At 69.7% G+C, this 55093-nt stretch carries 55 protein-coding genes (2 of these 55 cut by a window edge); 29 read left to right on the top strand and 26 right to left on the bottom strand.

Annotation, left to right across the window (positions count from 1 at the left end; translation table 11 throughout):
* The 4 genes from LDL49_RS40700 to LDL49_RS40685 all read right to left on the bottom strand — a co-directional run.
* Positions 1–957, bottom strand: the start of a protein-coding gene (locus tag LDL49_RS40700) for a right-handed parallel beta-helix repeat-containing protein (RefSeq protein WP_225299812.1). Its footprint begins 1152 nt before the window's first position; only the first 957 of its 2109 coding nucleotides appear in the window; the start codon lies at positions 955–957; the stop codon falls past the left edge of the window.
* 82 nt (positions 958–1039) lie between these two features.
* Positions 1040–1666 (bottom strand): TetR/AcrR family transcriptional regulator, encoded by a 627-nt coding sequence (locus LDL49_RS40695; RefSeq protein ID WP_225299810.1) that lies wholly within the window; start codon positions 1664–1666, stop codon positions 1040–1042.
* Between the two features lie 7 nt (positions 1667–1673).
* Complete coding sequence (locus LDL49_RS40690; RefSeq protein WP_225299808.1) at positions 1674–3230, bottom strand: MFS transporter; 1557 nt, start codon at positions 3228–3230, stop codon at positions 1674–1676.
* Between the two features lie 39 nt (positions 3231–3269).
* Positions 3270–4535, bottom strand: a complete 1266-nt coding sequence (locus LDL49_RS40685) for an MFS transporter (RefSeq protein ID WP_225299806.1) — start codon at positions 4533–4535, stop codon at positions 3270–3272.
* Positions 4536–4682: 147 nt separating this feature from the next.
* On the opposite strand from LDL49_RS40685, the gene panB reads away from it, so the two are divergent.
* From panB to LDL49_RS40665, 3 genes are all read left to right on the top strand, one after another.
* Positions 4683–5531: a 3-methyl-2-oxobutanoate hydroxymethyltransferase gene (panB, locus tag LDL49_RS40680; RefSeq protein ID WP_225299804.1), complete on the top strand. Its 849-nt coding sequence runs from the start codon at positions 4683–4685 to the stop codon at positions 5529–5531.
* A gap of 108 nt (positions 5532–5639) precedes the next feature.
* Positions 5640–6827 carry a helix-turn-helix transcriptional regulator gene (locus LDL49_RS40675; RefSeq protein WP_225299803.1) on the top strand — a complete coding sequence of 396 codons (1188 nt, stop codon included), beginning with the start codon at positions 5640–5642 and terminating at the stop codon, positions 6825–6827.
* A gap of 110 nt (positions 6828–6937) precedes the next feature.
* Positions 6938–8179, top strand: a complete 1242-nt coding sequence (locus LDL49_RS40665; RefSeq protein ID WP_308016256.1) for a S8 family serine peptidase — start codon at positions 6938–6940, stop codon at positions 8177–8179.
* A 151-nt stretch (positions 8180–8330) separates the two neighbouring features.
* Here the strand turns inward: LDL49_RS40665 and LDL49_RS40660 are convergent, their stop codons facing one another.
* Positions 8331–9254, bottom strand: a complete 924-nt coding sequence (locus LDL49_RS40660) for a serine/threonine dehydratase (protein ID WP_225299801.1) — start codon at positions 9252–9254, stop codon at positions 8331–8333.
* A 48-nt stretch (positions 9255–9302) separates the two neighbouring features.
* A complete protein-coding gene (locus LDL49_RS40655) occupies positions 9303–10475 on the bottom strand; it encodes a trans-sulfuration enzyme family protein (RefSeq protein ID WP_225299799.1) in 1173 nt (390 codons plus the stop codon).
* Between the two features lie 60 nt (positions 10476–10535).
* Here LDL49_RS40655 and LDL49_RS40650 point away from each other — a divergent pair, with 60 nt between their 5' ends.
* The 6 genes from LDL49_RS40650 to LDL49_RS40625 are packed head-to-tail and all read left to right on the top strand — an operon-like array spanning position 10536 to position 16070.
* The gene (locus LDL49_RS40650; protein ID WP_225299797.1) at positions 10536–11969 is read left to right on the top strand and encodes an aminotransferase-like domain-containing protein; all 1434 of its coding nucleotides are present in this window, start codon (positions 10536–10538) and stop codon (positions 11967–11969) included.
* A 57-nt stretch (positions 11970–12026) separates the two neighbouring features.
* A complete protein-coding gene (locus tag LDL49_RS40645; RefSeq protein WP_225299795.1) occupies positions 12027–12713 on the top strand; it encodes a lipase family protein in 687 nt (228 codons plus the stop codon).
* A gap of 45 nt (positions 12714–12758) precedes the next feature.
* Entirely contained in the window at positions 12759–13646 is an 888-nt protein-coding gene (locus LDL49_RS40640) for an ABC transporter ATP-binding protein (protein ID WP_225299793.1), read from the top strand.
* Entirely contained in the window at positions 13643–14368 is a 726-nt protein-coding gene (locus tag LDL49_RS40635) for an ABC transporter permease (protein ID WP_225299791.1), read from the top strand. The genes LDL49_RS40640 and LDL49_RS40635 overlap by 4 nt, the downstream gene beginning before the upstream one ends.
* Before the next feature lie 11 nt (positions 14369–14379).
* Positions 14380–15465, top strand: coding sequence for a sensor histidine kinase (locus LDL49_RS57520; RefSeq protein ID WP_263656126.1), 1086 nt, complete (start codon positions 14380–14382; stop codon positions 15463–15465).
* Complete coding sequence (locus tag LDL49_RS40625) at positions 15462–16070, top strand: response regulator transcription factor (RefSeq protein ID WP_225299789.1); 609 nt, start codon at positions 15462–15464, stop codon at positions 16068–16070. Before LDL49_RS57520 ends, LDL49_RS40625 begins: the two co-directional genes overlap by 4 nt.
* 7 nt (positions 16071–16077) lie before the next feature.
* Here the strand turns inward: LDL49_RS40625 and npdG are convergent, their stop codons facing one another.
* Complete coding sequence (npdG, locus tag LDL49_RS40620; RefSeq protein ID WP_225299787.1) at positions 16078–16740, bottom strand: NADPH-dependent F420 reductase; 663 nt, start codon at positions 16738–16740, stop codon at positions 16078–16080.
* 95 nt (positions 16741–16835) lie between these two features.
* Positions 16836–17552: a DUF4386 domain-containing protein gene (locus LDL49_RS40615; RefSeq protein WP_225299785.1), complete on the bottom strand. Its 717-nt coding sequence runs from the start codon at positions 17550–17552 to the stop codon at positions 16836–16838.
* Between the two features lie 324 nt (positions 17553–17876).
* Here LDL49_RS40615 and LDL49_RS40610 point away from each other — a divergent pair, with 324 nt between their 5' ends.
* Together LDL49_RS40610 and LDL49_RS40605 are read left to right on the top strand one after the other, a co-directional pair.
* A complete protein-coding gene (locus tag LDL49_RS40610) occupies positions 17877–18242 on the top strand; it encodes a hypothetical protein (RefSeq protein WP_225299783.1) in 366 nt (121 codons plus the stop codon).
* Positions 18243–18695: 453 nt separating this feature from the next.
* Complete coding sequence (locus tag LDL49_RS40605; RefSeq protein WP_225299781.1) at positions 18696–19487, top strand: class I SAM-dependent methyltransferase; 792 nt, start codon at positions 18696–18698, stop codon at positions 19485–19487.
* 358 nt (positions 19488–19845) lie between these two features.
* Here LDL49_RS40605 and LDL49_RS40600 read toward each other — a convergent pair whose 3' ends face one another.
* On the bottom strand, positions 19846–20508 hold the full coding sequence (locus LDL49_RS40600) for an NADPH-dependent F420 reductase (RefSeq protein ID WP_225299779.1): 663 nt from the start codon (positions 20506–20508) through the stop codon (positions 19846–19848).
* 101 nt (positions 20509–20609) lie between these two features.
* Here LDL49_RS40600 and LDL49_RS40595 point away from each other — a divergent pair, with 101 nt between their 5' ends.
* Together LDL49_RS40595 and LDL49_RS40590 are read left to right on the top strand one after the other, a co-directional pair.
* A complete protein-coding gene (locus LDL49_RS40595; RefSeq protein WP_225299777.1) occupies positions 20610–20996 on the top strand; it encodes a winged helix-turn-helix transcriptional regulator in 387 nt (128 codons plus the stop codon).
* A 119-nt stretch (positions 20997–21115) separates the two neighbouring features.
* Positions 21116–22348: a WD40 repeat domain-containing protein gene (locus tag LDL49_RS40590; protein WP_225299775.1), complete on the top strand. Its 1233-nt coding sequence runs from the start codon at positions 21116–21118 to the stop codon at positions 22346–22348.
* Here the strand turns inward: LDL49_RS40590 and LDL49_RS40585 are convergent.
* Positions 22329–22595 (bottom strand): P-loop NTPase family protein, encoded by a 267-nt coding sequence (locus tag LDL49_RS40585; RefSeq protein WP_225299774.1) that lies wholly within the window; start codon positions 22593–22595, stop codon positions 22329–22331. The genes LDL49_RS40590 and LDL49_RS40585 overlap by 20 nt on opposite strands.
* A 114-nt stretch (positions 22596–22709) precedes the next feature.
* Here LDL49_RS40585 and LDL49_RS40580 point away from each other — a divergent pair, with 114 nt between their 5' ends.
* A complete protein-coding gene (locus LDL49_RS40580; protein WP_225299772.1) occupies positions 22710–23195 on the top strand; it encodes a C1 domain-containing protein in 486 nt (161 codons plus the stop codon).
* Between the two features lie 984 nt (positions 23196–24179).
* On the opposite strand, the gene LDL49_RS40575 is transcribed toward LDL49_RS40580, so the two are convergent.
* Positions 24180–25310 carry an MFS transporter gene (locus LDL49_RS40575; RefSeq protein WP_225299770.1) on the bottom strand — a complete coding sequence of 377 codons (1131 nt, stop codon included), beginning with the start codon at positions 25308–25310 and terminating at the stop codon, positions 24180–24182.
* A gap of 160 nt (positions 25311–25470) precedes the next feature.
* On the opposite strand from LDL49_RS40575, the gene LDL49_RS40570 reads away from it, so the two are divergent.
* Positions 25471–26052 carry a TetR/AcrR family transcriptional regulator gene (locus tag LDL49_RS40570; protein ID WP_225299768.1) on the top strand — a complete coding sequence of 194 codons (582 nt, stop codon included), beginning with the start codon at positions 25471–25473 and terminating at the stop codon, positions 26050–26052.
* A gap of 157 nt (positions 26053–26209) precedes the next feature.
* Here the strand turns inward: LDL49_RS40570 and LDL49_RS40565 are convergent, their stop codons facing one another.
* A complete protein-coding gene (locus tag LDL49_RS40565; RefSeq protein WP_225299766.1) occupies positions 26210–26641 on the bottom strand; it encodes a hypothetical protein in 432 nt (143 codons plus the stop codon).
* Positions 26642–27055: 414 nt separating this feature from the next.
* Between LDL49_RS40565 and LDL49_RS40560 the strand changes: the two genes are divergently transcribed.
* Positions 27056–28027: an MBL fold metallo-hydrolase gene (locus LDL49_RS40560; RefSeq protein ID WP_225299764.1), complete on the top strand. Its 972-nt coding sequence runs from the start codon at positions 27056–27058 to the stop codon at positions 28025–28027.
* Positions 28028–28182: 155 nt separating this feature from the next.
* Here LDL49_RS40560 and LDL49_RS40555 read toward each other — a convergent pair whose 3' ends face one another.
* A complete protein-coding gene (locus LDL49_RS40555) occupies positions 28183–29328 on the bottom strand; it encodes a lipase family protein (RefSeq protein WP_225299762.1) in 1146 nt (381 codons plus the stop codon).
* A 212-nt stretch (positions 29329–29540) separates the two neighbouring features.
* Here LDL49_RS40555 and LDL49_RS40550 point away from each other — a divergent pair, with 212 nt between their 5' ends.
* On the top strand, positions 29541–30119 hold the full coding sequence (locus tag LDL49_RS40550) for a hypothetical protein (protein WP_225299760.1): 579 nt from the start codon (positions 29541–29543) through the stop codon (positions 30117–30119).
* Between the two features lie 3 nt (positions 30120–30122).
* On the opposite strand, the gene LDL49_RS40545 is transcribed toward LDL49_RS40550, so the two are convergent.
* A complete protein-coding gene (locus LDL49_RS40545; RefSeq protein ID WP_225299759.1) occupies positions 30123–31061 on the bottom strand; it encodes a helix-turn-helix transcriptional regulator in 939 nt (312 codons plus the stop codon).
* A gap of 112 nt (positions 31062–31173) precedes the next feature.
* On the opposite strand from LDL49_RS40545, the gene LDL49_RS40540 reads away from it, so the two are divergent.
* Genes LDL49_RS40540 through LDL49_RS40530 form a run of 3 tightly spaced genes read left to right on the top strand, consistent with a single transcriptional unit; the run spans position 31174 to position 34357 of the window.
* The gene (locus LDL49_RS40540) at positions 31174–32007 is read left to right on the top strand and encodes an NAD(P)H-binding protein (RefSeq protein ID WP_225299757.1); all 834 of its coding nucleotides are present in this window, start codon (positions 31174–31176) and stop codon (positions 32005–32007) included.
* A gap of 38 nt (positions 32008–32045) precedes the next feature.
* Positions 32046–33203 carry an epoxide hydrolase family protein gene (locus LDL49_RS40535; protein WP_225299755.1) on the top strand — a complete coding sequence of 386 codons (1158 nt, stop codon included), beginning with the start codon at positions 32046–32048 and terminating at the stop codon, positions 33201–33203.
* Between the two features lie 53 nt (positions 33204–33256).
* Entirely contained in the window at positions 33257–34357 is a 1101-nt protein-coding gene (locus tag LDL49_RS40530; protein WP_225299752.1) for a winged helix DNA-binding domain-containing protein, read from the top strand.
* A 1-nt stretch (position 34358) separates the two neighbouring features.
* Here LDL49_RS40530 and LDL49_RS40525 read toward each other — a convergent pair whose 3' ends face one another.
* A complete protein-coding gene (locus tag LDL49_RS40525; protein ID WP_225299750.1) occupies positions 34359–35312 on the bottom strand; it encodes a LysR family transcriptional regulator in 954 nt (317 codons plus the stop codon).
* Positions 35313–35385: 73 nt separating this feature from the next.
* On the opposite strand from LDL49_RS40525, the gene LDL49_RS40520 reads away from it, so the two are divergent.
* Complete coding sequence (locus LDL49_RS40520) at positions 35386–35637, top strand: CBU_0592 family membrane protein (RefSeq protein WP_225299747.1); 252 nt, start codon at positions 35386–35388, stop codon at positions 35635–35637.
* Positions 35634–36281: a cyclase family protein gene (locus tag LDL49_RS40515; RefSeq protein WP_225299745.1), complete on the top strand. Its 648-nt coding sequence runs from the start codon at positions 35634–35636 to the stop codon at positions 36279–36281. The genes LDL49_RS40520 and LDL49_RS40515 overlap by 4 nt, the downstream gene beginning before the upstream one ends.
* Before the next feature lie 134 nt (positions 36282–36415).
* Here LDL49_RS40515 and LDL49_RS40510 read toward each other — a convergent pair whose 3' ends face one another.
* The 3 genes from LDL49_RS40510 to LDL49_RS40500 form a co-directional block, all read right to left on the bottom strand.
* Entirely contained in the window at positions 36416–36766 is a 351-nt protein-coding gene (locus LDL49_RS40510; protein WP_225299744.1) for a hypothetical protein, read from the bottom strand.
* A 357-nt stretch (positions 36767–37123) separates the two neighbouring features.
* On the bottom strand, positions 37124–38185 hold the full coding sequence (locus LDL49_RS40505; RefSeq protein ID WP_225299742.1) for a sensor histidine kinase: 1062 nt from the start codon (positions 38183–38185) through the stop codon (positions 37124–37126).
* Positions 38182–38835, bottom strand: a complete 654-nt coding sequence (locus LDL49_RS40500; protein WP_225299740.1) for a response regulator transcription factor — start codon at positions 38833–38835, stop codon at positions 38182–38184. Before LDL49_RS40500 ends, LDL49_RS40505 begins: the two co-directional genes overlap by 4 nt.
* A gap of 88 nt (positions 38836–38923) precedes the next feature.
* On the opposite strand from LDL49_RS40500, the gene LDL49_RS40495 reads away from it, so the two are divergent.
* Positions 38924–40255, top strand: coding sequence for a S41 family peptidase (locus tag LDL49_RS40495; protein ID WP_225299738.1), 1332 nt, complete (start codon positions 38924–38926; stop codon positions 40253–40255).
* A gap of 30 nt (positions 40256–40285) precedes the next feature.
* Here the strand turns inward: LDL49_RS40495 and LDL49_RS40490 are convergent, their stop codons facing one another.
* Entirely contained in the window at positions 40286–40462 is a 177-nt protein-coding gene (locus LDL49_RS40490; RefSeq protein WP_225299736.1) for a hypothetical protein, read from the bottom strand.
* Positions 40463–40494: 32 nt separating this feature from the next.
* Here LDL49_RS40490 and map point away from each other — a divergent pair, with 32 nt between their 5' ends.
* Positions 40495–41343, top strand: a complete 849-nt coding sequence (map, locus tag LDL49_RS40485) for a type I methionyl aminopeptidase (protein ID WP_225299733.1) — start codon at positions 40495–40497, stop codon at positions 41341–41343.
* Here the strand turns inward: map and LDL49_RS40480 are convergent.
* The 5 genes from LDL49_RS40480 to LDL49_RS40460 form a co-directional block, all read right to left on the bottom strand.
* A complete protein-coding gene (locus LDL49_RS40480) occupies positions 41330–41719 on the bottom strand; it encodes a sensor histidine kinase (RefSeq protein ID WP_225299730.1) in 390 nt (129 codons plus the stop codon). The genes map and LDL49_RS40480 overlap by 14 nt on opposite strands.
* A 208-nt stretch (positions 41720–41927) precedes the next feature.
* A complete protein-coding gene (locus tag LDL49_RS40475) occupies positions 41928–43904 on the bottom strand; it encodes a bifunctional copper resistance protein CopD/cytochrome c oxidase assembly protein (protein ID WP_225299728.1) in 1977 nt (658 codons plus the stop codon).
* Entirely contained in the window at positions 43901–44530 is a 630-nt protein-coding gene (locus LDL49_RS40470; RefSeq protein ID WP_225299726.1) for a copper resistance CopC family protein, read from the bottom strand. Before LDL49_RS40470 ends, LDL49_RS40475 begins: the two co-directional genes overlap by 4 nt.
* Before the next feature lie 44 nt (positions 44531–44574).
* Positions 44575–45858 (bottom strand): helix-turn-helix domain-containing protein, encoded by a 1284-nt coding sequence (locus tag LDL49_RS40465; protein ID WP_225299724.1) that lies wholly within the window; start codon positions 45856–45858, stop codon positions 44575–44577.
* 222 nt (positions 45859–46080) lie between these two features.
* Positions 46081–47565: a PucR family transcriptional regulator gene (locus LDL49_RS40460; protein ID WP_225299722.1), complete on the bottom strand. Its 1485-nt coding sequence runs from the start codon at positions 47563–47565 to the stop codon at positions 46081–46083.
* 93 nt (positions 47566–47658) lie between these two features.
* Here LDL49_RS40460 and LDL49_RS40455 point away from each other — a divergent pair, with 93 nt between their 5' ends.
* From LDL49_RS40455 to LDL49_RS40445, 3 genes are all read left to right on the top strand, one after another.
* Positions 47659–49875, top strand: a complete 2217-nt coding sequence (locus LDL49_RS40455; protein ID WP_225299721.1) for a xanthine dehydrogenase family protein molybdopterin-binding subunit — start codon at positions 47659–47661, stop codon at positions 49873–49875.
* Positions 49859–50089: an EF-hand domain-containing protein gene (locus LDL49_RS40450; protein WP_225299719.1), complete on the top strand. Its 231-nt coding sequence runs from the start codon at positions 49859–49861 to the stop codon at positions 50087–50089. The genes LDL49_RS40455 and LDL49_RS40450 overlap by 17 nt, the downstream gene beginning before the upstream one ends.
* Positions 50090–50175: 86 nt before the next feature.
* Positions 50176–51561, top strand: a complete 1386-nt coding sequence (locus LDL49_RS40445; RefSeq protein WP_225299717.1) for an NCS2 family permease — start codon at positions 50176–50178, stop codon at positions 51559–51561.
* 44 nt (positions 51562–51605) lie between these two features.
* Here the strand turns inward: LDL49_RS40445 and LDL49_RS40440 are convergent, their stop codons facing one another.
* Complete coding sequence (locus LDL49_RS40440) at positions 51606–52586, bottom strand: excalibur calcium-binding domain-containing protein (RefSeq protein WP_225299716.1); 981 nt, start codon at positions 52584–52586, stop codon at positions 51606–51608.
* A gap of 198 nt (positions 52587–52784) precedes the next feature.
* On the opposite strand from LDL49_RS40440, the gene ald reads away from it, so the two are divergent.
* Complete coding sequence (ald, locus tag LDL49_RS40435; RefSeq protein WP_225299715.1) at positions 52785–53906, top strand: alanine dehydrogenase; 1122 nt, start codon at positions 52785–52787, stop codon at positions 53904–53906.
* A 32-nt stretch (positions 53907–53938) separates the two neighbouring features.
* On the opposite strand, the gene LDL49_RS40430 is transcribed toward ald, so the two are convergent.
* A complete protein-coding gene (locus LDL49_RS40430) occupies positions 53939–54520 on the bottom strand; it encodes a DinB family protein (protein WP_225299713.1) in 582 nt (193 codons plus the stop codon).
* A 106-nt stretch (positions 54521–54626) separates the two neighbouring features.
* Between LDL49_RS40430 and LDL49_RS40425 the strand changes: the two genes are divergently transcribed.
* Positions 54627–55093, top strand: partial view of a cysteine hydrolase family protein gene (locus tag LDL49_RS40425; RefSeq protein WP_225299711.1) — the 5' portion only. It continues 88 nt past the right edge of the window; the window shows 467 of its 555 coding nt (coding positions 1–467); its start codon is at positions 54627–54629; the stop codon falls past the right edge of the window.

The following is a 55093-nucleotide window of genomic DNA, read 5'->3' as shown; positions in this document are numbered from 1 at the left end:
GAGGCTGTCCATCGTGGCGCCGACCATGTTGTCGTAGAACTCGTTGTCGTGGACCCACATCGAGTCGCCCGCGGTGCCCGAGTAGCCGAGCGCGTTGTCGTGGCTCTTGCAGCGGCGGATCTCGATGGCGTAGCGCGTGACCTCGTGGCCGCGGCCGTTGTTGAGGTTGGAGGCGCTGCCGGGATAGAGGCCGCCGTCGCCGTTGCCGTACGCCTCGCAGTCGGTGTAGAGGCCGTGGTCGCTGGCGAAGGTCAGGAAGCCGTACTCGTCGTTCCAGCGGGTGAGCACCTGGTCGATGACGAAGCCGTCGGTCTCCAGGATGTACAGGGAGTTGAAGGTGGTGCGCTGGGCGGTGAGGTTCCTGAAGTAGACGCCGTCGGTGCGGTCGGCGCGGATGGCGTTCAGCTTGCGGTACTGGGCATCGACGATCACGTCGAGGGGGGACGCGCCGGTGCCCTCGATCTGGAGGTCCTTCTTGCCGAGGATGGCGACGAGGTTCTGGTTGTGCGGGCAGCGCTGCTGCTGTTCGAAGGAGAGGATCTGGTAGCCCCAGGTGGACCAGCGGGCCGGGAGGTGGGCGCAGTCGCCGGTCGGGGCGGCCTGGCTGGGCTCTTCCTGGTAGAGACCGGGGAGTACAGCGATGGTCATGCCCGGCCGGTCGACCTTGTCGACGGCCTCCTGCAGATCCCTCACCCCCTTGTCCCGACATTTCGCGAAAAGGTGGAGGTTGCGTTGTTTGATGGGTTCCGGGAACGTCGCAATTCTTCGGGCGAAGTCGTCCGCGTCTGTTTTGCAGACCAGCAGATCAGGCTCCGCCCTGCGTAAGACGGGTAAGGTGCCCGAACCGTCGGGCAGCGTGACCGGGCGCTCCTCGTGGGCCAGCGCTGGGGCGGCGAGCAGGAGCAGCAGGGACGAGCTCAAAGCGACGACGGTGGCGAACCTGCGCATGGGGGGCATGGCCGCGACGCTAGAACAGGACTCATGTTCTGCCTAGAGCCAAGATCAAAACAGCCGGGAGAATCTCCCGGCCGTCCGAATCTCAACCCTGAGGCCTGATCTCAGCCCTGGGCCCGATCCCCGCTATGACCGCGTCGACGATCCGCGCGGGCAGGTCGGCGGGCAGGTCGCCGGCCGGCGCCCACTTGGTGTGGTGCATCATGGTCCCGGACAGCATGGCCATGGCGAGATCGATGTCGAGGTCCGGCCTCAGCTCGCCCGAGGCGACGCCACGCTCCAGCGTGCCGCGCATGGCCAGCTTGCGCGGCTCGACGGCGCGCTTCATGAAGCGCTCCATCAGCCGCGGGTAGCGATCCGCCTCGCTCATCGCGATGTTCATCACGCACCGGCCCCGGGACTCGCCCGCTTCCTTACGGATCACTTCCAGCAGGACGATCAGGTCGTCGCGCACCGACTCTTGGAGTAGCCGCGGCAGCGGTGCCCTGAGCGTGGCGAGCGCGTCGACCACCAGGTCCTCCTTGTTGGACCAGCGCCGGTAGATGGTCGTCTTGCCGACGCCCGCCCTCGAGGCGATCGCCTCGATGGACAGCTCCGACACGCCCATGCCCTCGGCGATCAGGTCGAGTGTCGCCTCGATGATCGCCTTCTCGGCCTTTTCGCTGCGCGGACGGCCCGCCGGACGGGCCGTCGTGGATTCCTGGATCGTCATCGCGGCCTCACACTACCGCTGGTTCTTTCTTTTCCACCTGCTGCACCGCGCGTGCCTTGCCCGGCATCCACTTCAGCACGACCAGCACGCCCAGCAGCGCGATCACCGCGGAGACCAGGGCCGTGGTGTGCATGCCGTGGAGGAAGGCGTTGAAGGCGGGCTGGATCAGCGCCTGCCCGTGCTGGCCGAGGGCGTGCGCGGCGCCGACCGTCGCCATGATCGACTCACCGGCGGCGTGCTGGGCGTCGGCCGGGAGGCCGAGACCGGACAGGGCGGGCGCGATCTCGCCCCGGTAGCTGGAGGACAGCACCGAGCCGAGCACGGCCACGCCGAGCGCGCCGGAGATCTGGCGGACGGTGTTGCTCATCGCCGAGCCGACACCGGCCTTCTCCCTGGGCAGCGCCTCCATGATGGCGGTGGTCGCCGGAGGCATGATGTTGGCCATCGCGGCGCCCTGCACGAAGAAGATGATCTCGATGATCACGATCGGCGTGCTCTGGTCGAGGAACGCGTAGCTGGTGAGCGCCGCGGTTACCACCAGCATGCTGACCACGGAGGAGAGCTTGGCTCCGAAGCGCTGGTTAACCCGCTGGCTGAGCGGCGCGAAGATGAGCTGCGCCGCGGCGAACGGGATCATCAGCGCGCCCGCCTGCACCGGGGTGAAGCCCAGCACGATCTGCATGTAGAAGGTCAGGAAGAACATCCCGCCCATCATCGCGAAGAAGACGATGCCCATCATGCCGATGGCGGAGGAGAACCGGACGTTGCCGAAGTTACGCACGTCGAAGGCGGGGTGGTCGGTACGCCGCTCCCACCAGACGAACGCCGCCAGCACCGCCACACCGATCAGCGTCGGGGTGAGCACCTCGGCGGAGGCCACGGTGGCCAGCTCGCCGCCGCGGATGATGCCGTAGACGATGGCGACCAGGCCGATGATGGACAGCACCACGCCGATCGGGTCGAGCTTCGACGGCTTGGGGTCACGCGACTCCGGCACGACCGTGCCGATGAGGATCATGCTGATGATCACGATCGGCACGTTGACCAGGAAGACCGAGCCCCACCAGAAGTGCTCGATCAGCACGCCGCCGGTGATCGGGCCGATCGCCACCGCCAGGCCGACGCCACCGGCCCAGACGCCAATGGCCTTGCCACGCTCGCTCGGCGGGAAGACGTTGGAGATGATGGCCAGGGTCGCGGGCATGATGGCCGCGCCGCCGATGCCCATCGCCGCCCGGGCCAGGATCAGCTGCATCGGATCTTGTGCGTAGGCACTGGCCAGCGAGGCCAGGCCGAACATCAACATGCCGATGAACAGCATCCGCTTGCGTCCGGTGCGGTCACCGATCACCCCGAAGGTGAACAGCAATCCGGCGAACACCAGCGTGTAGGAGTTGATCGCCCACTCCAGCTCGCTCTGGGTCGCGCCCAGACCGAGGTTGGGGTCTGCGATGGTCTTCATCGCCACGTTGAGGATCGTGTTGTCGAGCACGACCGCCAGCAGGCTGAACACCAGCACGCCGAGGATGGGCCAGCGGCGTGGGTGTCCTGTGTTCGCATCCATGGAAGCACCTTAATTTCGATACGCTTGAGTTTCGCAACGCTACCGTATCGCAAGCTTATTCCGATACGCAACGGACTCGTTTCGTAAGGGTAAACTCGTGGCGACAACTGGCTCCGCGACCTCGGCCGGCACCGCGATCGGCTGGGGCCGCCGGCGCCAGAACGGCAGCGCGACCAGGACCATCGCCACCCCAGTGAGCCCGGCCACCACGAACGCCCAGGCGGGGCCGTGCGCGTCGATGATCGCCCCGGCGATCGGCGCGGAGAGCGCCCCGCCGATCAGCAGGGCGGTGCCGTGGAAGCCCATCGCCTCTCCCCTGGCGCCCGCGGGCACCCAGCGGCTGACGGTGTCGACCGTGGAGGACAGCGAGGGGGCGCAGAGCACACCGGCGGGCAGCAGGGCCAACATGAGCCACCACCAGTCGCCACCGGCCAGCGAGGCCAGAACGGTCAGCAGGCCCATGCCCGCGATGAGGGCCAGGGGCGAGACGCCGCGCGACAGCCCACCGTACACGAAGCCGCCGGCGAGCGAGTAAAGGCACCAGATGGAGACCGCGAGCCCGATCCACGGGGTCTGATCGGCGTGCTCCATGGTGCCGACCAGGGCGAGCTCGGTCGCGGTGAGCACGAACGTGGCCGCGGCCACCGTGCCCAGCAGCGCGACGAAGGCGGGCGTGAGCCACTGCCGCCGGGGCACCCTCGCCGCGGGCGCCTTCAGCTCCTCGGCCGAGCGGGTCGGCGGGTTGAGCGCGATCAGCGCCACGCCCGAGCCGGTCAGCCCGACCGCGATGGCCGCCAGCGTCGGCCCGCTGCCGAGCGTGGTCATCCCGGCCACGGCCAGCGCCGGGCCGACCATGTAGGCGAGCTCGACCAGCATCGAGTCGAGCGAGAAGCCGGCCCTGCGGTGCTCGACCGGCACCATGGCCGCCAGGCACTGCCTGATCACGCTGAACACCGGCTGCCCCAGCAGCCCCGCCACCGCCGCCGCCACGACCAGCCCCGCGTACGGCAGCGCCCACGCGCCCGCCCAGAACGCCGCCTGCGCGACGGTGGTGACGGTGAGGACCGGCCGCAGACCGTATTTGTCGACGAACCTGCCCGTCAGCGGCGACCCGACGGCCATGCCGACGGTGCTGGCCATGGTGACCAGCCCTGCCTGCCCGAAGCCGAGCCCCAGGCCGTTGACGACATAGAGCGTCAACGCCATGCCCGTCGCGGTGGTGGGGATGCGGGCGATCAGGCCCACCAGGAGTAACGTCCGCACGCCGGGGAGCCGGAACAGCCGCTTGTAAGGGTCGAGAGCCATGTTGATTGCTTACCTCCAGGTCCATTGTGGCAAGCGGCACCGACAATTCCGCCACTGGTTATCGCCGTGCGCCGTCGGCCGCGTGCCATCATCGGAAGGGTCCGGGTACGCCACAGGGGCGCCTCGAGACTTCACCGGAGGGTTGCCATGTCCTCTTCCACCACAACGAACGGTTCCACCACTCTGTACGGCGGCGCCACCGGCCGCCGCATCACCGTCCGCGACCTGATCGCGGCCAAGGAGCGCGGAGAGAGGTGGCCCATGGTCACCTCCTACGACGCGATGACGGCCCGCGTGTTCGACCAGGCGGGCATTCCGGTCCTGCTGGTCGGCGACTCGGCGGCCATGGTCGTCTACGGCTACGACTCCACACTGCCCGTCACGGTCGACGACCTGCTGCCGCTGACGGCCGCCGTCGTCCGCGGCTCCGCGCGCGCCCTCGTGGTCGCCGACCTGCCCTTCGGCTCGTACCAGGGCTCGGCCCAGCAGGCGCTGGAGACGGCGGCGCGCTTCATGAAGGAGGCCGGCGCGCACGCGGTCAAGCTGGAAGGCGGCCGGCGCGTCCTGCCGCAGGTCGAGCTGCTGGTCTCGGCGGGCATCCCGGTCATGGGGCACCTCGGGCTGACCCCGCAGTCGGTCAACGTCCTCGGCGGCTACCGCGTCCAGGGGCGCGGCCAGTCGGGCGACGAGCTCATGTCGGACGCCAAGGACCTCGAACGGGCGGGCGCCTTCTCGGTGGTGCTCGAATGCGTGCCCGCCGAGCTGGCCGAACGGGTCACCGCCTCGCTCGCCATCCCGACGATCGGCATCGGGGCGGGACCGGCCACGGACGCCCAGGTGCTGGTGTGGCAGGACCTCATGGGGCTCACCCCGCGCCCGGCCAAGTTCGTCAAGCAGTACTCGGAGCTGGCCACGGAGATGGACCGCGCCGTCCGCGCCTTCGCGGCCGACGTGACCTCGGGCGCCTTCCCGGAGGCCGGTCATTCGTACGAGTGACGTGACGAGCGACCAGTGACCGGCCACGGCCATTCCCCTGGACACACCCCGACAAATGGGAAAAAGTTTATTGACAGCTTATAGTCCGGCCGGGTTGGGGTGCGCGTCATGCCTTTCGTGGGACGAGAGCACGAACTCCGGCAGCTGGCCGACGCCCTGAGCCGTCCCCCGCTCGTCCTGCTGATCGAGGGCGAGGCGGGCGTCGGCAAGACCCGGCTGCTGCACGAGCTCACCGGCCAGCCGATGCTCGTCGGGAGCTGCCACCCCATGCGGTTCCCGTACGGGCCGGTCGTGGAGGCGTTGCGGGACGTACGCCCGCTGCGCGACCTCAACCCGATCACCGGGGCGTTACGCCCGTTCCTCCCGGAATGCGGCCACCTGCTGCCGCCCACCCCGCCCCCGATCCAGGACGCGATGGTGGAACGGCATCGGCTGTTCAGGGCGGTGCTGTCGCTGCTGGGCTCGCTGCGGCCGATCACGCTGGTGGTCGAGGACGTGCACTGGGTCGATCCGGGGACCAGGGAGCTGCTGGCGTTCCTGGCCCGCTGCCTGCCCGACGGGGTCAACCTGGTGGTCACGTACCGCACGGAGGACCTGAGCCATCCGGTGACCGAGCTGCTCGCGCACCTGCCACCGCGGATCGACCACGCCGAGATCGCGCTCGCCCCGCTCGCCGCCGCCGAGACCGCGCTCCTGGTCAAGCACCTGCTGCCGGGCTCGGCCGACCTGTGGCCGCTCACCGGCGGCGTACCCCGCGCCATCGAGGAGCTGACCCGCATGCTGGCCGACGGCCAGGAGCCGGGCACGCCGCCCGCGCTGCGCGACGCCGTGCTGGTGAAGCTGGCCGCGCTGCCGCGCGCGGCGCGCCACATCGTGCAGGCGGCCTCCCAGGTCGAGCACCCGGTGTGCGAGGACGTGCTGACGGGCGTCGCGGGCGTGCCGCCCGAGCAGGGCGAGCGCGGCCTCACCGAGGCGGTGCGGTGCGGCCTGCTGCGCGAGTGGGCGCCCGGCAGGTACGGCCTGCGCCAGCCGCTGGCCAGGCAGGCCGTCTCGGAGACGATCACCCCGGCGGCGAGCCGGCGGCTGCGGCGCAGACTCGACGGCCCGGCCGCGCCTCAGGGCACGCTGTCCCCGCGAGAGGACGAGGTGGCCAGGCTGGCCGCCGACGGTCTCACCAACAAGGAGATCGCCGAGAGCCTGTTCCTGTCACCGCGCACGGTGGAGGTGCACATCGCCAACGCGCTGCGCAAGCTCGGCCTCACCTCACGCAGGCAGCTCAACGCCGGCACGACGTGAAACGCACTAAGTAGTCGCAATACGTGTCCTCCACGTATGGCCGCGAGCGTGCTTCTGACTCATGTTTTCAGTGATCCCCGTCCAATACCCAGGAAGGGTTCACACCTGTCATGCGACCACGCACCCTGATGCTCGCATCGCTCGTCGGCGCGCTGGCCCTGTCCGCGGCGCCACTCCCCGTCTCGGCCGCCGCGCCGGAGACCAGCACGTACATCGTGCAGCTCAACCCCAACATCCGCGCCGGCACGCAGGCCGCCGCCCAGGATCAGGTCAGCAGGTACGGCGGGCACCTGATCGGCGTCTACGAGGACGCCTTCAAGGGCTACACCGCCACCCTGACCGCCGACGCCGCCGAGAAGCTCCGGCAGACCCCGAACGTGCTCACCGTCGAGAAGGACGCCGTCGTCACGGCGTTCGCCCAGACGGTCCCGACGGGCGTCCGGCGGATCTTCGCCCCGTCCAACCCGAACCTGGACATCGACGGCGTCGACGACGTCCAGATCAACACGGACGTGGCCGTCGTGGACACCGGGGTGGACTACACCCATCCCGACCTGAACGTGGTGGCCCGGACCAACTGCGTGACCGGCGTCTGCGTGAACAACACGGGCACCGACGACAACGGCCACGGCTCGCACGTCGCGGGCATCATCGGCGCGCGCGACAACACCATCGGCTCCGTCGGCGTGGCCCCGGCTGCCCGCATCCACGCGGTGAAGGTGCTCAACGCGGCCGGCTCGGGCACCCTGTCGGCCATCGCCGCCGGGCTCAACTGGGTCGTGGCCCGCGCCTCCACCATCGAGGTCATCAACCTGAGCCTCGGCTGCAACGGATGCACGAGCAGCGCGATCAGCACCGCGATCACGAACGCCACCAACGCCGGCATCGTGGTCGTCGTCGCGGCGGGCAACAACCACGCGAACGCCTCGTCGTTCTTCCCGGCCAACCACCCCGACGTGGTCACCGTCTCGGCGCTGACCGACAACGACGGGCTGGCGGGCGGCCTCGGCGGCAGCACGCTGTCGTGCCGCAGCGAGACCGACCAGGACGACACCTCGGCGTTCTACTCCAACTTCGGCGCCACGATCGAGATCACCGCACCCGGCACCTGCATCTACTCGACGTGGATGAACGGCGGCTACAACACGATCAGCGGCACCTCGATGGCCAGTCCGCACGTCGCGGGCGCGGCCGGCATCCTCACCTCGGGGGCCCGCAAGCCGACCACCCGGGCGGGGGCGCTGGCCGTGCGGAGCAAGCTGATCGCCACCGGCAACTCCAACTGGACCGACGACTCGGGTGACGGCGTCAAGGAGCCGCTGCTCGACGTACACGACGCGACGCAGTACTGACCTCTCCCCCTCACTGACCGCTCCCCCTCACTGACCGCTCCCCCTCACTGACCGCTCCCCCTCACTGACCGCTCCCCCTCACTGACCGCTCCCCCTCACTGACCGCTCCCCCTCCAGGTGCCCGGCCCGCCGGGCGCCTGGAACGGCGGCGTCAGGCGAGCGTGGCGGGGTCGGTGTTGGAGCCGCACACCACGACCGCGACCCGCTCGCCGTCGGCGGGCACGTACGCCCCGGACAGCAGCGCGGCGTACGCGGCCGCTCCCGCGTGTTCGGTGGCCAGCCGGTGCTCCTCCCAGAGGGTGTGGCGGGCGGCCACGATCGCGTCGTCGGACACGAGCACGCTCTGGACGTTCGCCCGGGACAGGACGTCGAAGGCCACGCCGCCGAGCCGGCTCGCGCCCAGCGCGTCTGCTCCCACACCGCTGACCTGCACCGAAACCGGATGGCCCGCCCGGAGCGCCTCGTGCAGAGTCGGGCACAGCACCGGCTCGACGGCGACGATCCGCGGCCCGCTCCCTCCAAGGGCAGCGGCACCGACCGTGATGCCCGCGGCGAACCCGCCGCCGCCCACGGCCACCACCACCGTGTCCACCCCGCCCGTCTGCGCCATCAGCTCCAGACCCGTGGTTCCCTGTCCCACCACGACCTCCGGCTGGTCGTAGGCGTGCACCGTGAGCGCCCCGGTCTCCGCCGCCCGCTTGGCCGCCGCCTCCGCGGCCTCCGAGTAGATGGCCCCGATCTGGTTGATCTCCGCGCCCAGCCGCCGCAGCCCCGCCACCTTCACCGGGCTGGTCACCTCCGGCACGAAGATCTCCGCCCGGACGCCCAGCGCCCTGGCGGCGTAGGCGACGGCGAGCCCGTGGTTGCCGCCGCTGGCCGCGATCACCCCGCTCGGCGGCAGCTCACCGGCCGACAGGATGCGGTTGAACGCCCCCCGTACCTTGAACGAGCCCGAGTGCTGCAGCTGCTCCAGCTTGAAGAACAGCCCGGGAGAGATCTCGAGCACCGGTGTACGCAGCACATGCCCGCCGATCCGCTCGGCCGCGCTCGTCACGTCCTCGTACGTCACCGTCATCGAGATCTCCCTCCGAAGCATTTAGGCATTTTCCTAATTCCCTAAGCCCTATGTCAACGCCTGGGAAATGTCCGCCCACAGATCCTCGGGATGTTCGATGCCCACGGCGATCCGTACCGTGCCCTCGCTGACCCCGTGCCTGGCCAGCTCCTCGGCGCTGAGCCCGAGGTGCGACGTGGTCGCCGGGTGCATGACGAGCGTCTCGACGCCGCCCAGCGAGGGAGCCAGCAGGGCCAGCTTGATCGAGGCCATGAACTTCTCCCCCGCGGCCCGGCCGCCGACGAGGTCGAAGGCGAACACGCCGCCGAAGTCGGGCAGGAGCTTGGCCGCCAGCTCGTACGACGGGTGCGACGGCAGACCCGGCCAGTGCACGGCGGCGACCGCCGGATGCTCGGCGAGCCGGGTGGCGAGCAGGCGGGTGTTGGCGCAGTGGCGTTCCATGCGCAACGCCAGCGTCTGGATCCCGCGCAGCGTCAGCCACGCGGCGAACGGGTCCGCCGAGGCGCCCAGCTTGGTCGCGAAGCGCCACGCCTTCTCGTACAGCTCCTCGGCGGCGAACACCGCGATGCCGCCCACCACGTCCGTGTGCCCGGACAGGTACTTGGTCGTGGAGTGGACGACGACGTCGGCGCCCAGTTCGAGAGGACGGCACAGCATGGGCGTGGCGAAGGTGTTGTCCACGACGGACACGATGCCGAGCTCCCGGGCGACAACGCACATTCCGGGCAGGTCGGCGACCTGGGCGATCGGGTTGGCGATGGTCTCCAGGTAGACGAGCCTGGTCTCGGGGCGCACGGCGGCGCGCAGGGCGGCGGGGTCGTCCTCGGGCACGTAGGTGACCTCGATGCCGAACCTGGCGACCAGGTCGTTGATCATCCCGGCCGTCCCGCCGTACAGGGCCTTCTGGGCGATCAGGTGGTCGCCCGGCTTGAGCAGGCCCAGCAGTACGGTGTTGATCGCTCCCATGCCGGAGCCGGTGGCCAGGGCGGCGACTCCGCCCTCCAGACCGGAGACGGCCAGCTCCAGCGCTCGAACGGTGGGGTTGCTGTAGCGCCCGTACACGAACGGGCCGTCGGGGCGGCCCATCGCGTCGGCCATCACCGCCGGGTCGTCGAAGACGAAGCCGGACGTCTGGTAGATGGGCATCGTGATCGGACGGCTGCCCTCGACGGATGGCTGGGGCAGATGCACGGCTCGGGTCTCGGGGTGCAGTTCGCTCATGTCACTCAGGATGTACTGGAATCTGGCTCATTGTCAGATCCAATGGTGGAGAATTGGTCCATGAATGGGGCCAATCTCGATGATCTCGTCGACCTGCTGGGCCGCTGGGCGTCCGGGCGCGGGCCCCTCTACCTGCTGCTCACCGGCCGCCTGCGGGCGCTCATCGACGACGGCGTGCTGCCACCCGGCGATCAGTTGCCGCCCGACCGGGTGCTGGCCAAGCGGCTGGCGGTCGGCCGGGGCACCGTGGTCGCCGCCTACGACCTGCTCCAGCAGGAGGGCCGGGTGACGCGCCGCCAGGGCAGCGGCACCCGCGTCGCACACTGCGACCTGCCTTCTACCCGTTCCACGGACAGCGTCGTCGCGAACCCGCTGCTCATGCACATCCTCAATCCCCCCGACGGTGTCCAGCTGCTGACCTGCGCCGCCCCCGACATCCCGCCATCCGAGCTGATCGAGGCGTACCAGGAGGCGGCCACCCGCCTCGTCGGCCTGCGCGACCTGGGCTACCAACCGGCCGGAGCCCTCGTCCTGCGCGAGGCCGTCGCCGCCTACTACCGCGAACGCGGTGTGCCCACCACCGCCGGGGAGATCCTGGTGACCAACGGCGCCCAGCAGGCGCTGACGCTGCTCGCGGGCCTGCTGGTCTCGCCGGGAGACACCGTGCTGACCGGGTCGCCGACGTACCCGGGCGCGCTGGAGGTGTTCAGGCACGCCGCCGCGGCCGTCCGCCCGGTGACGCTGGCCCCGGTCCCCGCCGAGGCGATGCGCGAACGGCCCGCCCTGGTGTACGCCGTGCCGACCGCCAGCAACCCGTCCGGTTCGATCATGGAATCGCCTGACCGGAGGCGCCTGGCCGCCCTCGCCGCCGAGTACGACGTACCGGTGATCGACGACGAGGTATGCGCGGAGCTCTGCTTCTCCGGCGAGACCCCGCCGCCGCTGGCCGCGTACGGATCCGGCGAGCAGGTGATCACGATCGCCTCGCTGAGCAAGCTGGTCTGGGGCGGGCTGCGGGTGGGCTGGATCCGGGCGTCCGCGCCGCTGGTCTCGCGGCTGGCCCGGCTGCGGGCCGTACACGATCTGGGGGGCGAGTTCCTCGGCCAGCTCGCCGCCGCCACGCTGGTGGGACGGCTGGCGGAGATCAGGCGGGCGCGCGTACGGACGCTGCGGGCGCGCCACGACCACCTCTGCGCCGAGCTGCGCGAACACCTGCCCGCGTGGGAGTTCGAGCCCGCGCGCGGCGGCCAGACGATCTGGGTACGGCTGCCGCGCGGCGATGCCGACTCCTTCGCGCAGGTGGCGCTCAGGCACGGCGTGGCGGTGCCGCCGGGACGCTCGTTCGACCCGCTCGGCGGGCACGCCGAGTACACGCGGCTGCACTTCCTGTTCCCGGAGGAGGAGCTGTCGCAGGCGGTCGCCGGGCTGGCGCGGGCCTGGCGCTCCTACGACGGCGCCCACGAGCCCGCCGCCCGCCACACGCTGATCGTCTGAGTCCGCCGATAGCTGACAGCGGTGTGTCAGGGTCGTCGCCTGCGCGAAAGTAGAAGCATGAACGTGACGTTCGTGCTCGTGCACAGCCCGTCAGTGGGGCCTTCGACGTGGACGCCGGTGGCCGAGGCCCTGGGGCGCAGGGGTTATGCCGCCGTGGTGCCCGACCTGACCGGCGTGGCGCGGCGCGGCTCGCCGTACTGGCCGAAGGTGGTGGAGGCGGTGCGCGCGGCCGCGCCCGAGACGCCGATCGTGCTGGTCCCGCACAGCAACGCGGGGCTCTTCCTGCCGGTGATCAAGGAAGGGCTGGGCGATCGGGTGGTGTCGTGCGTGTTCGCCGACGCGCACATCCCGCCCCGTGACGGGCTGGTGCGGGCGGCGCAGGAGGCGTTCCTGCCGTTCCTGCGGGATCTGGCCGACGACGACGGCGTGCTGCCGCGCTGGACCGACTGGTGGAGCGACGACGACGTGGCCGCCATGCTGCCCGACCCGCCGGCGCGCGCCACGGTGGTCGAGGAGCAGCCGCGCCTGCCGCTCGGCTACTACACCGAGCCCATTCCCGTCCCCGCCGGGTGGGACGCGGTCAGGTGCGCCTGTCTCTGGTACGGCCCGCCCTACGACAAGGTGGCCGAGGAGGCGCATGGGCGGGGCTGGCCCGTGCTGCGGACGCCCGGCGAGCACCTGCAGCAGGTCGTCGATCCCGAGGGGGTGACCGACGCGCTGCTGAAGCTCTCGCGGAAGTCGTGAATTCTTCACGGGCGCCGACCCGCACCTCCCGAAATAGTCGTACATATGACAGCGATTCATGTGGAAGAGGTCAGGAAGCGCTACGGGGACTTCGCGGCAGTCAACGGCATCTCGTTCGAGGTGGCCGAGGGGGAGATCTTCGCCCTCCTGGGCCGGAACGGCGCGGGCAAGACCACGGCGATCGAGCTGCTGGCCGGGTTCCAGCAACCGGACGGGGGCACCTGCCGGGTGCTCGGCCTCGACCCCGCGCGGGACCGGGCGGCCGTCAGGCGGCGCACCGGCATCATGCTGCAGGAGGCCGGGTTCTTCCCGGATCTGACCGTCGCGCAGACCGTCGACATCTGGCGTGACTTCACCGCCGCGCCGAGGCCCCGCGACGAGGCGCTGGAGCTGGCCGGCCTGGTGCCCAAGGCGGGCACCCGGGTGCGCCAGCTCTCCGGCGGCGAGAGGCGACGGCTCGACCTGGCGCTGGCGCTGCTGGGCCGTCCCGACGTCCTGTTCCTGGACGAGCCGACCACCGGGATGGATCCCGAGGCGCGCCGCAACACCTGGGACGTCATCCGCGACCTGGCCCGGCAGGGCACCACGGTCCTGCTGACCACCCACTATCTCGACGAGGCGCAGCGGCTGGCCGCCTCGATGGCCATCATGGACAGGGGCGAGATCGTCGCGTCCGGCGGAATTGCGGAGACGCTCGCCGCGCGGAGCGGGCGGGTGGCGTTCCGGCTGCCGCCGGGGACGGCACCGGACGACCTGCCGCTCCCGGTGACGCTGGAGGGCGAGACGGCCGTGTGCCGGGCGGCCGACCCCGACCTGGCCGCGCAGACGCTGCTGAGCTGGGCGGCCGAACGCGGCCTGCGCCTTGCGGGCCTGGAGGTCCGCACCGCCACCCTCGAAGACCTCTTCCTCGACCTGTCCAGGAGCGCCCGATGAGCTACACCGCGACCTACCGGCTCGGCACCAGGTTGTTCTGGCAGGACCGGGCCATGCTGCTCGCCTCGGTGGTCACGCCCGTGGGGCTGAGCGTCGGCCTGCCGGTGCTCGCGCGGCACGTGACGGCCGACGGGGTGGCCGCCGCCACCCAGCTCTCCCAGGGCATGGCCTCGATCCTGCTGTCGCTCACCGCGTTCATGAACGTCGCCGTGGCGCTGACCACGCGCCGCGACCAGCTGGTGCTCAAGCGGCTGCGCGCCACCGGGCTGACCGACGGGCAGATCCTCTCCGGCCAGATCGCCAGCACCGCCACACAGACCGTGATCCTGATCGTGCTGTGCGCCGTGGCCGTAAACCTGCTCGCCGACGTGCCGTTCCCCGCGAACCCGCTGGTGTACGCCGGGGCGGTCGTCGCCGGCTCGGTCGTCCTGGCCACGCTCGGCGTCGCCTACACCGCCGTGATTCCGCGCACCGAACTGGCCGCCGCCACCACGATGCCCGTCTTCGTGGTGTCCGCGATCGCCGCCGGCGCGATGGGCCCGATCCGCGAGGCCCTGCCCGCCTGGGTGGGATCCGTACTCGACCTGCTGCCCACCTCCGCCGTCGTGCACGCCCTCAGGACCGGCGAGGTGGCGCTGCCCGCGCTGAACCTGGCCGTGTGGGCGGTCGTCGGCGTCGTCGCGATCCGGCTCTGGTTCCGGTGGGAGCCCCGGCGGTCATAATAAGTCCGGACATGAACTCCTCCTCCGCGCAGCGGCTCGCCCGCGTCCTGATCACGACCGTCTCCGTCGCGTACTCACTCATCGGGCTCATCTACTTCACCAGCGGCCCGTTCAACGGGTTGGTGGCGAGCGTGGCAGTGATCGGTCTCGTCGTGACGCATTACCTGAACATGCGGGCCGGGCTGCGCGGCGAGCGGCCGCCGCTCTTCCCGCTCACGGTGGTTCTGCAGGCGCTGGCCACGTATGTACCCGAATACCTGCTGCCCTACGGCTGGTCGGTGTTGTCGGCGCCGATGCTGGCCGGGACCCTGCTGGTCTTCCTGCCGCTGCGCTGGAGCGGTCCGCTGGTCGGCGTGATGACGCTGTGGGACGGCGGCTCGATCTTCGCCTGGTCCACCAACCCGGTTCTAGCCCTCTTCTACGGTCTCTCCGTATCCACCACCGGCGCGATGATCTACGCCATGGTCCGGTTCGTCCGCGTGACCGTGGACCTCTCACACGCCAGGGCGGAGCTCGCCGAGGCCGCCGTACTCAAGGAACGGCTGCGCATCTCCCGCGACCTGCACGACGGGCTCGGCCGCAGCCTGACAGCGATCGCCCTCAAGGGCGACCTGGCCGCCCGCCTGATGGACCGCGACCCCACCGCGGCGCGCGGCGAGGTGGACGAGCTGGTGCAGGTGGCCAGGGAGGCGGCGCAGGATGTACGGCGGGTGGCGCGGGGATACCGGGAGCTGTCGCTGGTGAGCGAGGTGGATCGGGCGGTGGCGTTGCTGGAGTCGTCAGGGGTCGGTTGCCAGGTGCATCTGGTGGACGCCGCGCTGCCGGAGCCGTCGGAGGCGGCACTGGCGTGGGGCGTGCGGGAGGCGGTCACCAACGTCCTGCGCCACAGCCGCGCCACCACCTGCACGATCAGCACGTCCCTGACGGAGGACCGGCTGCGGCTCGAGGTGGTCAACGACGGCGCCGATCACGATGGTCACGAGTCCGGCGGGGGGTTGACGGGACTGGCGGAGCGGGCCGCCCAAGCGGGCGGGACGGCCGGCGCGGTCGCGACGGGCACCGGCGGATTCCGCCTGACCATGGAGGTGCCCGCGTGATCCGGGTTCTGCTGGCCGAGGACATGCACATGATCAGAGCCGCCCTCACGGCCCTGCTCCGTCTGGAGCCGGACATCGAGGTGGCCGCGGAGGTGACCCGGGGCGACGAGATCGTACCCGCCGCCCTGAAGAGCCGGCCCGACGTGGCGATCGTGGACATCGACCTGCCGGTGATCGACGGCATCACCGCCGCCGCCGAGCTCCGCGAACGGCTCCCGTCGTGCCGCATCCTGGTGCTCACCGCGATGGGCCAGCCCGGCCAGGTGCGCCGCGCGCTCGGGGCGGGCATCGAGGCGTTCCTGGTCAAGGACGCCCCCGGCCACCGCCTGGCCGACGCCATCAGGCGCACCGCCGCCGGGCTCCGGGTACTCGACGCCGAGCTGGTGGCCTCGGCGATGGAGTACGGCGAGAGCCCCCTCACCCCACGGGAGACCACCGTGCTGCGCGAGGCCTCCCGTGGCGCGTCGGCGGAGGAGATCGCCACCCGCCTCCACCTGTCGGCGGGGACGGTGCGCAATCACCTCACGGGCGCGATCACGAAGACGGGCGCCCGCAACAAGATCGACGCCATCCGCATCGCCGAGGACGCGGGCTGGCTCCCTTAGATGGTCGTCACACGTCGGTGACGCGGACTCCGGCGTGGGCCTTGTAGCGGCGGTTGATGGAGATCAGGTTCGCCGTCAGGGCCTCGACCTGGAACGCGTTGCGGAGCCGTCCGCCGTAGATGCCGCGCACACCCGGGATGACCGACGCGAGCGCCTGCACCGTGTCGGTCGCCTCGCGGTCGTCACCGAGCACCAGCACGTCCAGATCGACCTTCTCCACGGCCGGATCCATCAGCACCACCGCCGACACATGATGGAAGGCCGCCACCACCCGGCTGTCCGGCAGCACAGCGGCGGCCTGCTGGGCGGCACTCCCCTCCTCGACGGGCAGCGCGTAGGCGCCCTGCTTGTCGAAGCCCAGCGGGTTGACGCAGTCGACCACGATCTTCCCGGCCAGCTCGGTACGCAGCGACTCCAGCAGCGCCTTGTGCCCGTCGTACGGCACCGCCACGATCACCAGATCGGCCTCGGTGGCGACCACCGCGTTCTCGGCTCCCCGAGCGCCCGAGCCGATGGACTCAGCGGCCTCTTGGGCCCGCCCCGCGCTCCGCGACCCGATCAGCACCGGGTGCCCGGCCAGCGCGAACCGCCGCGCCAGCCCCTTCCCCTGATCTCCGGTCCCGCCCAGAATCCCGATCGAAATGCCGCTCACAGTCGTGTCTCCGGTCATTCCGCATTCTTATCAGCCCGTTCCACTGCCGATAACGCCGGGGGCTTGCCGCGGGCTGGGGCGCCGACCCACTTTGTGGTACGGATCCGACGAGATCACTTCCGTACTAGGGAGGTCTTCCTTGCGGTGACGTGCCGGCCCTTGACCAGGAGCCAGATCATGAGTGCGACCTCGCCTACGAAGGTGAACATGGCCGCTTCGAGCGAATAGTCCGGGACAAGGAACGCGCCGAGGCTGTCGACGAGATAGCCGAGCCCGGCGATCACGAGGAGGACGCCCAGCAGCCTGGGCACATAGCCCGACTTGTATGCCAGGTAGCCCAGCAGCACCACGTGAAGACCGAAGAGGCTGAGGCCGGCATCCCAGATTTCATGGAAGGCGTTGATCTTCAATAGTGCTTCGGCGTGCAACTGGCCTGTGGTGTATGCCTGTGGCCGCTCGGCGGCGTCAAGGAGAGGCGGCACTGCGGCGAGTTGGGCGATCGCAACGGTGAACACTCCCGCGTACACCGCCCTGAGCCAGGCCGCGAGCGTGGCGATGCCTTCGTGTACCGGTTTGAAGACGACCAACAGCGCCCAGGCCACGACCACGTCGAGGATGGCGGCCAGCAGGAGCCCGACCACGCCGAAGCGGAACAGCTCCTGCGAGTCACGTATGTGTTGCGCCGTCTTCTCCGCGTCTCCTTCGGTGACGAGGTTTTCCACGACACCGAAGTTCGCGAGTCCCGCCAGGATGGCCAGCGCCAGGAGCGCGATTCCCGCGACGAGGGCGGCCCTTCGTATTGGCTGATGCGCCGTTGTAGGCGTGGTCATGTCTCTCCCATGGTGATCTTGAAGCTGCGGGGATGGGGTGCGAAGCGACGAGCGTCATGACCAGCCGGGCCCATGATGTACAGAATCTTTGACATCCCTCAATGTAGCGAATCTTTTACGTCGTGTCGAGAATTTTTTACATCGCCGGACCGGCGGGCGCGGCGGCATGACAGGCCGCTAGGTTGTCCCGTTCTTCAACGGCCGCTTTCCCGGCGTTGTCCGGCCGGTTGGTTTCGATCATTAGATCTGGCATCTGATCGGACCTGCTCACGGGCGCGATTCATCTCGCCCGCGGTGCGGTCCACGCAGCGGAGGAACCCCCTGATGCGAGTTGCCCAACTGTCAACCGCGACGGTCACCGCCCTGACCGCCCTACCGGCCAACACGGGCTCGTCGTGGATCGGCGTCTCGCTCGGCGTACGCCTCGTGAACGGCGAGACCGTCTACCTGTCGAACCACGTGGACCCGACCTGGTCCCTCCAGCGCGACGACCCGGCGGCGACCACGGTGGAGCTGCCCGCGGGCACGAGGGCTGACGACATCGCCGAGGTGACAGCCCACCGCGTCGTGGTCGGCACCGACACGGGCGCCACGGTGCACGTCACGGGGATCAAGCGCGGCTTCCTCCTCGGCCAGAACTACCTCCCCCAGCAGTCGTTCCTGACCTCCCGCGTGGGGGGGCACCGGTAGGCGCCCGCCACGCCTGCCGAACTGGAAGGTGAAGCCGTCTCGCCTTCTCCGCGGAGTAGGCCGAGCAGCAAGGCGTTCCACTGCGCATCCGCCTGCTTGGCAGGCCATCGATCGCTTTCATCGACGATCCACGCATTCGGCCCGATACGGATATGTCGAATGAACCGCTGGCTGCCCGCCTGGCACAGTTCGTAGAAAGGGCTGCTGCACTCGCACGTACACGCGCCCACGCGCACACCATGGCGGCCGTCGTACGCCGCGTTCCACATCAGGCTTCCGCAATCCCGTCAAACCAGCGCTTACGCACTCGCTGGGCGACCATCCGGCGAGCCCGTGGACACCTCGACGCCCGCTAATCCTGTTGAGCCCGCACCCTGATTCGCGTTGGCTACGGTAGCGGCACCGAACTGTCAGTACCGTTGGTGTCCGCTTGGCTGTAGCAGGGAGTTAAACATGCAGGACATTGTTGTCGACCCCGCTGCCCATAATCGGGCAGCCTGGGACAAGTATGTCCATGAGGGCAGCGAGTGGTCGAGGCCGGTGAGTGCTGACGATGTCGAACGCGCCCGCATGGGCGACTGGTCGATTGTTCTCATCGGGCGTGAGCCAGTCGACCGCTCCTGGCTGCCGACGGACATGACCGGCAAGGACGTGTTGTGCCTGGCCTCCGGCGGTGGCCAGCAGGGTCCGATCCTCGCTGCCGCAGGGGCGCGGGTCACCGTGTTCGACAACTCGCCCCGCCAGCTCGGCCAGGACCAAATGGTGGCGGCGCGCGACGGACTTGAGCTGCGCACCGTCCTAGGTGACATGCGCGACCTCAGCGCCTTCGGCGACGCAACATTCGACGTCGTATTCCACCCGGTCTCGAACCTATTCGTACCAGACTTGGCACCAGTGTGGCGTGAGTGCTTCCGCGTCCTGCGGCCGGGCGGAACTCTGCTCGTGGGCTTCCTTAACCCTGATGTGTACTTGTTCGACCACGAGGCGCTCGACGAGCGCGGCGAGCTGGTCGTCGTGCACAAGCTGCCCTACAGCGATGTCACGCAGTACTCCGCCGAGGAACGCGCCACGAAGTTCGGCGCGGATGCCCCTCTTGAATACAGTCACACCCTCACCGACCAGATCGGCGGGCAACTCGCCGCAGGGTTCGTCCTCACCGGCTTCGCAGAAGCACCACACCAATCCAACGCATCCGCTCAATACATGTCGCACTATTTTGCGACGCTGGCGGTCAAGCCAGGCTGACCCAGCCGCGGGCCGGCCGAGATGGCCGTGTCTCCGAATGGCCAAGTGGAGCGCCGTGCCAGCCCGACCCCCACTAACTTAGCTGAGCCCCCTTATGCCAGCTTCGAGGTCTGTGCGGTATCTGGGATGCAGGGTCAGCAGGCCGGTCAATGGATTCGTGGTTCTGCGCGCAGAACGGCACCACCCAATGGTGGTTGTTCACCACTCCATGACGTGCCTCATGGCTCGATAGCTCGACCTCGGCCCGTTCGCCCCCAAGCCTCAAGGGCTCTCGGTTGGTGAGATGGTCGCGCTCCTGGGACGGGCGGGCCGATCCACTGCTCTGGCGCTGGGGCTGAAACCCTTGAACGGGTCGATGTCAGGCGTCAGAGTGTGCGAACGCCTCCTGAAGGGGCGGCAGCATCTGGCGGGCGTCGTACCCGGCGAACCACAGGCCGACCACGAACACACTCACGGCCTCCAGGTATCGCGCCCGCCTCAGCCCACCTGCCCGTACCGGCTCGAACCCCAGATCGCTCACCAGACCGGCGACCACCTCCACGGCCCGCTCATCGTCACCGCACAGCGGCACCCCCAGCCCGCGCCCTGCGTGGGAAGTCCATACCTCCGCCGCGCACACGTTGAACGCCTTCACCACTCCCGCCCCAGGGGCCCGCCTGGCCACCCGCTCGGCCACCGCGTCGTCGGCCAAGAGGAACGAGTTCGGCGCGTTGGTGAACGCGTCAGGCTCGTAGGCGTTGGTGCAGTCGACCAGCGTCCGCCCGGCCAACGCGCCGTCCGCCGCGCCGACCTCGGCGAGAATCCCGTCCACCGACAAGGCCGGTACAGCCAGCAGCAACGCCTCGCCGTGCTCCGCGGCGGCCCGCAGATCACCGCCACGGGCGCCCGCCCCGATCGCCTCGGCCAGTTTGCGCGCCTTCTCCTGCGACCGTGCGCCGACCATTACCTCGTGGCCCGCCCGCGCCCAGCCCGATCCCAGCGCCTCGGCCATCTGCCCGGCCCCGAGTATGCCAATGCGCATGTCTTTTCCTCTTCCTCGACTGAACTTCAGCTTCCCGCCGAGACGGTAGTCGTGCCGATAGGCACCTCCAGGTGCCCAACGGATGCGGGAGACTGGCGAATGTGGACCACCACGACGATGCCCCGTTCGAGCCCTACGGCGACTTCGTCGCCGACTGCCCGGCCCGTCTGGCCGTGGACCTGTTCGCCCATGCCTGGCTGCCCGTGGTGGTGTTCGCCCTCAAGGAAGGACCCATGCGCCCCGGCCGACTCCGCCGGGAGATCGGCGGCATCAGCCAGAAGGTGCTCACTCAGACCCTGCGTCGCATGGAACGCTGCGGCCTGGTCGAACGCCGACGCTATGCCGAGGCCCCGCCGCGGGTGGAGTACGAGCTGACCCAGGCGGGCAAGGATCTGCTGGTGCCGATCCGCGCCCTAGGCCAGTGGGCCTTCCGCCATGCCGACACGGTCCTGACCGCCTACGACGACTCCGCCCGCACGGCCGGCTGACCAGCACGGCCAGGCGGGCCACGGCCGGATCAGCCGACGAACCTCTAAGAGGTCTCGACGAGCAGTACTGGGTGCATGATCGTCGAGGTCTGACGTTGGAGACCTCTACGATGCCGCGTGTGGATCGCGACCAGATTCTCCTGACCCATCCCGGGACCTCGAAGCCCAAGTACCTGGAATTCCGGGTCGACGGAGTCGAACTGCACCGGAAGTGGTGGGCCGGTACCGGGAAGCCTCAGGGGCGCACGAAGGCGTTCGACGACGCTCGCGCGGCGCGCGAAGCCCTGGAGAAGGTCGTCGCCGAGAAGATGCGTGACGGGTACGCCCTGCTCCGCGACATCGCCACAACCGAGCCAGGTGACGTCGTCGTCCAGTGCGCGACGCGGGCAGAGAACGGCGTCGTGGAGATCGCCCTGCACCCGGACGGCCACACCGTCGCGGTCGCCCGCGGCATCCCCGACCGGGTCGGTAGTGTCGGCTCCGATGTGCAGACGGTGGACTTACGGACCGGCGTCCGCCAGGTGGTGTTCACCGATGCGTACCAGTACTCGCTGATCCATACCGTGGCGTTCGAACCGGACGGATCGCACCTGACATTCACCGTCCGGGACACGGGCACCATGGCGGAGGTGAGCTACACGGTGGCGCTCGCCACCGGTCATGTCCAGCGCCTGCCCCACACCCGACCAGAGTGGGACGCGGCCCGCCAGCGGATGCTGGTCGTAGGCAACGATCAAGCAGTGCGGGTGCTGGGCCCGGACGGCGGTTCGTGCCTCGATTTTCCGCCGGGCAAGCGCTTCCAGACCACCGCCGCACTGTCGCCATCGGGCCGGCTCGTCGGCCTCACCCACGATCCGGACAACCGCGATACGGGGTACGACCTCGAGATCTGGGATGTCGACGCTGGCCAGCGAGTGCTCGCCGCCCCGTTCCCCTTCCCGGCTGGGTTCCAGGGGATCCGCCGGTTCGACAAGCTGGCGTTCGACGGGACCGAGCAGATCCTCGTCGCGAGCGGCGAGACGTCAGGATGCTTCGGCCTCTCGGTGGAATCCGGCGCCCTGTGCTGGGCGATCGAGGGCGAGCGGGACGGGTACGAGCGGTTCGCCGACTTCGCACTGTCTCCCAACGGCGCCCTGCTCGCCGGCGCCCCCTCTCGTGGCCCGGTCATTGTCTATGACGTCGCGACCGGACAGCCGCTGGAGCCGCGCTTCGCCGTACCCGGCGAGTGGTCGAACTGGTACCAGGGGGTTGGTTTCTCCGCCGACGGCCGGCTTCTGGCGGTCGGCGACTACCCCGGCCGCGTTACGGTGTTCCGGTTCGACGGCGTAGATTTCACCAAGCCCGGCGGTTGACGGCCAGGACCCGGTCGACCACGGTCGTACCGCGGCTCGTCAGCGTGGTCGATGATGGCGAAGGAGTGGCCTTCTCAAGGGGCTGGTCAGCCGTAAGGTCGGCGTCCACCAGGATTCGTCGGACGGCCTCCGTCATGGAGCTGTCCTCCCCGATGACGCTCTCGCACCCGTCCGGCAGCACGTCACGCTCGATGTACCACTGACGCATCTCGCCTGCGCCGAACTGGGAACGCTGGAGCCACGTCACATGCCGACGGAGCGTCTCTTCCAACTCCGGCGACCAAGCTGAGGAGAGAGGCGGCCCAGAGCCCGGTGTCGGTGACTTCCGTCCGCGACGAGCCCGCGTGACCCCTGAGTCCTGATGGCCATGCCCTCCCGGGTGCTGACCGAGCCCCGCGAGTTGATCATCGAGGCCGTAGCCCCGGCGGAACCCGCCCTCAAGATCGGCTGGATCGCGGCGGCGGTCGACCAGGTCGCCGACACCCGGGCGAAGCTTCGGCGGCTGGCCGCTGCGTTGGCGGAGGACGCCGACCTGCTCACCAGCGGCCGGCCTGAAGTTCCGCGCCTGATCGAGCTGCTGATCCGTGAACTTCAGCCGCACGAACTCACGCGGATCACGCCACCCCGATGTGTTCGCTGGGACAGGCCTGGCAAGCTCGCTCGGGTCGTGGACGGGCGCCGGATGTGCCAGGCCTGCGCGGCTTCGACCGTCGGCAAACCCAGGTTGTCCTGCGCGGTGTGTGGCAAGACGCTCGAGGTGTCCGGGCGTGACCGGGACGGCCCCCCCGCTGCCAGCAGCACCGGCCCGAGCCCCAAGACGAGATCGCCGAGATGGCCGGCATCGTGAACACACTCGACACCGGCCTGACTGATGAGACCCGCACTCAGATCCTGGAGGAGGTCCTTCCAACCGCCGCCCAGCGAGGCGGGGTTCTCCAACAGCTCCGCGACCGTGCCGACCTTATTCACCAGAGAAGGGGCCCAAGGGTCGCCGCGGGTGATCGCGCTAACCGACCACTGAGGTTCAAGCACGGTGACCTGCGCTGCTGCCGCCGTTGCTATGCCATCGGCCTTCGCCGCACCTGCGGAAGCTGCGGGGAAGTCGGTGACATCGCCTCCAGGACCCCCGGCGGCGATCCGGTCTGCGATCGGTGTACCAAAGTCGACCCCGCCAACCACGAGACGTGCGGCGAATGCGGGCGCCGTGCCCGGTGCCGACCCCGCCAGGACGCGACGCGTTTGTGCAGGTCATGCCACACCGAGCCGGTCGCGCTTTGCTCCCGGTGCGGCAAGTCCAAACCCTACTACCGGTCCGCGACCCCCAGCCCGATCTGCCCGTCCTGCTCACGTTCCAAGGCGCCATGCGTCCGCTGCGGAAACGTCCGGCTGATCGCCTACCGGGCCGATGACGGCGGCGCACTCTGCCAGGCGTGCGGAGAGACCCCCGAGCCGTGCTCGAGCTGCGGCCGTGACTCCCGCGTCATCACCCGGACTCCCGACGGGCCGATCTGCCGTAACTGCTATCGCGCCGACCCTCGGTTCGTCCGTGAGTGCCGGACCTGCGGCACCGTCGAGCACCTGTATCACGACGGGCTCTGCAACTATGGACCTCGCCTCACAACTGCCCCCAGTCGTGGTCAGCAAGCTCCTCGGCCTGCACATCTCGACCGCCACCGAAGGGGCCCAAGCCGCAAGGAACACCCGCCCTGGCTACGCCGCGAGCGTCGCCCGGCGGCGCCGCTGACCTCCAGCATCGTGCGGGATAACCAGTCGACGGGTACTGGGGCTGATGCGCGGCAAACGTGATCGCCGCAAATTGGCGAGATGGGTGTCACCGAAGGTTGTCGTTCCGGCGCGCACTCCACACTGCCAGACCGGCCGCCAGGACGAGAACGCCGGCGAGCCAGAGGATGCCCTGGAGCGGCAGGGCATCGACGATTGTGCCGCCGGCCAGCGCGCCGAGACCGATCGAGAGGTTGAACACTGCCACCCACAGAGCGGAGGCTTCCTCGACCGCTTGTGGCGCGGACTTGATCATCCATGTCTGGAGGCTCGTGGAGACCCCGCCGTACACCAGGCCCCAGACGACGAGCAGCGTTACCCCGCCCGCGGCGGTGAGCCCTGCTAGGGGATAGAGCAGCACGGTAACCCCCAAGGCAGCGGCGATGGACAGGACCGTCCGATGGAGCCGTTGCGCCACGGCGGCACCCGCGATGAAGTTCCCGGCGACGCCTGCCAGGCCGAATCCGAACAGCAGTGGCCCGACGAGTTGCACGTCGATGCCGGACAGATCCTGCAGCACGGGGCTGATGAACGTGTAGGCCGCGAAGTGGCCGGTCACGATCAGGAAGGTTGCCAGAATGCCGATCCGGACGCCCTGGTTGCGGAACTGGTCGGCCAACCGGCGCAGGCCGACGGGTTGAGCAGCGGTCAACGGTGGCAGCACAGCCAGCAAGGAGGCCAGCACGACCAGTGCGAGGGCGCTCAAGGCGCCGAACGCGATCCGCCAACTCGCGAGCCCGCCGATCACCGTGCCGATAGGGACGCCGAAGACGTTCGCGGCCCCGACACCGCCGAAGATGATCGCCGTGGCCCGCGGCACGAGCTGGGCGGGGACAAGCCGGACGGCCAGACCGCCGGCGATGGCCCAGAATCCGCCGATCGCCACCCCGACCAGCACGCGGGCGGTGATCAGAAGTGGATAGTTCGGGGCCAGGGCGGAGGCCAGGTTGGCGAGCGTCATGAGTCCCATCAAGGCGACGAGCAAGAGCCGGCGATCCATCCTGCCGACGAGTACCGGGACCGATGGCGCCGCGACGGCGGCGACGATGCTGGGGACCGTGACCATCAAGCCTGCCGCACCCTCAGAGACCGACAGCGCCGAGCCGACGGGGGTGAGCAGTCCGATGGGGAGCTGCTCGGCAGTCACCAGGAGGAATGTGCCGAAGGCTACGGCGGACACCGCGATCCAATGATTCTTCGCTGACGCGTCTCGCCGGGTCGTCGTAGGGTCCGTTGCCGTCACGTCGTTTCTCTCCTCTTATTCGGGAGCGATCGCTCCCATATGACGGCACACCATAATACGGGAGCGATCGCTCCACAACCTTGGTAGAGTGGCGAGCATGGCACGGCCCAGGGAGTTCGACGAGCAAGACGTGATCGCCAAGGCGACCGACCTGTTCTGGCGTCGCGGCTACAACGCCACGTCCGTCCGCGACCTGGGCGCCGAGCTCAGACTCCAGCAAAGCAGCCTGTATCGGACCTTCAACGACAAGCGCACACTGTTCTTGCGGACGCTGGACCACTATCGGGCGACGGAGTCCACGCAAGCTGAAGAGCAGCTCAACGCCGACGGTCCCAGCCTCGAAGTCCTGCGAGAGTGGTTGATCTGGATGATCAGCCACGAGGCGGGTCGCGGCTGCTTCGTGGTCAATACGGCTGCCGAACTCGGCACCACCGACCCCGAGGTCCAGCAGAGGACCGAGGCCGCGTTCGAAGTCACCAGGAAAACCCTGGCGTCACTGCTCCGCCGCGGCATCCGCGACGGCGACCTGCCCGCCGCATTGGACGTCGACGCCGCAGTGGAGCTGCTGTTCACGACGGTGCTCGGACTACGCGTACGCGAACGCGCCGGACACGACGTCCAACGGCTCGCCACAGCGATCGACTTCACCATCAAAACGCTCGCGACATCTGCGACCTGACCACGCCTATCCCGGTCGCGGAGCAGCGAAGGACCGGCCGCCCCCGCCATCCGGCGCCGCCCATTGAACAGGTCCGCGGACCTGGCACTTTGAAGAGTCGACCGAATAAGGGCTGGCCGGCCGTGTCCAACCGTCCACGGCCACACCCAGGAAATCGCTATTCGGCAAATGCGATTATTACCTCATGGATTTGGACTTGCTGCGTCGCACCGACGACGACCTCGACCTTCTTGCCATGCCATGGGTTAGTGACGCCGGCGATACATTCGACGTTGCACTCGTCCTTGCGTAGGTTGAGCCGGGTCCAGCCCTTCGCTGCGAAGCCTTCAAGAATCGTGCCACTGGGGGTCTTCCCGTCAGCTGTGGCAGTCAACCAGCCACCCTCATCACCCGAATCGCAGTCGTCACGTGCCTCAAGTCTGGCGGCGATGGACTCAGGAAGAAGCGCCGATGTTGCCTTCTTGAGTTCGACGGTCTCCTGGACCGCCTCCTGACGGCAGCCCGTTTCCGTCCAGCTTGGATATTTGCAACCGGCCAGGGTGAATACCATCACGGTCGCTAACGCAGGAATGGTCCAGCGCTTGGTCATAGAGCCTGCTTCCTACAGTTGCATCCGCGACGGCAACGCCGCGCCACATCCCACTGCCTCACCAGGCTGGGCCGAGCACCGACACCATGTACCACTCAGGAGCCAGCTTATCCATCCCTTCTTATGGCCATGAGGGCTTCTTCGGGCACACTCCTCCGGAAGTGTGGATTAGGCGCCGTGACGGGCGGCACTGACGTCTAATTCGGTACCTCTTCGCGGGCCGCTGTGCCAAGGTTCTGCAGAAGATCAAGCGAACCAGGGGGTGATCACCGTTGCCCTGCCGTGATCGCTGCCTTGTGGCGCCGGGCGGGCAAAGGTCGCGAACTGTCCGCCAGGCCCTGTGGCAGGTGCGGTCCCGTACGAGTACCCCACCGCCCAACGCCGCTTGAACGAGACGAATGGGATGAGCGAGAAATGACCGAGCTGGACCTGGCCCCGGCCGACCACCCCGCGCGCCTTGAGCAGGGGCACCCGTTCCGGCAGTGGAAGACCTGGCGGATGCCCGGCAGCGAGCTGACCCTCACCGGCTACTCTCGCGCGAACGACAAGACGTTCTTCCACATCCCCGAGCTGCGGTGCAGCCTCGACGCGGGGCTGTGCGAGGGACGGCAGGTGGACACGGTCTTCCTGACCCACACCCACCATGACCATGCCAAGGACCTTGACTTCCTGGCCGCCAATCCCGCCGGCACGGACATCTACCTGCCCGCCGAGGCGGTGCCGTACGTGGAGTCCTACTTACGCGCGTCCGCGGAGCTCAACCACGGAGCGGGCTTCGATCCCGCCCTGGCGGCAGGGCACCGCTTGCACGGGGTGCGGGGCGGCGACGAGTTCAGCTTCGGGCGCCGGGGACATCACGTGCGGGTGGTGGAGTGTGAGCACAAGGTGCCCTGCGTGGGGTACGCCTTCTCGGAGCGGAGCAAGGCCCTACGGCCCGAGTTCGAACGGTTGCGGCAGGACCTGATCGAGCAGGGCAAGGGCGGTGAGTTCGGCCGGATCATGGCGCGCAAGCGCAAAGAGGGGCTCGAAGTCGACCACGAGGTCCGGCGGCCGCTGTTCGCCTTTCTCGGCGACACTCATGTGAACGTGTTCGCCCGTAACCCGTGGCTGTTTGAATACCCGGTCATCATCACCGAATGCACCTTTCTGGATGACACCGAGTTGGAGCGCGCGGAGCGGATCGGGCACACGGTCTGGAGTCGACTGCGACCCGTGGTCGAGGCCCATCCGCAGACGTTGTTCGTCCTGACCCACTTCAGTCTGCGCCACTCCGACCAGCAGGTCCTCGCGTTCTTCCGGCAGCAGTGGGAGCAGGCGAGCAACGTTCTCCTGTGGGTCCATCCGGACAGCCACCTGCCCGAGCAGCATCAGCACCGCACTCCCTGACCCCCTGACACTCCCATGTCCACGGGTCCGCCCCGAGAGAAGGGGGCGGACCCGTTCGTATCAGTAGGCGACGCATAAGACTCCCATCGCGGAGCGTTATTGATCCACTACCTGTGGTTGCCTATGCGGCCGCCCGCCAAACTGCGAAAAGGCCGCTAACAGTTGCCGAAGGCCGGGAGGCCGAGGATGCGGAGTGCGAGCCATTCGATGGCCAGCGGCCCGCCCTCGATGGCCCCCGTCACGTGGTTCGGAGCCGGGAGCGACGTCCAGCGGAGGTTGACGCCCGCCCGGCAGTACTCCGAGCGCAGCGTGGCCGAGATCGCCTGCGGGATGATCTCGTCGCCCTGGGCGTGGTAGATGAACATCGGGACGCGCGGCGCGATCGCCCCGAGGCGGTTCTCGGCGAGCCGGGCCAGCCACTTGGGCTGGTTCATCAGGTCAACGGGGCTCAGGTCGGAGAAGCGCAGGCCGGCGAGCTTGTCCAGGTCGCCCACGCAGTCGTCGGCCGCGTCCGCGAGCAGGGCGCGCCCGCGGTCGTTGAGGTCGGCCTCGAGGTCGAGCTCCGGGTAGGCGGCGTCGAAGCCGACCCCGGCCGCGGCGGCCAGGCCGAAGTCGGGCCCGCCGTCGAGGTGGTCCGCCACCGCGTGCAGGTCGGCCGGGACTCCGCCCGCGGCCACGCCCTTGAGCCGCAGCTCCGACGCGTACGATGGCTGAAGCTGGGCCGCCCAGGCAGCCGACGCGCCGCCCTGCGAGTAGCCCATCACCGCGACCGGCCCGCCCGCGGACAGGCCCGAGCCCGACACTCGCGTGGCGGCCCTGATCGAGTCCAGTACGGCGTGCCCCTGCGAGATCCCCGCCATGTAGGTGTGCACCCCGGGCGTGCCGAGGCCCTCGTAGTCGGTGATGGCCACCGCGAACCCCTTGAGCAGGAAGAGGCTGACCAGCGCGAGTTCCGCCTCGCGGCCCTGGCTCATGCTGGCCGAGGGCGCGCACTGGTCGCCGAGTCCGTGGGTGCCGACGGCGTACCCGATGATCGGGCGCTTGCCCAGCGGGTAGCTCGCCTTGGGCACGAGCAGGGTGCCGGACACGGCGTTCAGCGAGCCGGTGGCGGAGGTCGAGCGGTAGAGCAGGTGCCAGGCGTTCACCGGGACTTCGAGCAGCTTGCCCGGCAGCAGGTAGACGGTGGTGGGCTGAGCGGTGACCACGTCCCCCGCCGCGGCCGCGCGGGCCGGCGGCGCCGCGACGAAGGACGCGATCAGTAAGAGGATCATGGTCATGCTGACGCGGACACGTAACCTCATGTGCCACCCCTCTCCGTGGGGTTCGCTCAGGGGGAAGGCGGCGCCGCGAGCCGATCGTTACCCGGCGGTAACCTCATGTCAAGGCCCGAAACGACGGCGAATCCGGGCCGCAGTGAGACTGCCTCCCGCGCCACATAACACTGGCCACGACCGCATCACCGGGCCACCCCGAAACGGTGAACTCCACGGCGGCGGTCGGGCACCATGGACGGATGGATGCTGGTTCGGTGACCTTTCTGCGCGAACTCCTCGCCGAGACCGGCTGGGTGGAGCGCACCCGCGAGCTCGGCCTGGCGCTGCGGACCACCCGCTCGCCCGGCGGCCTGATGCTGGTGGGCGCGCCCGACGACGAACCGTGGCATCTCACCGCGCACCTCGCCGACGAGGCCCGGCTCTCCGAACTGCCGCAGCTCGCCCCCACCCTGGTCCGCTGGAAGCCGCCCGCCGACGCCCCGGCCCACCTGCGCGTCGGGCTCGACCGGATCCAGCGGGCGGGGCGGGGCGAGACGCTGTTCGTGGTGGCCGAGCAGGACGCGCCCGTGCCGCTGCTCGAACGGGTCAACGACGCCCGCCGTACGGGGGCGACGATCCTGGCGCTGGAAGGCGGCGACACGGCGCTGGAGGGGCTGGCGCACGACGCGATCGCCGTGCCACGGCTCGGGCCGGTCACCTTCGACGGCGCCCAGCACCTGGTCAGCATGGCCGCGGGCGAGCTGCCGGCGCGCCCGGGGCTGCGCGAGCGCCTGGCGCGCCTGCTGGAGAAGGTCAACGGTCCCCAGGTCGCCGACTGACACTCATGACCCCGCGTTGGTGAGCCTGCCGGCGAGTGCCCGGACATGCTCCTTCAGCTCGGGCGGGTCAAGGACCTGGAAGTCGATGCCCTTGAGCGCGACGTACAGGGCGATCTTGTCCAGGGAGTCGCCGCCTGCGTAGAAGAGGCAGCTGTCCGCGTCGCGGTGTTCGAGCCGGCCCGCGGTGGGTGAGGTGTGCTCGGCGACGACGGCGAGCGGCGCGTGGAACAGGATGGTCGCCCGATACCGGTACGGGGAACTTGTGAGGGCGTTGGAGACATAGGTGTGCACCCCTTCGGGGGGTTCGGCCCGAGGCGTGAAACGCGGTCCGGGTTGCGGAGCCGAGTCCATACGGTCGACGCGGAAGGTGCGCCAGTCGTCGCGGTCGAGGTCGAAGGCGAGCAGGTACCACCGCCGGCCGGTGTGGACGAGGCGATACGGCTCCACGCGGCGGGTGCGCTGCTGATACCCGAAGCGGACGCCCTCGTGGGCCCGGCAGGCGGCGGCCAGGGCGGTGAGCAGATCGGCATCCACCATCGGACCCGGACCGGTCAGCGGCAGGATGGCCGACTGCATCGCGCCCACGCGGTGGCGCAGCCGGGAGGGCAGAATCTGTTCGAGCTTGGCGAGCGCGCGTAGCGAGGTCTCCTCGATCCCGGTGACCGTGCCCGTGGCGGCGGCGCGCAGGCCGACCACGACGGCGACGGCTTCCTCGTCATCGAGCAGCAGCGGCGGCAGGGCCGCGCCGACCCCCAGCCGATAGCCGCCGGTGATGCCGGTGGCGGACTCCACCGGGTAACCGAGGTCGCGGAGCCGGTCGACGTCGCGGCGGACGGTACGGGTGGTGACACCGAGGCGCTCGGCCAGCTCGGCGCCGGGCCAGTCGGGGCGGGACTGGAGCAGGGACAGCAGCCGCAGCAGCCGCGCCGAGGTTTCCAACATCCGCGCGAAACTCCCTTCGATCCGAATCCTTGAGGACCGAACCTGTCCTCAATGGTTCCTAGTGTTCCTCGTACCGGGGTCGCCCGGGAACCCTCGAACCAAGGAGAGCTTCATGATCCTCGTCACCGGCGCCACCGGAAACGTCGGCCGCCACGTGCTCGACCTGCTGGTCGCCGGCGGCCACGCCGTGCGTGCCCTGAGCCGGTCCCCGCAGCAGGCGGTGTGGCCGGCCGAGGTCGACGTGGCCGCCGGCGACCTGGCCGACCCGGCGTCGCTGGACGCGGCCCTGACCGGCGTGGAGTCGGTCTTCCTGTTCGCCGTGCCGGGCAGCGGGCCCGCGTTCGTCGCCGCCGCCCAGCGGGCCGGCGTGCGCCGGGTCGTCCTGCTGTCCTCCGGCGGGGTCGACGACGACGCGGAGGTCCAGGACGGGCCGATCGCCACCTACCACGCCGAGATCGAGCAGGCCCTGCGCGGCTCCGGTCTGGCGTGGACGTTCCTGCGCCCGGACGTGTTCGCCGCCAACAGCCTCATGTGGGCCGGGCAGACCAGGTCCGGCGACGTGATCCGCGGCGCCTACGCCGGCGCGACATCCGCCCCGGTGCACGAAGCCGACATCGCCGCGGTCGCCGTGGCCGCACTCACCGAGGAGGGGCACGGCGGCCGCGTCTACCGGCTGACCGGGCCGCAGGCACTCAGCCACGCCGACCAGGCCGCCATCCTCGGCCAGGCGCTCGGCCGGCCCATCAGCTACGCCGAACTACCCGCCGAGACCGTGCGCGAGGCGATGAGCGCCCACGTGCCGGGCCCGATCCTGGACAGCATTTTCGCCACCTGGGCCGCCTCCGTCGGCCGCACCGCACCCACCACCACCGACATCGAGAAGGTCACCGGTCGTCCCGCGCGCGGCTACCACGACTGGGTCCTCGACCACGCTGCCGCGTTCTAGCCACGAGACATCATTCAAGGAGACCTTGCGTGTCAGACATGAGCGAAACGATCATGACGTTCCGGATCGATGTCCCCCAGAGCGATCTCGATGACCTGCACCGCCGGCTGTCGGCCGTGCGGTGGCCGAGCGAACTGCCCGACGTCGGCTGGAGTCGCGGCGTTCCCCTGGCCTACCTCAAGGAGTTGGCCGAGTACTGGCGCACCTCGTACGACTGGCGCGAGCACGAGGCCGCGTTGAACGACATCCCGCAGTTCACCACCGAGATCGACGGGCAACGGGTGCACTTCATGCACGTACGTTCCCCCCACCCGGACGCCCTGCCGCTGATCCTCACCCACGGCTGGCCCGGCTCGGTCGTCGAATTTCTCAAGGTCATCGGCCCGCTGACCGACCCGGCCGCGCACGGCGGGGACCCGGCCGACGCCTTCCACCTGGTCATCCCGTCGCTGCCCGGCTTCGGATTCTCCGGCCCCACGCGGGAGACCGGGTGGAACAGCGGCCGGATCGCGCGGGCCTGGGCGCAGCTGATGAGCCGGCTCGGCTACGACCGGTACGGCGCACAGGGCGGCGACCTCGGCGCCCTGGTCACCCCGGAACTCGGCCGCGCCGCCACCGGGCAGGTCGTCGGTGTCCATGTCAACGCGGCCTCCTTCGGGTTCATCCCGTTCGGGGAGGTCTCGGAGGAGGAGCGGGCCACGCTGACCGACGCCGAGCGGGCCCGGCTGGGACGGGCGAAGGAGTTCATGGACGACCAGAGCGGCTACTTCAAGATCTCGGCCACCCGGCCGCAGACGGTGGCGTACGCCCTCACCGACTCCCCGGTCGGCCAGCTCGCCTGGCTCGCCGAGAAGTTCAAAGAGTGGAGCTTCCCCGCCGCCGACCTGCCCGAGGCCGCCATCGACCGGGACCTGCTGCTGACCGACGTGATGCTCTACTGGCTCACCGGCACCGCCGGATCCGTCGCCAACCTGTACTACGAGAACATGCACGCCAACTCCTGGCACACCGCGCCGGCCACCACGCCCACCGGTGTCGCCGTGTTCGCCCACGACCTGCCCATCCGCCGCTACGCCGAATACGGTAACAACATCACCCACTGGTCGGAATTCGACCGCGGCGGCCACTTCGCCGCCGTGGAAGCACCGGACCTGCTCACCGCCGACATCCGGACGTTCTTCCGCCCACTGCGCTAGCGGCCCCCTGCCGGGCCGCGACGGCCCGGCACCACCACCCTTGAGGACTCCGCGTGCCACCCCTCACCACCCGCGCGCTCAACCGCGCCACCCTCGACCGGCAACTCCTGCTGCGCCGCGCGGACCTGACCGTGCCGCAGGCGCTGGACCGGCTGGCCGGCCTGCAAGCCCAGACACCGCACACCTGGTACGTCGGGCTGTGGACCCGGCTGGCCGGCTACACCCCCGAACCCACCGCCCGGCTGCTCGCCGACGGCGCCATCGTACGGATGGCGTTGATGCGCTCGACCATCCACCTGGTGACCGCCGCCGACTGCCTCTGGCTACGGCCGCTGGTGGAGCCGGTCATCGAGCGCAGCACGCTGGGTGCCTTCGGCCGCCACCTCACCGGCCTGGACCAGGCCGAACTCGTCTCCACCGCCCGCGACCTGCTGGCCCCCGAACCGCTGACCTTCAGCGACCTGGGCCGAAAGCTGGCCCAGCGGTGGCCGGAACGCGACCCGGCCGCGCTGGCCCAGGCGGCCCGCGCCTGGGTGCCGCTGGTGCAGGTTCCGCCGCGCGGGCTGTGGGGCCGCAGCGGCCCGGCCGCCCACACCACGGTCGAGACCTGGCTCGGCCGGACGGTGGACCCGGCCGCGTCGGTGGACACCCTGGTACTGCGTTACCTGGCGGCCTTCGGCCCGGCGACCGTCCTCGACGCCCAGCGATGGTGCGGGCTGACCCGGCTGTCCGAGGTCGTCGACCGGCTCCGACCCCGCCTGGTCACCTTCCGGGACGAGCAGGGCCGTGAACTGTTCGACCTGCCCGACGCTCCACGCCCAGACCCGGACACCCCGGCCCCGGTACGTTTTCTCTACGACTTCGACAACCTGCTGCTCTCCCACAACGACCGCAGCCGCGTGGTCACCGTCGACTACGCCGACCAGGGCTTCGGCCGGACGAACGAACAGCCCCGGTCCGTACTGGTCGACGGCTACGTCGCCGCCACCTGGAAACTCGCCACCAGCCGCGACACCGCGACCTTGACCGTGCGCCCGTTCCGGAAACCGACCACGGCCGAACACGAACAACTCGACGCCGAGGGCGCCCGGCTGCTCGCGTTCCTCGCGCCCAGCACCCCTGTCCACGATGTCGTGGTCCGGCCACCACGGTGACCTACGAGTCGAGTGGCTCGGGGGTGTGGAGGTGGCCGACGAGGGTGGCGTCCAGCGCGGCGGTGGCGTCCTCGATCGCGCTGATGACGACCGCCTGCACCGGGTCCGGCTCCCCCGATCTCGTACGGCTGACCCGCGTGACGGCGTCCAGCCGCCGCGCCCCCACATCCCGTATCTCGCTGACCCGCACCTCCCCCTCCGGCACGTCCAGCAGGGCGAGCGACGGCACGATCGCCACCCCATACCCGGCCGCCACCAGCGCCAGCGTGGGATCGAACTCGGTGATGACGTGCACCTTGCGCGGCTCGAACCCGTGCAGCCCGGCCAGCCGATCGAGCGCCTGCCCGCACGCCTGCTCGGGCTCGCTGGCCACCCATGGCAGCTCCGCCAGGTCGGCGACCGTGCGCGGGTCGGGCCCGTCGGGCGGCACCACGATGCGGTATTCGTCCACGTACAGGGGGCGGACGGCCAGGGACGGCTGCGCCGGCACCGGCAGGCTCATGTCCTGCTCGGTGATCAGCACGTCCACGGCCCCCAGCCGCAGCTCCTGGAGCGCGGGCTGGCCGTACACCTCGTGGATGACCGGCACGATCTTGGGGTGGCGGACGGCGAGGTCGCGCATGGCGGGCACCAGTATGTGCTTGATCACCGTCGGGAAGGCGGCGATCCGCACCGGCCCGGCCAGCCGTTCGGTGAAGCGGGTGAGCTCGCGCCTGGCCTCGGCCAGCTCGTCCTCGACCCGCTCGGCGTAGCCGGCGAGCACCCGGCCCGCCGGGGTGAGCGAGACGCGGCGCTGTGAGCGGTCGATGAGGGCGAGGCCCACCTCGCGTTCGAGCTGGGCGAGCTGCTGGGACACCGCCGACGGTGTCAGGAACAGGGCCTCGGCCGCGCGCATGACGCCGCCGCGACGGGCGACCTCGTGCAGGACACGCAGCCGGCGGGGGTCGATGTCCATGCAGATCAGCTTACGTCAACCTTTAGCAAACTTTATTTGCGCTTCAGCGCAATAGATCCGGACAATGGCGCGCATGAGCTTCCTCGTTGACGTCCTCGGCTGGCTGGGCGCCGCGTTATTGCTGTTCGGGTACGCCATGGTCTCCTCCTCACGGATGTCCGGTGACGGCGCCCACTACCAGTTGATCAACCTGGCCGGCTCGATCGGCCTGATGGTCAACAGCGCCGCCAACGCCGCCTGGCCCTCGGCGGGCCTGAACCTCGTCTGGGCCCTCATCGGCGTCACGGCCCTCTACAAGCTCACCAAGATCGGATTCGCCCGATGATCGTCGAACTCAGCCACACCATCACCGACGGAATGGTGACGTACCCCGGCATCCCGGGGCCGGTGATCGGCACGCACCTCAGCAGGGAGGCCTCGCGCGAGGTCTACGAGCCGGGCACCGAGTTCCACATGGGCATGATCACGCTGGCCGCCAACACCGGCACCTACCTGGATACCCCTCACCACCGCTACGCCGACGGCCAGGACCTGTCGCAGGTGCCGCTGAGCAAGCTGGCCGACCTGCCAGGGCTGGTGGTACGGGCCGAGGGTGGTGCCAGGAAGGTCGTCCTGGACGAGGACTTGGACGTGCGCGGCCGTGCCGTACTGATCCAGACGGGATGGGACCGGCACTTCGGCACCGACCGGTATCAGCGCGAGCACCCGTATCTGGCGCCGGAGTCGGCGGCCTGGCTGGCGGAGCAGGGGGCGGCGCTGGTCGGCATCGACTCGCTGAACATCGACGACACTCCGCCGCGCGGCCCGCGCCCGGCGCACTCGGTGCTGCTCCAGGCGGGCATTCCGCTGGTCGAGCACCTGACCGGGCTCGCGGCGCTGCCGGACGATGGCTTCCGCTTCCACGCCGCGCCGCCCATGGTGGCGGGCATGGGGACGTTCCCCGTCAGGGCCTATGCGGTAGTCCCTTAACAGCGGCCCATTCACCAACGCATTCATTCATAAATGCCCACTACGGCGGGCCGCCGCCCGGTCAGCGGCCCGCCATAGCTTTACCATCCCCTGTTTCCTATCCCGTCCAGGCTCTCAGCGGAGCCCGCCGCGCATTACTTGCAGACGGACGCGATGCAGACGTTGATGTCCTTGATGATGACCGTCGGACTGAACGTGGCGTAGGTTTTGACGACCGAGTTCTTGATGGCCGCGACGTTCACCGCGGTCCCGTTGAGGTTGTTCTGCAGGACGCCGATCTCGTTGCCGGTGAGAACCCGGTTGCCCGTGATGTTGATCTTCACCGGGACGCCAGCGATGACGTTGTTGCAGGTGACGACGTTGGCGAGGCCATTGGAGCAGGAGTAGCCGCCGGTGGCCTGAGCCATCGAGGCACCCCCCACCAGCGCGGAACCGAAGAGGCCGAGCATGAGTGCGACCGAGGCCACGCGCGTGTTCGTCTTCATGGAATTAGCCATCCCCTCTTTTGTGGTTTCTGACGGCCCATGCCTCCATGACCGGATGCCGTGGACCGCCGGCGTACGATGCGAGAACACTTCAATTTTTTACATCGGCGTCGTGCCCCCCTATTTCGGTGACGTGGAATTTATATCCCACGCCCTTCGCGAACGACAAGTCCAGAGTTTCGCCTGTGGCCTTTTCGGCTAATCGCCTTCGGCGTTTCAACCGATGGCCTTATGCAAGCCGTACAAGTATTTTGAGAGCGCTTGTCCGCTAAGGGGAGGATTTGTTTTGGGGGCGTTTGTCCGCTGAAGCGAAATGGGAGTCCCAGGGAATCGGTCTTGCCCGTGACAGCGGGCGACTCAGAAGACGACCACGACCTCCAGGCCGCCCCCTGGGTTGGGGCGTGCCCGTACGCCCGCCTCATGCGCCTTCGCGATCGACGCGACGATCGACAACCCGAGTCCGGCACCCTGCTCCCGGGTCGTGTGGAGGCGCCGGAAGGGCTCGAAGAGATCGCCCATACGTTCACTCGGCACTTCCGGGCCGGTGTTCCGGACGGTCAGAGCTCCGTGGGAGAGCGTCACCTCGACGCTTCCGCCGGGATGGTTGTAGCGGACCGCGTTGTCGACGAGGTTGGTGACGAGCCGGTTCAACAGGATCGGATCCCCATCGACGGTGAACGGCTCGATCCGGGTGGTCACGGCGACGCCGTCCGGGTCTCCTTCGGCCAGGACGACTCTCACCACCTCGTCCAGTGCCACCGGGATCCGCTTCTCGAGGCCGTGTTCCGCCTGGGCGAGGACCAGGAGGGCGTCGATGAGGTTCTCGGTGCGGTGGTTGTGGAACAGGAGCTTGTCGCGGATCTCGCCGACGTCCTCGGGCAGGCCGATCTCGATCGCCGCTCGCTGGACGGCCAGCGGGGTCCGCAGCTCGTGGGAGGCGTTCGCGATGAAGCGCCGCTGCGCTTCGACGGAGTGCTCGAGGCGGTCGAGCATCGCGTCGAAGGTGTCGGCCAGTTCCTTCAGCTCGTCCTTCGGCCCGACGAGCGCGATGCGTTCGTGCAGGGTCGACATGGACAGCCGCTGCGCGGTCGCGGTGATCCGGTGGACGGGCCGCAGGATCCGCCCGGCGACCAGCCAGCCGACGACCACTGACACCACCGTCAGGAGCCCGACCGTCAGCTCGGTCACCCCCCACTGGTACTGGATCACGTCGTCCACCAGATCGGGCAGCACCGGCGGCAGATCGGCCGGCACTTTCCGCAGCGGTGCCAGTGGCGCCACCGGCACCCCCTGGATCCGCGAGATCCCCCTGTGCAGCGCCTGGCTCAGTAGGAGGTTGACCGTGATCAGCAGCACGGTCGAGGTCAGCAGGAACAATCCGGAGTAGATCAGCGTGAGCCGTACCCGGATCGTCGTCACAACACGTATCCCGCGCCAGGAACCGTCTGGATGCAGGCCGGGTCGCCCAGCTTGGCGCGTAAGCGGCTGACCACGACCCGAACCACCGTGGTGAACGGGTCGACGTTCTCGTCCCATGCCTCTTCGAGCAGCCGTTCAGAGCTGACGACCGCGCCGTCCGCTCTCATCAGCACCTCAAGGACGGCGAACTCCTTGAGCGACAGGTGCAGATGCCGCCCGTCCCGCGAGGCCTGCAGCCGGTGGGCGTCGAGCACGATCCCGTGCCGCGTCAGCACCGGCGGCACCTGCGCCTGGCTGCGCCTCCCCAGCGCCTGGACCCGGGCGACCAGCTCGGCGTAGTCGAACGGCTTGGGCAGGTAGTCGTCGGCCCCCATCCCGAGGCCGGCCACCCGCTCCGGCACCGCAGCGGCGGCCGTCATCATCAGGATCCGGGTACGGCTCCCGCGCGCCACCAGATCACGGCACACGAGGTCGCCGTGCTTCCCGGGCAGGTCCCGGTCCAGTACGAGGACGTCGTAGTCGCTCACCGCCAGCCGCTCCGCCGCGGCGGCCCCGTCGTAGACCACGTCGACGGCCATGGCGTGGCGGCGCAACCCCACCGCCACGAGATCGGCCAGATCGCGTTCGTCTTCGGCCACCAAGACCCGCATGCTGACGTTCGTACCCGAATCGGGGTAACAGCGGCGTTAACGGATCCGTTCACGGCCGTGCAACCCGCTTCCGGCCACCATGACAGCCATGATCAAAAACCTCTGCGCCGCCTTGCTGACGGCGGCCTGCGCCCTGTCCGCACCCGCGTCCTCGCCGGCCGCCGCCTCAGACGACCGCTGCACCGCCGCCACGGCGCCGCCGCCGCAATCGGCGCCGCCCACCTCGGTGAACACACTCCGGCAGGCGTACTTCTGCGTGCTGGACAACTACTACAGCGGTCCGGTCATGGACCCGAGGGCCCTGCTGAAGAGCGCTTTCGCCGCCTACACCCAGGACCTGATGCGGCGCGACGCCGATCGGGCCGACCTCCGGTTGCCCGAGCTGACCGGGAACCGCGACACCGACTGGGCCGCCTTCGCGCAGGTCCTCGGCGCGGGTGACGTGTCCGCGCTGCGCGCCGCGATCACCGGAATGGTCGCCGGGCTGCACGACAACCACGCCCGCGCGGTCAGGCCGACTCCCCCGCCGGAAGGGGGGCCGACCGGAACGGGCATCGTGGGCGTGTCGGCCGAGCACGGCCCGGAACTCGACCCGGCGGCCAAGCCGCCGTTGTTCATCACCCGTGTCCTGCCCGGCAGCCCCGCCGCCAAGGCCGACATCAGACCCGGCGACATCATCGTCAAGGTCAACGGCGTGCCGGCGTTCATCGGGAACACCGTGAACCAGAGCATCGTCGACGCCTTCACCACCTCCGGCCCGGTGAAGCTCACGCTCAAGCGCCCCACGACGGGACGGATCCGCACCGTCGACCTCAAGGAGGGCCCCATCACGAGGCAGCCTCCGGCGGTGACATCGAAGACGCTTCCCGGCGGCGTCGCGTACGTCCAGCTGCCCGGTTTCTTCGAAGGGGCCGCTGACCAGGTCATCGCCAAGCTCCAGGGCGCACAGAAGGCGGTGGTCCTCGACCTGCGCGGCAACGGCGGCGGGTCGCCTCGTGAGGTGACCCGGCTGCTCGGCGCGTTCGCCCACGGCAAGGTCACCAGCTACTTCTGCCCGCTCCAGGGAGACTGCGTGCCCAACCGGACCGACGACAGCGTCCCGCTGCTCGGCCTGCGCCTCGTCGTCCTCACCGACCGGGCCTGCGCCTCGGCCTGCGAGGACTTCAGCGCGGCCGTCAAGGACAATGGACTGGGCACCCTCATCGGGACCCGCACCGCGGGAGCCATCTCCGGCCCCGCCGAAGGCTACCTCCTCGACGACGGCAGCCTCCTGCTGCTGCCCAAGGTCCGGCACCTCGGGCCCGCCCGCGAGATCATCGACACGATCGGTGTACCGGTCGACCACTACGCCCCGATGACCGCCCTTGACCTGGCCACCGGCCGCGATCCGGGCGTGGCGAAGGCGCTCGCGTCGCTGTAGATCCGCGAGCCCGAACGTTGGATCTGCGGCCTAGTCGTCGTCCTGGTCGGCCTCGTCCCACGCCTTGTTGCGGTCGGCGGCGCGCTGCAGCGCGCCGGCCGCCTCTTGCTCGCTCTCGTAGGGGCCCATCCGGTCCTTGTTGGGACAGCCCTGATCGGGCTCGACGCGCATGTGCTTGAGGCAGAACCACCACTGGCCATCGCTCACGGGATCAATCCTGCCCCGTAGACTTGCCTTTCATGACGACATTGCTCCAGCCAGGGCGAGTTTCGCCCATTCGAAAGGTCCCCGCGCACATCCAGCGGCCGGAGTACGTCGGCAAGAAGCTTCCCAAGACCGGCGAATCCGACGTCAAGACCCCGGAGACGATCGAGCGGATGCGGGTGGCCGGCCGGATCGCGGCGCAGGCGATGGCCGAGGTCGCCAAGCACATCCAGCCCGGTGTCACGACCGACGAGCTGGACCGGATCGGCCACGAGTTCCTTGTCGACCACGGCGCCTACCCGAGCACGCTCGGCTACAAGGGCTACCCCAAGTCGCTGTGCACGTCGATCAACGAGGTGATCTGCCACGGCATCCCCGACGACACCGTGCTGCGCGACGGCGACATCGTCAACGTCGACATCACCGCGTTCATCGGCGGCGTCCACGGCGACACCGACGCGACCTACCTGGTGGGCGAGGTCGACGAGGAGTCACGGCTGCTGGTGGAGCGCACCCGCGAGGCGATGATGCGAGCGATCAAGGCGGTCGCGCCGGGACGGCAGCTCAACGTGGTTGGCCGGGTCATCGAGGCGTACGCCAAGCGATTCGGCTATGGCGTGGTGCGCGACTTCACCGGGCACGGCATCGGCACCACCTTCCACTCGGGCCTGATGGTGCCGCACTACGAGGACCCGTCGCTGCGGGTCGAGCTGGTGCCGGGGATGACGTTCACGATCGAGCCGATGCTGACGCTGGGCACGATCGACTACGACATCTGGCCCGACAAGTGGACCGCCGTGACCAAGGACCGCAAGCGCACGGCTCAGTTCGAGCACACGATCGTGGTGACCGACACGGGCAGCGAGATCCTCACCCTCGCCTAGGCACCACGCCGCTGACCGTGGTGCCCTCGCCCTGCGTGCCGGTGACCGACAGGCTCCCGCCTAGTTCGGTGAACGTGGCCCGCATCCGCGCGATGCCACGGCCCGCTCTGAGGACGGCGAAGCCCTGGCCGTGGTCGCGGATCGTCATCCGCAGACCGTCCCGGCCCGAGGTCACCGCGACGGAGACCAGGCTCGCGCCGCTGTGCGCCTCGACATTGCCGAGAGCCTCGCGCATGGCGGCCAGCACGCCCGCCGCTATGCGCGACGGCACGTCGGTCGAGGGCAGCGCCCACGTCTCGACGGCGATGCCTGTGCGCTCCGACCACTCCGCCAAGTAGGTCTCCAGCGCCTCCGCCAGGCTTTGCCCCCCGCGCATGCGCGTCTCTTTCGACAACTCTGATCGCCTCTCTGAGCACATGGGGCACGCACCGGCCCCCATACCGATGTCCCCATGCGCGTGCGCGCAATTCCCCCCTCGGGCTTTACGCACACAGCTCATGAGGTTATGCCCGTCTCCCCTGCGAGCAAGGCTACCCGGCGGTTCGGTTACGCGCAGATGAGGATAGAAGGCCGTGGCCGGACGGCTACTCGGCCCTGTCACTTCTGTTGAGCTTGGCGAGGTAGGCGTTGTAGGAGGCGAGTTCGGGGTCGCCCGCGCCGGCGCGATCGGCCTTGCGGTCCGCCCGCCGCGCCTGCCGCTCGTCGTCCTGGTACCACTGCATGGCGATCGCCAGCAGCACCATCAGGGTCGGGATCTCGCCGAACCCCCACGCGATCGCGCCGCCGTTCTGCTGCTCCTCCAGCAGTGGGCCGCCCCACGTACGGCCGAGCTGGTCGTACCAGCCGGAGGCCAGCACGGTGCCGGTCATCATCAGCGCGACGCCGAAGAACGCGTGGAAGGGCATCGTGACGAAGAGGACCAGCAGCTTGCCCACGTACGGCAGGCGGTGCGGAGCCGGGTCGACCCCGATGATCGTCCAGAAGAACAGCGAGCCGCTGAGCAGGAAGTGCAGGGTCATGAAGATGTGCCCGAGATGCTCCTCCATCGCCGACTCGAACAGCGGCGTGAAGTACAGCGCGTACGTCGAGGCGATGAAGATGGCCGTCGCGATGGCCGGATGGCCGACGACCTTGACGAAACCGCTGTGCAGGATCGTCGTCAGCCACTCGCGCGGCCCCCGGTCGCCGCGCTTGGCGGCCGGCTTGAGCGCGCGCAACGCCAGCGTGACGGGACCGCCGAGGACCAGGAGGATGGGCACGACCATGGAGAGCGTCATGTGCTCGACCATGTGCACGTCGAACATGACCTTGGCGTAGCGGGCCACACCGCTCTGGGTGGCCACGACCAGCAGCGCCACCCCGCCGAACCAGGCGGCGGTGCGGCCCCACGACCAGCTGTCACCGCGCCGCATCAGCCTGATGACCCCGGCGGCGTAGAGGCCGCCCAGGACGGCGGCGACCACCGCGAAGAACAGGTCGAGCCACCACAGCGAGGCCAGGTTGCCGATCGTGATCGGCGGCGGCATCGGGAACCCGAGCAGGTCGAACGCCCGGTCGGCGGGCACGCTGACCGGCGGCGGCGCGGTGCGCGAGAGCACGACGGCCAGGCCCATGGTGGCGGCCATGAGCAGCAGCTCACCGCAGGCCAGCCGGGTGAACGCGCCGTGGCGGCCCGCGCCGATCCCGGCCAGGGTGCGCTGCCGGTGCCACCAGCCCACGTAGCCGAGCAGGACGAACGCGATGATCTTCGCCACGATCAGCACGCCGTACGCCGACGTCCAGAGGTCGGAGACCGAGGTCAGCCGGGCGAGCACGCTGAACACCCCGGACGCGCCGACCCCGATGTAGCACCACAGGGCGAGCCTGGAGAACCTGGCCGCGGCGATCTCCAGCTGCGGCAGCTTCCGTACGGCGTGCAGGGCCACCACGGCGAGGCCGCCCACCCACAGCGACAGCGTGAGCAGGTGCAGCGCCAGCCCCGAGGTGGCCAGGTCGTGGTTGGGCGAGGAGGAGGAGTGACCGGTGAGCGCGGGCGGCAGCAGCGTGGCCAGCGCGAGCACCAGCAGGCCGGCCGCGGCCCCGGCGGTGATGGCACCCCGCGAGAACAGCGCGATGGCCACCCCGAACAGCACCACGAGCGTGAGCGCGATGCCCTGGCCGAACTGGGTGGCGAAGCCGGTCAGGTAGTTGGACTCGAAGATCTCGGTGACCGGGCGGGCGAAGAAGTCGGCCGCCCCGAACATGATCGCGGCGAACGCGGCGGCGGCCCAGGACAGCGCGCTCCAGGAGGCGGCCTTGACGTAGCCGAGCGCGGTCTTGCCCAGCAGGCCCTTGTCGTTGGGCAGCAGGAGGGCGGCGGCCAGCAGGAGGCCGATGGTGACCACGCCCGCCGCGTCCATCCACAGCTTGGAGACCGGCAGGCCCCATCGGGTGATCGGCCCGGCGTCGGGCAGGCCGGCGATGATCCGGGGGAACGCCGCGCCGCCGGCGACCATGGCGATCACCAGGGCGACGAGCGCCGCCCCGACCGCCGCGAGCGCGAGACGCGCGGCCCTGGTCATGGCTTCTTCTCGTCTGTACGCGACTCTGTACGCGGGCCGGTCGGCTGCTTCTTCCGCGCGCTGAGCAGGAAGCCGATGCCGACACCGACGAGGCCGCCGACCACGACGATCAACCACACGGGGAACGACGTCGAGGCGGCCCCCGCCTGCTCGGCCGGCGCGGACGAAGCCGGAGTCTGGGCCTGGGCCTGGGCTGCCGGAGCCTCCGTGACCGGTGCCTGCGAGCTTGGCGACGGGGCGCTCGCGGAGGGCGACGGCGAGGGCGCTCCCTTGACCGTGAACGGGATCTCGCCCTCGATCGGGTGACCGTCGGAGGACACGACGCGGTAGGCGATCGTGTATTTCCCGTCGGGCAGCGCGCCCTTGAGCTCCTGCGTCACCACCTTGCCGTCGGCGCGGGGATCGCCGCTCTGGTGGGCGGTGCCGCCGGCGCCGCGGACGACCACGACCGGGATGCGCACGCCGGAGGTGAATTCGAGCTTGACTTCGTCGACGGACTCGACGGTGGCGCCCTTGGCCGGGTCGCTGCTCTTGAGAGCGTCGTGGGCCAGGGCCGGTCCGGCGGTGCCCAGCAGGACCAGGGCGGCGAGGAACGCGGTGAGAGCCGCGAACGGGGATCTCTTCATGTCATCCCCAAGGCTACCGACGTCGCCGCCCGGTCCTGACTTCGCTACAGGCCCGCGCAGGCCAGCGCGCGCTGGTATGCCTTCACGGCGCTGTCGGCGTCGCCCAGCTGCTCCATGGTCTCGGCGGCGGCGTACCAGGTGGCGGCGACGCTGCGGGAGTCCGGCAGCGGGTCGATCCACTGGCGCACGGCGTCGAGCTCGTTGGTGGCCTCGCCGAACCTGCCCAGGCCGCCGTAGGTGCGGCTGAGCACGAGGCGCAGCTCGGCGTCGAGCGTCCTGGCGGCCTCGGGCAGCAGCTCCGTGCCGGATCGCGCGTATCTGATGGCCTGCTCGTAGTTGCCGTCCAGGATCTCGGCGCGGGCCAGCTCCACCAGGCAGCTCGCCCGGTCGGCGGCACTGGCGGAGGACTGGGCCAGCTCGTGGTCGGCCTTGATGAGCAGCTGGCGGGCCTCCTTGGCCGCCGTCGGCCTGGCTCTGAGCATCAGCGCCGCGTACGCCTGGCGCATCCTGGCGAGGTTGCGCGGCTGGCCGGTCTCGGACTGGACGGCGAGGGCGCGCTCGGCGAAGCCGAGGGCCTCCTCACCGTGCCCGGTGCTCTCGGCCACGATGGCGGCGTTCCAGCAGGCGGCGACCATGGAACGCGGCGTGCCGAGCAGGTCGGCGGCGTTCAGCAGTTCGGCGGCGAACTGGCGGGCGCGCAGGAGGTCGCCGCGCTTCAAGTAGACGTTCAGCAGGGTCGCGCCGAGCTCGATGATCAGGTCGGACCACGCCGGCCGGCTCGCCCCGCCCAGGACCCTCTCGCCGATGCCGACGGCCTCGGTGAGCCTGTCGCTCCTCATATAGAGGCGGCACAGCGCGATGGAGACCTCGATGCGGCGGTCGGGTGAGATGTCCTCCTCGCTCAACCGGTCGAGGAGGGCGATGGCGCCGCTGTGGTCGCCGCAGGCCTCGGTGGCCAGGGCGAGCCCGAATTCGGTGTCTTGACGGAGAGACGTCAGACCTGTCAGGTTATTGTTCGCCATCAGCTCGGCGAAGCGGGTGCGGGCCTCGGTGACCTCACCGTTCTCCAGGGCCAGCCGCGCGTAGCCGAGTGCGAGCTCGATGTCCTCCATCTGCTCTGCGGTCACGCCGTTGACCAAGTAGGACAACGAGCAGTCCAGCTTCTGGGCCAGCAGTTCCAGGACGGCAGGAGTCGGGGTACGCTTGCCACTCTCGATCAAGGAGACGTAGCTGTCCGAGAGTTCGGGATGCGCGAGTTGGGCCTGAGACAGGCCACGCTGTCGCCGAACGGTCTTAATACGGAGTCCGACCAGGTCAGATGTGGTCACAGTCGCCGCTCCTTGAGATGATGACAAACGCACAACCCATACAGGCGAGGGAGCCCTAGATGCGCATGCGTCTTATCCTGTCAGCACTGATTGCGACTGTTTTGGTCGCAGCCACCAATGTTACGACCGCGGAGGCCGATGCGTCGCCCAGCATCGCGTTTGATGTCATTGCGTGCTGCTAGTTCCTTGTAGTTACGCCGCCTGAACCGCCCTCCAGCTCGCTCAGCGCGCCCGGAGTGCCAGAAAGAAATCGACCCGATCCGTCATCGTCGACAGGTCGCGGCCGGTCAGCTCCTCCACCCTCCTGATCCGGTAACGAACCGTGTTGACGTGCACGTGCAGACGCTCCGCGCACGCGTTCCACGAGCCGGCGCAGTCGAGGAACGTGCCAAGTGTTCGCACCAGCTCTGACTGGTGCCGCCCGTCATAGTCGAGTAGCGGCGTCAGCAGCCGATCGGCGAAGGAGCGACGCACATCGCCGGGGGCGGTGGCCAGCAACAGGGCGTGCGTGTAGATCTCATCGCTGGTCACCACCCCGCCGCCGCGCGCCTCCGCCAGCCGCCGGGCGTGCCCGGCCTCCTCGACCCCGCCCTTCACGGCCGCCGCGCCGGTGAGCGCACCGCTCAGGCCGACGCAGATCCGGGTGCCGGGCAGCGCGGACAGCACCTCCGCCCCGGCGCTCAGCCGCTCGGCCACCTCGCTCACCGTCGTCGTGCCCCGCAGCGGCACCAATCCCACCGCACCGTCCACCCGTCCCGCGGCGATGATCTCGCGGTCCAGCAGCTCCTCCACGACCTGCCCGCCCAACGTCGCCGCGTCCGGAGCACCCGGCCCGTCCGCCGTGAGAACGGTGGCGTTCACGATCGCGTACGGCTCGGCGGCGTCGAGCCCGCAGGTGCGGAGCCTGGCGTCCAGCTCGGCCGGGCCGGCCTCGGCCAGCGCGGCCGTGACGAGCTGCTCGGCCAGCCGCCGTTCGACCCGCCGCCCCTCCTCCATCCGGCTGTGCTCGACCGCGACGCAGGCCGCCAGCTCGTAGCCGAGGTCGGGCCGGTCCAGCAGGTCGCCGTCGCAGGCCAGCGCCCAGCCCGCGGCCCGGTGGCCGCGCCCGACGCCGAAGATCGTGTGCTCGCCGACGCGGCAGGGCAGCCGGGCCGCCGTCAGGTACGCGCGGGCCAGCCGTACCGGATCCTCGGCGGAGCCCACGATCACCCGGCCGGAGGCGGAGACGACGGCGCCCGTGACGCCCAGCTCCGCCGCCGTCAGCGCGAACAGCTCGGGCAGCGCGGCGCCCTCGGACACGGCGGTGAGCAGCCTGCGGTGGCGGCCGAGCGCGTCGCGCGCGTCACCGGACAGGCGGGGCACGACGAGCTCCGCGAGGGTACGGAAGGAGACCTCGGTGGGCACCTCGACGAGCGTCAGCCCGGCCGCCGCGCACGCCTCCACGAGGTCCTCGGGAACGTGGCCGAGCCACGCCTGGCCCGCGCCGAGCGCGGCCACCCCGGCCTCGGTCAGCGCGGCGACGAAACGGGCCGCGTCGCCCGGCGCGGTGCGCCACATCATCCCCGTGAGCACCAGCTCGCCGCCCGACAGGTAGCGCCCCGGGTCGGGCAGGTCGGTGATGTGCACGCCGGTGAACTCCCTGGCCGGGTCGCCGGTCAGGAGCCTGAGGCGCAGCTCGCCGATGGCCAGCAGATCACTGATGCGCACTTGGAGGAATATACAAGTCGGCTCGTCAAGCTCTGACCGGGATTTAACGTCACACGCATAGGACCGCCGCCACGCTGGTGCTCTACTCGGAGAATGACCGAAACGTCGAGCGAGACGCGGCGCCTCGAGTCCATGGGCGTGGGCGAGAGCGCGCGGCGGCCGGACGCCACGCTGAAGGTGACGGGTGAGTTCGCCTACGCCTCCGACCTGTGGCTCGACGGCATGGCGTGGGGCGTGACGCTGCGCAGCCCGCACGTCTCGGCGTGGATCCGCTCGATCGACGTGGGGCCCGCGCTGGCGATGCCGGGGGTGTTCACGGTGCTGACGCACGAGGACGTGCCCGGCGAGAAGTTCTACGGCCTGGAGCTGAAGGACCAGCCGGTGCTGGCCATCGACCAGGTCCGCTACCAGGGCGAGCCGGTCGCGCTGGTGGCCGCCGACCATCCGGAGACCGCGCGCAGGGCCGCGGCGGCGATCGTGGTGGACTACGAGCCCCGTCCCGCCGTGACAGACCCCCGCGAATCGCGAAATTTCGTACGACATCAGCCGGTGCGGGTGGGCGACACCTTCGAAGCGGACGTCGTCGTGTCGGCCGAGTACGAGGTCGGCATGCAGGACCAGGCCTTCCTCGGCCCCGAGTCCGGCCTGGCCGTCCCCGCCGAGGACGGCGGCGTGGACCTGTACATCGCCACCCAGTGGCTGCACGTGGACCGCGACCAGCTCGCCCCCTGCCTCGGGCTGCCGCCGGAGAAGGTACGGCTGACGCTGTCGGGCGTCGGCGGCGCTTTCGGCGCCCGCGAGGACCTGTCGATGCAGGCGCACGCCTGCATGCTGGCGCTCCGGCTGAACCGTCCCGTAAAGATCGTCTACAACCGCGAGGAGTCGTTCTACGGCCACGTACACCGCCACCCCGCGTGGATGCGCTACGAGCACGGCGCCACCCGTGACGGCCGGCTCGTCTACGTCAAGGCCGACATCCTGCTCGACGGCGGCGCGTACTGCTCCTCCTCCCCCGCCGTCGTCGGCAACGCCGCTTCGCTCGGCGCCGGCCCGTACGAGGTGCCGAACGTCCGGATCGACGCCACCGGCGTCTACACCAACAACCCGCCGTGCGGGGCGATGCGCGGGTTCGGCGCGGTGCAGGCGTGCTACGCGTACGAGTCGCAGATGGACCTCCTGGCCGAGGCGTGCGGCCTGTCGCCGGTCGAGATCCGGGTGCGCAACGCGGTGTCGCAGGGTTCGTCCCTGGTCACAGGCCAGATCATCGACTCGCCCGCGCCGCTGGCCGGCATGCTCCGCGAGCTCGCCGCGATGCCCCTCCCGCCCTCCCGGGAGCCCGATCTGCGCGCGCTGCCGGGCGGCGTCTCGCAGACCACCCACGGCGAGTCCGTACGGCGCGGCGTCGGGTACGGCGTGGGCATCAAGAACATCTGCTTCTCCGAAGGCTTCGACGACTACTCGACGGCCCGGGTCCGGGCCGAGCTGATCGGCGGCGAGCCGCACGTCACCGTGCACACCGCGGCGGCCGAGGTCGGCCAGGGCCTGGTCACGATCCAGTCCCAGATCGCCAGGACCGAGCTGGGCGTCGAGAACGTGACCGTGGCGACGGCCGACACCACGGTGGGCTCGGCGGGCTCGTCGTCGGCCTCGCGGCAGTCGTACGTCACCGGCGGGGCGGTGAAGGCGGCCTGCGAGGCCGTACGGGCGCGCTTCGAGGGGCTGCCGGCCAGGGAGGCGCTGGAGAAGTACGGGGCGATCGAGGAGACGCGGGAGTATCGGCACCGGCCCACGTTCCCGCTGAACCCCGAGACCGGGCAGGGTGACTCGCACACCCAACTCGCCCTGTGCGTGCACCGGGCCGTGGTGGACGTGGACGTCGAGCTGGGCCTGGTCAAGGTGGTCGAGCTGGCGGCCGTACAGGATGTGGGGCGGATCATGAACCCGCAGGCGCTGGAGGGCCAGATCCACGGCGGCTCGGCGCAGGGGCTCGGGCTGGCGCTGATGGAGGAGATCCAGATGCGTGACGGGCGGCTGCTGAACCCGTCGTTCACCGACTACCTGATTCCCACCATTCTCGACATGCCGCCGATGGCGCTGAAGATCCTTGAAAATCCCGACCCCGCCGCCCCGTACGGCCTGCGTGGCGCGGGCGAGCCGCCCACGCTCTCGTCCACGCCGGCCATCGCGGCGGCGGTGCGGGCGGCGACCGGACGGCGGTTGACGCGCGTTCCCATCAGACCGGAAGATATCGCCTTGTTTAATAGGGGGATTGACCACGACGGGGAGGCATCGGATGACCAGCGCACGTGACGCGGCCAAGGCGGAGTTCGAGCGGTTCGACACCGACGGTGACGGCCTGCTGTCGATCAGCGAGATCAGGCAGGTCAACGCGGCCCTCGGCGGCCACGGCGTCACCGACGCGGAGATCAGCGCGTTCATCGACGCCATCGACAAGGACGGCGACGGCCGGATCGGCCTGGAGGAGTTCGTCGGCCTGGTGGGCGGCGGCAAGCACGAGGCGTGATCGGCGCCTTGCGGGGCCGGCTGGAGGGATGATCACGCACCCGGCCGGGTAGGGCACCCGGCACTCCCCCTTGATCGCGAGGGGGGATGGCCGTGCTCGACAGGTTCTTCGAGCTCTCCGGCCGGTCGACGACGGCCGGGCGCGAGGTGCGCGGCGGGATCACCACGTTCATGGCGATGGCCTACATCATCCTGCTCAACCCGATCATCCTGGCCGGCGCCCGTGACATCACCGGCGCCAGGCTCTCGATCGTCCAGCTCACCACCTCGACCGCCTTGGCGGCGGCCGTCTCGACGCTGCTCATGGCGTTCATCGGCAACGCGCCGTTCGGGCTGGCGGCCGGGCTCGGCCTGAACGCGGTGGTGGCCTACCAGGCCGCGCCCCACATGACGTGGGCCCAGGCGATGGGCCTGGTCGTCCTCGAAGGGCTCGCGATCGTCATCCTGGCCGTGACGGGCCTGCGTACCCTGATCATGAACGCGATCCCGCTGGCGCTCAAGCACGCGATCAGCGTGGGGATCGGGCTGTTCATCGCGCTGATCGGCCTGGTCGACGCGGGCTTCGTGGCGGCGGGCTCCGGCACGCCCGTGCAACTCGGCGCGACCGGGCACCTGGCGGGCTGGCCGGTCACGGTGTTCTGTATCGGGCTGCTCCTGATGATCGTCCTGTACGTACGCAGGACCCCGGCGGCCATCCTCATCAGCATCGCGGTCACTACCGTCCTGGCCGTGGTGGTGAACTCACTGGCCACCATCGACCCCAGGACCTGGGGCGTGGTGACCCCCCGGGTGCCGAAGTCGCTGGTGGCGGCGCCCGACTTCGGGCTGGTGGGACGTTTCGACCTGTTCGGCGGGTTCGTGAGCGCGGGGGCACTGACGGCGGCCGTGGTGCTGTTCACGCTGGTGCTGTCCGGGTTCTTCGACGCGATGGGCACGATCATCGGCGTCAGCGACGAGGCCGGGCTGGTGGACGAGCGGGGGCGGGTGCCGCGGCTGGGCGCGATCCTGACCGTGGACGGCGTCGCAGGCATGATCGGCGGGGCGACCAGCTCGTCGGCCAACACCGTCTTCGTCGAGTCGGCCGCCGGCGTGGGCGAGGGGGCCAGGACCGGGCTGGCCAGCGTGGTGACCGGGGCGCTGCTGGGCCTGGCCCTGCTGTTCACGCCGCTGGCCGGGATGGTGCCCGCGGCCGCGGCGGCGCCCGCGCTGGTGCTGGTCGGGGCGCTGATGATGACGCAGAGCAGGAACGTGCCCTGGGAGGACCTGGAGCTGGCCGTGCCCGCGTTCCTGACGATCGCGCTGATGCCGTTCACGTACTCGATCACGAACGGGGTGGGGGCCGGGGTGATCTCGTACACGTTGATCAAGGCGGCCCGGGGGAAGTTCGCCGAGATTCCGTGGCTGCTGTGGGTGGTCTCGGCGATCTTCCTGGCCTACTTCGGGATCACCGCGCTGGAGGAGCTGTTCGGGTAGCCGCTCGCCGTTCGGGGCTTTTGGGGCGGCTTGTTGGTCGGCTGTCAGCGGATGTCTGCGGTGTTGCAGGCCACGTTGTTCTTGTCGAGGTCGGGGTACCAGGCGTATTCAGGGTGGACGCCCTTGGTGTACGGGCCGTCGCCGGCGGCGACGGCCTCCTTGCAGCCCGCGTAGTGAGGGTCGAGGCGTCTCTGGTTGACCCCGGTGGAAGGGGTGGAACGGCCGACCGGGTCGGTGGCGGCCGAGGTCGGCGCTCCCGCGTTGGGCACGCCCGTCGTGCCGGTAGTGCCGGTGGGGGCTTGGTCCGTGGTCGGCGCTCCGCCGGTGGGTGCTCCGCCTGTCGGCGCCCCACCCGTAGGCGCCCCCGCGGTCGGGGCGGCATCGGTCGGCGCTCCACCGGTCGGTGCTCCGCTGGTCGGTGCTCCGCTGGTCGGTGCTCCGGGGCTCGGTGAGGAGCCGAGCAGGCTCGCGGCCAGGGCCTCTGCCTGGGCCTGGTCGAAGCCGACGATGCTCAGGCTGTCGCCGTCCATGGGCTGCGTGACGATCGGTGCCGCCAGGACGGTCTTGGGCACCAGGACGACCGCCACCTGCCGCTGGTTGGTCACCAGCTCGTCGATGAGGTCCGACACCTTCTGCTTGAACGCGGGCGCGATCGCGATGCGCACCGAATAGGTGCCGTCCTTCTCGCGTACCGCCTCGATCCGCTGCACGGCGTTGACCGTGACCCCGTCCTCCAGCAGGTAACAGGTCGTCTGCTCCTTGTCCAGCACGGCCGTGACACCCGGGCACGGCGCCGGCTTGGTCTCCCTGACCGGCGCGAAGTGGATCGGGGTCGCCAGCCGCTGCGGCGGGACGCCCCCCAGGATCGGCGCGTCGGGGCTTCTGGTCATCAGGACGGCGACCGTGCCCAGGACGCCGGAGATGAGCACGACGACCACCAGCGAGACGATCAACACGATGGTGGTGAATCTGCTGGCCTTGGGCTCTCCGGGCTCCGCGGGCGGCGGCTCTTCCGGCTTCTCCATCGTTGGCGACCCCATCCTGACGTTCGGGCTGCGGGTGAGCCTATCGAGGACCGGCTGTAGCGGGGTAATCAGCTGACTAATCCTCATCGTCCAGCAAGAAGTGGGGAAGATGGGAGAAAGAGCTGCAGATTGTCGACGGATCCACCAGGCAGTCGAGAAGAAGATGCAGCCGTGACTCTCCACGCTCAAGGAGTCTCGATGAAGGTCGGCGTTCCCCGCGAGGTCAAGGACAACGAACACCGCGTCGCGCTCACCCCCGCGGGCGTCCACGAGCTGGTACGGCACGGCCACCAGGTCCACGTCGAGCACGACGCGGGCCTCGGCTCGTCGATCCCCGACGCCGACTTCGCGGCGGCCGGTGCCCTCATACTCGACCAGGTCGACGACGTCTGGGCCGAGAGCAACCTGGTGCTGAAGGTGAAGGAGCCGGTCGCCGAGGAATACCACCGGATGCGCAAGGGCCAGATCCTGTTCACCTACCTCCACCTGGCCGCCTCCCGGGCCTGCACCAAGGCGATGCTCGACTCGGGTGTCACCGGGATCGCCTACGAGACCGTACAGACGCCGAACGGCGCCCTCCCGCTGCTCGCCCCCATGTCGGAGGTCGCGGGACGGCTGGCCCCGCAGGTCGGCGCGTACCACCTGATGCGCTCGCAGGGCGGCAGGGGCGTGCTGATGGGCGGCGTGTCAGGCGTGCGCGCGGCCCACGTCGTGGTGATCGGCGCGGGCGTGTCGGGCATGAACGCCGCCGCCATCGCGCTCGGCATGCAGGCCGAGGTGCTCCTCCTCGACAAGAACATCGACAAACTGCGCCAGGCCGACATGATCTACCAGGGCCACTGCCAGACGGTCGCCTCCAACACCCTGGAGATCGAGAGCGCCGTACGCGAGGCCGACCTGGTCATCGGCGCGGTCCTGGTGCCCGGCGCGAAGGCGCCCAAGCTGGTGACCAACGAGCTCGTCAGCCGCATGAAGCCCGGCTCCGTGCTGGTCGACATCTCGATCGACCAGGGCGGCTGCTTCGAGGACTCCCGCCCCACCACGCACGCGGAGCCGACGTACCAGGTGCACGACTCGATCTTCTACTGCGTGGCCAACATGCCGGGCGCGGTCCCGTACACCTCGACGTTCGCCCTGACGAACGTCACGCTCCCGTACGCCCTGGCCATCGCCGACCGGGGCTGGGCACCGGCCATGCGCCAGGACCGGGCGCTCGCGCTGGGGCTGAGCACGCACGAGGGCCGCCTGACCAGCCGGCCGGTGGCAGAGGCCCACGGGTTCGAATGGACGCCGTTGGAAGACGTACTGACCCGAGCATGACCCTGGTCACGTCGTCGCCGCCCGCGCGGCGATCACTGACCTATGCGTCCGTCGATCCGCTCGCGCAGCAGGTCGGCGTGACCCATGTGGCGGGCGTACTCCCAGATCATTCCCATCATCGCCTCGCGCAGCGACATCAACCCGCCACCGCTGCCATGCAGATTCTCGGCATCGTCGGCGGTGATGTCGAGGCTGGGCGCCTCGGCCACGAACCGCTCGGCGAAGTCCACCTCCGCGCGCCATGCCTCCCACGCCTCCGCCACCACCTGAGGGTCGGCGACGGCGCCGTCGAAATCACCGTCCCGGTCGGTCTCGGAAGTGAACAGCTTGGGGACGTCCTGTCCGGCCATCAGCACCCGGAACGTCCCACGCTCCACCTCGGCCAGGTGTCGCACCAGGCCCAGGAGCGACATCGTCGACGGCTCGACGGAACGCCGCGCCATGGCCTCCGCGTCAAGATCCGCGCATTTCATCTCCAAGGTGAGGCGTGCGCAGCGCAGGTTCTCGATCAGCGTGGTGCGCTCGTCGCCCAACGTCGGCCCGTGCTCACGCGGGTCGTCGTCGGATGGCCTGCCGTCCGCGGTGAACATGTCGGCTCGTCGTGTCGTTGCCATGGCCGCCATCTTCGGCGACGCGCCTGGCAGCCGACAACTGAATAACGATCCCTAGACTCATGGTCGACAAGTCCGGCGACTCGCCGCGACTCACGAAAGGACGACAGTGGCCAAGACCGCTCTCCTGGTGATGGATGTCCAACGGGTCATCGTGGACCGCTACCCGGACCCCGCCTACCTGCCGCGCCTGCGCGAGGCGATCGCCGCCGCCCGGGCCGCCGGCCTTCCGGTGATCTACGCGGCCGTCGGGTTCCGCGCCGGATCTCCGGAGATCAGCCCCCGCAACAAGATGTTCGGCGCGATCGCCCGTATGGGGGGAGTCGCCGGAAACGAGCAGGCCATGGAGATCCATCCGGACGTGGCACCGGAACCTGGCGACGTCGTCGTCACGAAGAAGCGGGTCAGCGCCTTCGCCGGCAGCGACCTCGACATGGTCCTGCGGGCGGGCGACATCGATCACCTGGTCCTCACCGGCATCGCCACGAGCGGCGTCGTGCTGTCCACCCTGCGTCAGGCGGCCGACCTGGACTTCCAACTCACCGTACTGTCCGACGCCTGCCTCGACTCCGACCC

Origin of the sequence: Nonomuraea aurantiaca, assembly GCF_020215705.1 — a bacterium.
In the GTDB taxonomy this organism is placed as follows: domain Bacteria; phylum Actinomycetota; class Actinomycetes; order Streptosporangiales; family Streptosporangiaceae; genus Nonomuraea; species Nonomuraea aurantiaca.
Note: the sequence above shows the minus strand (reverse complement) of the source record. Positions and strands in the feature narration are given on the sequence as shown.

What these genes read in the sequence shown, in the direction of transcription:
- LDL49_RS40695 (WP_225299810.1), bottom strand. Translation starts at nt 1,666, where the DNA reads ATGACGATCCAGGAATCCACGACGGCCCGTCCGGCGGGCCGTCCGCGC.
- LDL49_RS40690 (WP_225299808.1), bottom strand. Translation starts at nt 3,230, where the DNA reads ATGGATGCGAACACAGGACACCCACGCCGCTGGCCCATCCTCGGCGTG.
- LDL49_RS40685 (WP_225299806.1), bottom strand. Translation starts at nt 4,535, where the DNA reads ATGGCTCTCGACCCTTACAAGCGGCTGTTCCGGCTCCCCGGCGTGCGG.
- panB (WP_225299804.1), top strand. Translation starts at nt 4,683, where the DNA reads ATGTCCTCTTCCACCACAACGAACGGTTCCACCACTCTGTACGGCGGC.
- LDL49_RS40675 (WP_225299803.1), top strand. Translation starts at nt 5,640, where the DNA reads ATGCCTTTCGTGGGACGAGAGCACGAACTCCGGCAGCTGGCCGACGCC.
- LDL49_RS40665 (WP_308016256.1), top strand. Translation starts at nt 6,938, where the DNA reads ATGCGACCACGCACCCTGATGCTCGCATCGCTCGTCGGCGCGCTGGCC.
- LDL49_RS40660 (WP_225299801.1), bottom strand. Translation starts at nt 9,254, where the DNA reads ATGACGGTGACGTACGAGGACGTGACGAGCGCGGCCGAGCGGATCGGC.
- LDL49_RS40655 (WP_225299799.1), bottom strand. Translation starts at nt 10,475, where the DNA reads ATGAGCGAACTGCACCCCGAGACCCGAGCCGTGCATCTGCCCCAGCCA.
- LDL49_RS40650 (WP_225299797.1), top strand. Translation starts at nt 10,536, where the DNA reads ATGAATGGGGCCAATCTCGATGATCTCGTCGACCTGCTGGGCCGCTGG.
- LDL49_RS40645 (WP_225299795.1), top strand. Translation starts at nt 12,027, where the DNA reads ATGAACGTGACGTTCGTGCTCGTGCACAGCCCGTCAGTGGGGCCTTCG.
- LDL49_RS40640 (WP_225299793.1), top strand. Translation starts at nt 12,759, where the DNA reads ATGACAGCGATTCATGTGGAAGAGGTCAGGAAGCGCTACGGGGACTTC.
- LDL49_RS40635 (WP_225299791.1), top strand. Translation starts at nt 13,643, where the DNA reads ATGAGCTACACCGCGACCTACCGGCTCGGCACCAGGTTGTTCTGGCAG.
- LDL49_RS57520 (WP_263656126.1), top strand. Translation starts at nt 14,380, where the DNA reads ATGAACTCCTCCTCCGCGCAGCGGCTCGCCCGCGTCCTGATCACGACC.
- npdG (WP_225299787.1), bottom strand. Translation starts at nt 16,740, where the DNA reads ATGACCGGAGACACGACTGTGAGCGGCATTTCGATCGGGATTCTGGGC.
- LDL49_RS40615 (WP_225299785.1), bottom strand. Translation starts at nt 17,552, where the DNA reads ATGACCACGCCTACAACGGCGCATCAGCCAATACGAAGGGCCGCCCTC.
- LDL49_RS40610 (WP_225299783.1), top strand. Translation starts at nt 17,877, where the DNA reads ATGCGAGTTGCCCAACTGTCAACCGCGACGGTCACCGCCCTGACCGCC.
- LDL49_RS40605 (WP_225299781.1), top strand. Translation starts at nt 18,696, where the DNA reads ATGCAGGACATTGTTGTCGACCCCGCTGCCCATAATCGGGCAGCCTGG.
- LDL49_RS40600 (WP_225299779.1), bottom strand. Translation starts at nt 20,508, where the DNA reads ATGCGCATTGGCATACTCGGGGCCGGGCAGATGGCCGAGGCGCTGGGA.
- LDL49_RS40580 (WP_225299772.1), top strand. Translation starts at nt 22,710, where the DNA reads ATGGCCATGCCCTCCCGGGTGCTGACCGAGCCCCGCGAGTTGATCATC.
- LDL49_RS40570 (WP_225299768.1), top strand. Translation starts at nt 25,471, where the DNA reads ATGGCACGGCCCAGGGAGTTCGACGAGCAAGACGTGATCGCCAAGGCG.
- LDL49_RS40565 (WP_225299766.1), bottom strand. Translation starts at nt 26,641, where the DNA reads ATGACCAAGCGCTGGACCATTCCTGCGTTAGCGACCGTGATGGTATTC.
- LDL49_RS40560 (WP_225299764.1), top strand. Translation starts at nt 27,056, where the DNA reads ATGACCGAGCTGGACCTGGCCCCGGCCGACCACCCCGCGCGCCTTGAG.
- LDL49_RS40555 (WP_225299762.1), bottom strand. Translation starts at nt 29,328, where the DNA reads ATGAGGTTACGTGTCCGCGTCAGCATGACCATGATCCTCTTACTGATC.
- LDL49_RS40550 (WP_225299760.1), top strand. Translation starts at nt 29,541, where the DNA reads ATGGATGCTGGTTCGGTGACCTTTCTGCGCGAACTCCTCGCCGAGACC.
- LDL49_RS40545 (WP_225299759.1), bottom strand. Translation starts at nt 31,061, where the DNA reads ATGTTGGAAACCTCGGCGCGGCTGCTGCGGCTGCTGTCCCTGCTCCAG.
- LDL49_RS40540 (WP_225299757.1), top strand. Translation starts at nt 31,174, where the DNA reads ATGATCCTCGTCACCGGCGCCACCGGAAACGTCGGCCGCCACGTGCTC.
- LDL49_RS40535 (WP_225299755.1), top strand. Translation starts at nt 32,046, where the DNA reads ATGAGCGAAACGATCATGACGTTCCGGATCGATGTCCCCCAGAGCGAT.
- LDL49_RS40525 (WP_225299750.1), bottom strand. Translation starts at nt 35,312, where the DNA reads ATGGACATCGACCCCCGCCGGCTGCGTGTCCTGCACGAGGTCGCCCGT.
- LDL49_RS40520 (WP_225299747.1), top strand. Translation starts at nt 35,386, where the DNA reads ATGAGCTTCCTCGTTGACGTCCTCGGCTGGCTGGGCGCCGCGTTATTG.
- LDL49_RS40515 (WP_225299745.1), top strand. Translation starts at nt 35,634, where the DNA reads ATGATCGTCGAACTCAGCCACACCATCACCGACGGAATGGTGACGTAC.
- LDL49_RS40510 (WP_225299744.1), bottom strand. Translation starts at nt 36,766, where the DNA reads ATGAAGACGAACACGCGCGTGGCCTCGGTCGCACTCATGCTCGGCCTC.
- LDL49_RS40500 (WP_225299740.1), bottom strand. Translation starts at nt 38,835, where the DNA reads ATGCGGGTCTTGGTGGCCGAAGACGAACGCGATCTGGCCGATCTCGTG.
- LDL49_RS40495 (WP_225299738.1), top strand. Translation starts at nt 38,924, where the DNA reads ATGATCAAAAACCTCTGCGCCGCCTTGCTGACGGCGGCCTGCGCCCTG.
- map (WP_225299733.1), top strand. Translation starts at nt 40,495, where the DNA reads ATGACGACATTGCTCCAGCCAGGGCGAGTTTCGCCCATTCGAAAGGTC.
- LDL49_RS40480 (WP_225299730.1), bottom strand. Translation starts at nt 41,719, where the DNA reads ATGCGCGGGGGGCAAAGCCTGGCGGAGGCGCTGGAGACCTACTTGGCG.
- LDL49_RS40475 (WP_225299728.1), bottom strand. Translation starts at nt 43,904, where the DNA reads ATGACCAGGGCCGCGCGTCTCGCGCTCGCGGCGGTCGGGGCGGCGCTC.
- LDL49_RS40470 (WP_225299726.1), bottom strand. Translation starts at nt 44,530, where the DNA reads ATGAAGAGATCCCCGTTCGCGGCTCTCACCGCGTTCCTCGCCGCCCTG.
- LDL49_RS40455 (WP_225299721.1), top strand. Translation starts at nt 47,659, where the DNA reads ATGACCGAAACGTCGAGCGAGACGCGGCGCCTCGAGTCCATGGGCGTG.
- LDL49_RS40450 (WP_225299719.1), top strand. Translation starts at nt 49,859, where the DNA reads ATGACCAGCGCACGTGACGCGGCCAAGGCGGAGTTCGAGCGGTTCGAC.
- LDL49_RS40445 (WP_225299717.1), top strand. Translation starts at nt 50,176, where the DNA reads ATGGCCGTGCTCGACAGGTTCTTCGAGCTCTCCGGCCGGTCGACGACG.
- LDL49_RS40440 (WP_225299716.1), bottom strand. Translation starts at nt 52,586, where the DNA reads ATGGAGAAGCCGGAAGAGCCGCCGCCCGCGGAGCCCGGAGAGCCCAAG.
- ald (WP_225299715.1), top strand. Translation starts at nt 52,785, where the DNA reads ATGAAGGTCGGCGTTCCCCGCGAGGTCAAGGACAACGAACACCGCGTC.
- LDL49_RS40430 (WP_225299713.1), bottom strand. Translation starts at nt 54,520, where the DNA reads ATGGCAACGACACGACGAGCCGACATGTTCACCGCGGACGGCAGGCCA.